This is a genomic window from Streptomyces sp. NPDC001514 (genome assembly GCF_053597075.1).
Genome location: NZ_JBSFHO010000019.1, coordinates 1 through 57,671, shown reverse-complemented (window position 1 = coordinate 57,671; position 57,671 = coordinate 1). Strand labels below are relative to the sequence as shown.

At 70.9% G+C, this 57,671-nt stretch carries 46 protein-coding genes and 1 other RNA gene (1 of these 47 running past the window's edge); 19 read left to right on the top strand and 28 right to left on the bottom strand.

Translation table 11 applies throughout. From position 1 onward, the window contains the following. From ACWCXB_RS20910 to ACWCXB_RS20900, 3 genes are all read right to left on the bottom strand, one after another. Nucleotides 1–168, bottom strand: the beginning of a protein-coding gene (locus ACWCXB_RS20910) for a bifunctional polysaccharide deacetylase/glycosyltransferase family 2 protein (RefSeq protein WP_450724947.1). 2,022 nt of this gene lie to the left of the window's left edge; the window shows 168 of its 2,190 coding nt (coding positions 1–168); its start codon is at nt 166–168; its stop codon lies off the left edge, out of view. Continuing rightward, on the bottom strand, nt 169–882 hold the full coding sequence (locus ACWCXB_RS20905) for a hypothetical protein (protein WP_450724946.1): 714 nt from the start codon (nt 880–882) through the stop codon (nt 169–171). Nucleotides 883–1,026: 144 nt separating this feature from the next. After that, entirely contained in the window at nt 1,027–1,998 is a 972-nt protein-coding gene (locus tag ACWCXB_RS20900) for a LysR family transcriptional regulator (protein ID WP_450724945.1), read from the bottom strand. Nucleotides 1,999–2,103: 105 nt separating this feature from the next. Here ACWCXB_RS20900 and ACWCXB_RS20895 point away from each other — a divergent pair, with 105 nt between their 5' ends. Together ACWCXB_RS20895 and ACWCXB_RS20890 are read left to right on the top strand one after the other, a co-directional pair. Beyond that, nucleotides 2,104–3,366, top strand: a complete 1,263-nt coding sequence (locus tag ACWCXB_RS20895; protein WP_450724944.1) for an MFS transporter — start codon at nt 2,104–2,106, stop codon at nt 3,364–3,366. A 134-nt stretch (nt 3,367–3,500) separates the two neighbouring features. Beyond that, nucleotides 3,501–3,875, top strand: a complete 375-nt coding sequence (locus ACWCXB_RS20890) for a hypothetical protein (RefSeq protein WP_450724943.1) — start codon at nt 3,501–3,503, stop codon at nt 3,873–3,875. A 294-nt stretch (nt 3,876–4,169) separates the two neighbouring features. Here ACWCXB_RS20890 and ACWCXB_RS20885 read toward each other — a convergent pair whose 3' ends face one another. The 6 genes from ACWCXB_RS20885 to ftsE form a co-directional block, all read right to left on the bottom strand. Further along, entirely contained in the window at nt 4,170–4,466 is a 297-nt protein-coding gene (locus tag ACWCXB_RS20885) for a hypothetical protein (protein ID WP_450724942.1), read from the bottom strand. A 151-nt stretch (nt 4,467–4,617) separates the two neighbouring features. Continuing rightward, nucleotides 4,618–4,987, bottom strand: a transfer-messenger RNA (tmRNA) gene (gene ssrA, locus ACWCXB_RS20880). Between the two features lie 99 nt (nt 4,988–5,086). Continuing rightward, nucleotides 5,087–5,566: an SsrA-binding protein SmpB gene (gene smpB / locus ACWCXB_RS20875; protein WP_450724941.1), complete on the bottom strand. Its 480-nt coding sequence runs from the start codon at nt 5,564–5,566 to the stop codon at nt 5,087–5,089. A gap of 18 nt (nt 5,567–5,584) precedes the next feature. Beyond that, on the bottom strand, nt 5,585–6,766 hold the full coding sequence (locus tag ACWCXB_RS20870; protein WP_450724940.1) for a S41 family peptidase: 1,182 nt from the start codon (nt 6,764–6,766) through the stop codon (nt 5,585–5,587). Nucleotides 6,767–6,834: 68 nt separating this feature from the next. Further along, the gene (ftsX, locus tag ACWCXB_RS20865) at nt 6,835–7,752 is read right to left on the bottom strand and encodes a permease-like cell division protein FtsX (RefSeq protein ID WP_450724939.1); all 918 of its coding nucleotides are present in this window, start codon (nt 7,750–7,752) and stop codon (nt 6,835–6,837) included. Between the two features lie 40 nt (nt 7,753–7,792). Then, nucleotides 7,793–8,482 (bottom strand): cell division ATP-binding protein FtsE, encoded by a 690-nt coding sequence (gene ftsE / locus ACWCXB_RS20860; protein WP_242337182.1) that lies wholly within the window; start codon nt 8,480–8,482, stop codon nt 7,793–7,795. Nucleotides 8,483–8,745: 263 nt separating this feature from the next. On the opposite strand from ftsE, the gene ACWCXB_RS20855 reads away from it, so the two are divergent. Beyond that, nucleotides 8,746–8,937, top strand: coding sequence for a hypothetical protein (locus ACWCXB_RS20855; RefSeq protein ID WP_450724938.1), 192 nt, complete (start codon nt 8,746–8,748; stop codon nt 8,935–8,937). 112 nt (nt 8,938–9,049) lie between these two features. On the opposite strand, the gene ACWCXB_RS20850 is transcribed toward ACWCXB_RS20855, so the two are convergent. The 6 genes from ACWCXB_RS20850 to ACWCXB_RS20825 all read right to left on the bottom strand — a co-directional run bounded on the left by ACWCXB_RS20850 (nt 9,050) and on the right by ACWCXB_RS20825 (nt 15,865). Next, entirely contained in the window at nt 9,050–9,886 is an 837-nt protein-coding gene (locus ACWCXB_RS20850) for a hypothetical protein (protein WP_450724937.1), read from the bottom strand. Between the two features lie 335 nt (nt 9,887–10,221). After that, nucleotides 10,222–10,455: a DUF397 domain-containing protein gene (locus tag ACWCXB_RS20845; protein ID WP_450724936.1), complete on the bottom strand. Its 234-nt coding sequence runs from the start codon at nt 10,453–10,455 to the stop codon at nt 10,222–10,224. Then, nucleotides 10,442–11,266: a helix-turn-helix domain-containing protein gene (locus ACWCXB_RS20840; protein WP_450724935.1), complete on the bottom strand. Its 825-nt coding sequence runs from the start codon at nt 11,264–11,266 to the stop codon at nt 10,442–10,444. The genes ACWCXB_RS20845 and ACWCXB_RS20840 overlap by 14 nt, the downstream gene beginning before the upstream one ends. A gap of 358 nt (nt 11,267–11,624) precedes the next feature. Then, nucleotides 11,625–12,731 carry a peptide chain release factor 2 gene (prfB, locus tag ACWCXB_RS20835; protein WP_450724934.1) on the bottom strand — a complete coding sequence of 369 codons (1,107 nt, stop codon included), beginning with the start codon at nt 12,729–12,731 and terminating at the stop codon, nt 11,625–11,627. A gap of 49 nt (nt 12,732–12,780) precedes the next feature. Beyond that, nucleotides 12,781–14,025: a serine/threonine-protein kinase gene (locus tag ACWCXB_RS20830; RefSeq protein WP_450724932.1), complete on the bottom strand. Its 1,245-nt coding sequence runs from the start codon at nt 14,023–14,025 to the stop codon at nt 12,781–12,783. A gap of 139 nt (nt 14,026–14,164) precedes the next feature. Further along, nucleotides 14,165–15,865, bottom strand: coding sequence for a serine/threonine-protein kinase (locus tag ACWCXB_RS20825; protein WP_450724930.1), 1,701 nt, complete (start codon nt 15,863–15,865; stop codon nt 14,165–14,167). Nucleotides 15,866–16,318: 453 nt separating this feature from the next. Here ACWCXB_RS20825 and ACWCXB_RS20820 point away from each other — a divergent pair, with 453 nt between their 5' ends. From ACWCXB_RS20820 to ACWCXB_RS20800, 5 genes are all read left to right on the top strand, one after another. Further along, entirely contained in the window at nt 16,319–20,239 is a 3,921-nt protein-coding gene (locus ACWCXB_RS20820) for an FHA domain-containing protein (protein WP_450724928.1), read from the top strand. A 217-nt stretch (nt 20,240–20,456) separates the two neighbouring features. Then, nucleotides 20,457–21,836, top strand: a complete 1,380-nt coding sequence (locus ACWCXB_RS20815) for an ABC transporter substrate-binding protein (RefSeq protein ID WP_450724926.1) — start codon at nt 20,457–20,459, stop codon at nt 21,834–21,836. Nucleotides 21,837–21,843: 7 nt separating this feature from the next. Continuing rightward, nucleotides 21,844–23,220, top strand: coding sequence for a carbohydrate ABC transporter permease (locus ACWCXB_RS20810; protein WP_450724924.1), 1,377 nt, complete (start codon nt 21,844–21,846; stop codon nt 23,218–23,220). Continuing rightward, nucleotides 23,217–24,095 carry a carbohydrate ABC transporter permease gene (locus ACWCXB_RS20805; RefSeq protein ID WP_450724922.1) on the top strand — a complete coding sequence of 293 codons (879 nt, stop codon included), beginning with the start codon at nt 23,217–23,219 and terminating at the stop codon, nt 24,093–24,095. Before ACWCXB_RS20810 ends, ACWCXB_RS20805 begins: the two co-directional genes overlap by 4 nt. Before the next feature lie 518 nt (nt 24,096–24,613). After that, on the top strand, nt 24,614–25,570 hold the full coding sequence (locus ACWCXB_RS20800) for a class I SAM-dependent methyltransferase (RefSeq protein ID WP_450724920.1): 957 nt from the start codon (nt 24,614–24,616) through the stop codon (nt 25,568–25,570). Here the strand turns inward: ACWCXB_RS20800 and ACWCXB_RS20795 are convergent. Together ACWCXB_RS20795 and ACWCXB_RS20790 are read right to left on the bottom strand one after the other, a co-directional pair. Further along, complete coding sequence (locus ACWCXB_RS20795) at nt 25,542–26,990, bottom strand: glycosyltransferase (protein WP_450724918.1); 1,449 nt, start codon at nt 26,988–26,990, stop codon at nt 25,542–25,544. The two genes, ACWCXB_RS20800 and ACWCXB_RS20795, sit on opposite strands and share 29 nt — an antisense overlap. Before the next feature lie 191 nt (nt 26,991–27,181). Next, nucleotides 27,182–27,790: a TetR/AcrR family transcriptional regulator gene (locus ACWCXB_RS20790; RefSeq protein WP_450724916.1), complete on the bottom strand. Its 609-nt coding sequence runs from the start codon at nt 27,788–27,790 to the stop codon at nt 27,182–27,184. A 167-nt stretch (nt 27,791–27,957) separates the two neighbouring features. Between ACWCXB_RS20790 and ACWCXB_RS20785 the strand changes: the two genes are divergently transcribed. Both ACWCXB_RS20785 and ACWCXB_RS20780 read left to right on the top strand, forming a co-directional pair. Beyond that, nucleotides 27,958–28,854, top strand: a complete 897-nt coding sequence (locus ACWCXB_RS20785) for an ABC transporter permease (protein ID WP_450725034.1) — start codon at nt 27,958–27,960, stop codon at nt 28,852–28,854. Nucleotides 28,855–28,912: 58 nt separating this feature from the next. Next, the gene (locus ACWCXB_RS20780) at nt 28,913–29,710 is read left to right on the top strand and encodes an ABC transporter ATP-binding protein (protein WP_450725033.1); all 798 of its coding nucleotides are present in this window, start codon (nt 28,913–28,915) and stop codon (nt 29,708–29,710) included. Nucleotides 29,711–29,813: 103 nt separating this feature from the next. Here ACWCXB_RS20780 and ACWCXB_RS20775 read toward each other — a convergent pair whose 3' ends face one another. After that, the gene (locus ACWCXB_RS20775) at nt 29,814–34,772 is read right to left on the bottom strand and encodes an NAD-glutamate dehydrogenase (RefSeq protein ID WP_450724914.1); all 4,959 of its coding nucleotides are present in this window, start codon (nt 34,770–34,772) and stop codon (nt 29,814–29,816) included. Between the two features lie 519 nt (nt 34,773–35,291). Here ACWCXB_RS20775 and ACWCXB_RS20770 point away from each other — a divergent pair. After that, nucleotides 35,292–35,858 (top strand): DJ-1/PfpI family protein, encoded by a 567-nt coding sequence (locus tag ACWCXB_RS20770; RefSeq protein WP_450724912.1) that lies wholly within the window; start codon nt 35,292–35,294, stop codon nt 35,856–35,858. A gap of 96 nt (nt 35,859–35,954) precedes the next feature. On the opposite strand, the gene ACWCXB_RS20765 is transcribed toward ACWCXB_RS20770, so the two are convergent. Both ACWCXB_RS20765 and ACWCXB_RS20760 read right to left on the bottom strand, forming a co-directional pair. Next, the gene (locus ACWCXB_RS20765) at nt 35,955–36,617 is read right to left on the bottom strand and encodes an HAD family hydrolase (RefSeq protein ID WP_450724910.1); all 663 of its coding nucleotides are present in this window, start codon (nt 36,615–36,617) and stop codon (nt 35,955–35,957) included. Between the two features lie 134 nt (nt 36,618–36,751). Next, a complete protein-coding gene (locus ACWCXB_RS20760; protein WP_450724908.1) occupies nt 36,752–37,258 on the bottom strand; it encodes a DUF6912 family protein in 507 nt (168 codons plus the stop codon). Nucleotides 37,259–37,534: 276 nt separating this feature from the next. On the opposite strand from ACWCXB_RS20760, the gene ACWCXB_RS20755 reads away from it, so the two are divergent. Continuing rightward, nucleotides 37,535–37,975 (top strand): Rv3235 family protein, encoded by a 441-nt coding sequence (locus tag ACWCXB_RS20755; protein WP_450724906.1) that lies wholly within the window; start codon nt 37,535–37,537, stop codon nt 37,973–37,975. A 408-nt stretch (nt 37,976–38,383) separates the two neighbouring features. On the opposite strand, the gene secA is transcribed toward ACWCXB_RS20755, so the two are convergent. Then, the gene (secA, locus tag ACWCXB_RS20750; protein WP_450724904.1) at nt 38,384–41,212 is read right to left on the bottom strand and encodes a preprotein translocase subunit SecA; all 2,829 of its coding nucleotides are present in this window, start codon (nt 41,210–41,212) and stop codon (nt 38,384–38,386) included. Nucleotides 41,213–41,481: 269 nt separating this feature from the next. On the opposite strand from secA, the gene ACWCXB_RS20745 reads away from it, so the two are divergent. Together ACWCXB_RS20745 and ACWCXB_RS20740 are read left to right on the top strand one after the other, a co-directional pair. After that, entirely contained in the window at nt 41,482–42,075 is a 594-nt protein-coding gene (locus ACWCXB_RS20745) for a GNAT family N-acetyltransferase (protein ID WP_450724902.1), read from the top strand. Nucleotides 42,076–42,186: 111 nt separating this feature from the next. Next, nucleotides 42,187–43,377, top strand: coding sequence for a winged helix-turn-helix domain-containing protein (locus tag ACWCXB_RS20740; protein WP_450724900.1), 1,191 nt, complete (start codon nt 42,187–42,189; stop codon nt 43,375–43,377). A gap of 22 nt (nt 43,378–43,399) precedes the next feature. Here ACWCXB_RS20740 and ACWCXB_RS20735 read toward each other — a convergent pair whose 3' ends face one another. The 7 genes from ACWCXB_RS20735 to mtnA all read right to left on the bottom strand — a co-directional run bounded on the left by ACWCXB_RS20735 (nt 43,400) and on the right by mtnA (nt 51,917). Continuing rightward, nucleotides 43,400–44,140 (bottom strand): response regulator, encoded by a 741-nt coding sequence (locus tag ACWCXB_RS20735; RefSeq protein ID WP_450724898.1) that lies wholly within the window; start codon nt 44,138–44,140, stop codon nt 43,400–43,402. A 185-nt stretch (nt 44,141–44,325) separates the two neighbouring features. Beyond that, nucleotides 44,326–45,015: a ribosome hibernation-promoting factor, HPF/YfiA family gene (gene hpf / locus ACWCXB_RS20730; RefSeq protein ID WP_450724896.1), complete on the bottom strand. Its 690-nt coding sequence runs from the start codon at nt 45,013–45,015 to the stop codon at nt 44,326–44,328. A 328-nt stretch (nt 45,016–45,343) separates the two neighbouring features. Further along, entirely contained in the window at nt 45,344–46,069 is a 726-nt protein-coding gene (locus ACWCXB_RS20725) for a ComF family protein (protein ID WP_450724894.1), read from the bottom strand. A gap of 160 nt (nt 46,070–46,229) precedes the next feature. Beyond that, nucleotides 46,230–48,071, bottom strand: a complete 1,842-nt coding sequence (locus tag ACWCXB_RS20720; protein ID WP_450724892.1) for an LpqB family beta-propeller domain-containing protein — start codon at nt 48,069–48,071, stop codon at nt 46,230–46,232. Continuing rightward, nucleotides 48,061–50,082, bottom strand: a complete 2,022-nt coding sequence (gene mtrB, locus ACWCXB_RS20715; protein ID WP_450724890.1) for an MtrAB system histidine kinase MtrB — start codon at nt 50,080–50,082, stop codon at nt 48,061–48,063. The genes ACWCXB_RS20720 and mtrB overlap by 11 nt, the downstream gene beginning before the upstream one ends. Nucleotide 50,083: 1 nt before the next feature. Further along, the gene (gene mtrA, locus ACWCXB_RS20710) at nt 50,084–50,773 is read right to left on the bottom strand and encodes a two-component system response regulator MtrA (RefSeq protein ID WP_384930999.1); all 690 of its coding nucleotides are present in this window, start codon (nt 50,771–50,773) and stop codon (nt 50,084–50,086) included. Between the two features lie 4 nt (nt 50,774–50,777). Next, nucleotides 50,778–51,917, bottom strand: a complete 1,140-nt coding sequence (mtnA, locus tag ACWCXB_RS20705; protein ID WP_450724888.1) for an S-methyl-5-thioribose-1-phosphate isomerase — start codon at nt 51,915–51,917, stop codon at nt 50,778–50,780. Nucleotides 51,918–52,099: 182 nt separating this feature from the next. On the opposite strand from mtnA, the gene ACWCXB_RS20700 reads away from it, so the two are divergent. From ACWCXB_RS20700 to ACWCXB_RS20680, 5 genes are read left to right on the top strand one after another with little or no spacing between them, the layout of a single operon-like run. After that, nucleotides 52,100–53,311, top strand: a complete 1,212-nt coding sequence (locus ACWCXB_RS20700; protein WP_450724886.1) for a hypothetical protein — start codon at nt 52,100–52,102, stop codon at nt 53,309–53,311. Between the two features lie 4 nt (nt 53,312–53,315). Continuing rightward, a complete protein-coding gene (locus ACWCXB_RS20695) occupies nt 53,316–54,005 on the top strand; it encodes a DUF4129 domain-containing protein (RefSeq protein ID WP_450724884.1) in 690 nt (229 codons plus the stop codon). After that, entirely contained in the window at nt 54,002–55,207 is a 1,206-nt protein-coding gene (locus ACWCXB_RS20690; RefSeq protein WP_450724882.1) for a DUF4350 domain-containing protein, read from the top strand. The genes ACWCXB_RS20695 and ACWCXB_RS20690 overlap by 4 nt, the downstream gene beginning before the upstream one ends. Then, nucleotides 55,204–56,187: an AAA family ATPase gene (locus ACWCXB_RS20685; protein ID WP_450724880.1), complete on the top strand. Its 984-nt coding sequence runs from the start codon at nt 55,204–55,206 to the stop codon at nt 56,185–56,187. The genes ACWCXB_RS20690 and ACWCXB_RS20685 overlap by 4 nt, the downstream gene beginning before the upstream one ends. A gap of 11 nt (nt 56,188–56,198) precedes the next feature. Further along, on the top strand, nt 56,199–57,509 hold the full coding sequence (locus ACWCXB_RS20680; protein WP_450724878.1) for a DUF58 domain-containing protein: 1,311 nt from the start codon (nt 56,199–56,201) through the stop codon (nt 57,507–57,509). Nucleotides 57,510–57,671 lie beyond the last annotated feature (162 nt).

The window sequence follows — 57,671 nt, the reverse complement described above, 5'->3', positions numbered from 1 at the left end:
TCGTACGCGGTGGTCGGCGAGGATCTCGCTGTGGACGTAGCCGCGCAGCATCAGCATTGCGAGCAGGGCGACGAGGAAGAGCGAGGGCAGCAGATAGCGCATGGGCAGCCTGCGGCGCACGGCCGGCCTGCTGTTCTTCCGGCGGGCCCGCCCGCGGGGGGGTGTCATTTACCGTGCGCCTTCCATGGCCTGCTGGCCGCCCTCGCCCACCGGTCCGGTGGGGTCTTCCGTCGGTGCTGTCGCGGTGCCCGTGGGGGCGGGAGTCGTCGGCGGGGGCTCCTGCCCGCCCGTGCCGCCGGCCGGAGGTGGAGACACCGTGCTCCCCGGGTCCGGCAGGCCGCCGCCGGCGGTGCCACCGCCCGGCACGCCGGTGGGCTCGGTGGTGGTGCCCGGGTCGGCCGAGGGGCTCGGATTCCCGCCGGCGCGCGGGCCGTCGGTGGTGCCGGGCTGCTGGGGGGCGCCCGTGCCGGTGGAATCGGTGGGTGCCGAGGCGCCGGGGGTGCCTCCGGGAGCGGCCGGATCCACGAGGGGGTCCGTGGGGGCGGGCTGCTCCACGACCTCGCCGGCAGGATTCTCGTTCGCGGGTCCGGGGATCAGCAGCCAGGGCGCCTTCGAGTTGCCGCCGATGAGGGCGACGACGAGGGTGATGGCGTAACAGGCGCAGGCGAGCACCAGAACCCACCCGATACGGCGGAACTTCTTGCTGCGCCGACCGCTCTCGTCGACGAACACCGGCCCGTCGGAGCCCTCCTGGGGATCCGGACCGACCGGCAGCTCGGAGAGCTGACGTCCCAGGCCATCGAGCTGAACGGTGACCTCATTGGGCTCATGGGTGTACCCGAGACGGGCGTCTTCTCGCCAATTTTCCACTGCTGTACGCACATCCCCCACTCAACGGAAGCGGGCGCGCGCGACGGGACCGGACACCTGTCGTTGGACACGGGCCCCCACCCTGTCCAAGCGCCCCTATCACATCGCACCCGGATGATGAATGTAGCGCACGCCGGGGACCGTTGGGTCGCTGTGTCAGGTGTTGTCCGGCATAAGGGACCGGTCCGCGTCCGGAAGCCAGGAGCCGGGGGGTATTTTCAGCCACCCCTGCGCCGCGGCGAGCTCGGCCGCGGTCGCCCGCATCGCGTCCAGTCCGGGATGCTTCAGCCCTCGCCGCCACACGAGCGAGACGGGCGACAGCGGTACGGGGTCGACCAGCGGGCGTACGACCATGCCCGGTATCGCCAGGAACTCCGTGCTCGCCAGCACCGACCAGCGCTGTTTGCGCACCACCCGGACGAACTCCTCCTGGCCGGTGATCTCCGGGAAGGGGGCGGCCATGACGATGCCCCTGCCCGCGAAGAGCCGGGCGCCCAGGTCGGTCCACTCCGCGGTGGCCGGGTTTCCGGCGCCCGCGTAGAGGGTCTCCCCCGCCAGGGCGTCCAGCGGCACTTCCGTCAGCGGTGCGAGCCGATGGTCGTCCCGCAGCAGCACGGCCATCCGCTCGTACCGCACCGGCTGGTGCACCAGATCTGCGCGCAACGCCGGGTCGAGCCCGGCGATCCTGCCGTAGGAGACATCGAGCCGCCCGGCGAGAAGCTCGGTGGCCGCACCCGTGAGGCCGCTGAAGTAGCGGGCGACGAACTCCAGTCCGGGGGCCGCCCGCCGGGTCTCCGTCAGCACCCGGTACCCCGTTCCCACCGGGGCGCCGATGTCGACGAGCAGCGGCCGGTCCGTGTCCGCGAAGGCGGCGGCCAGCTCGTCGTGCGCGTCCAGGACCCGCCGGGCGTACGGCAGCAGGCGCTCGCCCTCCGCCGTGAGCGTCACCTGCCGGGTGGTCCGTACGAACAGCTCGGCGCCCAACTCGCGCTCCAGCCGCCGGATGTCCCGGCTGAGCGCCTGCTGGGCGACGAACAGCCGGGCGGCGGCACGGGTGAAGTGCAGCTCGGCGGCGACGGCGACGAAGGCGCGCAGCAGCCGGGGTTCGATGTCCTGGGCCTGGGGCATGCCGGTGAATTTACAACAGAGGTGCGTCAATGGGCCCCGAACAGGTGTTGGACCCGCGTGGGCCCCCGCACCGAACCTTGATCCATGCCGAATACAGCCTCACAGATGACCACATCCGGCGGAACGCTGGTCCTCGCGCCCGGATTCCAGGACTCGGGCCACTCACGGGACGCCCCGGGCCGCTCACGGGACCCCGCGCGCCCGCCGGGCCCGTACACGCGTCTCTTCCGCACCCCGGGCGCCCGCGCCTTCACGGTCGGCAATCTCATCGCCCGCCTCCCCATGGGGATGTTCAGCGTGAGCGCCGTGATCATGATCGCGGGGGCGCGCGGCTCGTACGCACTCGCCGGGGCCGTCACGGCGGCCGGTCTCGCCGCCACCGCCGTCGTCGCCCCGTGGACGGCGCGGCTCGTGGACCGGTACGGCCAGGCCCGTATCGCCGTCCCCGCCACCGCGCTCGCCGCGCTCGGCTCGCTCGCCCTGCTGCTGTGCGTGCGGTACGGCGCACCCGACTGGACGCTGTTCGCCGCGTACGCCGCCACCGCCACCACGCCCAACACGGGCGGGTTGTCCCGGGCCCGCTGGGCCCATCTCCTCAAAGGGGACCCCGGCGCGCTGCACACGGCGAACTCCTTCGAGCAGGCCGCCGACGAGCTCTGCTTCATGCTCGGCCCGGTACTCGCGGCCTTCCTCTGCTCGGCGCTGTTCCCCGAGGCCGGCACGCTCGTCGGGGCCGTCCTGCTGCTCACGGGCGTCCTCGTGTTCGCGGCCCAGCGCGCCACCGAGCCGCCGGTCGCCCCTCGCGCCTCCGCGGGCTCGCCCGTCCGTACGCCCGGGATGGTCCCGATGCTCGCGGTCTTCCTCGCGACGGGCGCGGTCTTCGGCTCGATGGAGGTCGTCACGATCGCGTTCGCGGACGGCCCTGCGGCGGGCCCGGTGCTGGCCCTGCAGGCCGCCGGATCGTGCGTGGCGGGGCTGGCGTACGGAAGGGCGCGCCGCGGGGCCGGCATGCGGACGTGCCTCGCCGCAATGACGGCGTTGATGGCCCTGCCGCTGCTGGCCGCGGCCGCGACCGGCTCGCTGCTCGCCGTCGCGGGTGCGCTGCTGATCGCGGGCATGGCGACGGCGCCGACGATGGTGACCGGGATGGGCGTGATCCAGCGCCTCACCCCCGAGGGCCAGTTGAACGAGGGCATGACCCTGGCCGTCACCGCGCTGCTCGGCGGCATCGCGGTCGGCTCGGCGACGGGCGGCTGGACGGTGGAGCACGCGGGTGCGGTGTACGGCTACGGGATCCCGGTCGCGGCGGCCGCCGTGGCGCTGCTCGCGGCGGCCGCGGTGGACCGGCGGCGGGGCCTGTCTTCTTGATCAGGCCCTGGGGGGTGTCCGGCGGATCTTGCTGGGCGGCCTGATCCACCGGACGCCCCTGGCTCTGACTGAGCGGCGGCATCGGCAGCGGGACGGAGTACACCGTTGCGCCCGCGCCGACCCCGCCCTCGCAGGTGTTCGGCGGCTGGGTGCCGAGCCCGCGGTCGGACGGCTTCTCGGCGGCCCAGAACATGAAGCCGAGCATCCCCGCCGTCGTCCCGGCTCCGTTCGGCGCGACGTTCTGGACGAACGACCCGGTCGCGTTCTGCAACGAGGCCGCCCCAGGCCCCATCGCCTTGTGCGGCTCACCTGAGCGCAGGTTTGCCGGAACGGAACTCGGCCAGATCCTCGACCGGCAGAACTGCGACTTCCGCAAGCGTCGCGCCCAGTGCATCACGGTATGCGTAGATATCATCCGGATCGGAAGTCAGGATCACCGCACGATCGTGCCGGGCTGCGACGACAACGACCAGGGCGTCCACGGCATCCGGTCGCGTCTTGCCGGGTAGTGCCGCGAGCGCGGCTGCGACACCGCCGCGCTTCCCGTCCTCAGCCGTGTGCCCCGCTTGACATATGCCACACCCTGCCACTTCGCGGTCGGCACCGAAAATCACGCAGGACGGCAGCACACGGCTCAGCGGCGTCCAATGCCCAGGCTGTGGACGCCATGCCTGCGCCAGGACCGGGACGAGGACAACAGGCGGATGCCACCCGGATCTTGCGACCAGCCGCGTGGAAGCGGTGCGCTTCGGGATCCCGGCGCTCAAGGGCGATGAGCATTCCGGTGTCGTACACGAACGCAGTCACGCGACGGCGCCTCGCCGTGCGAATCCGGCGTCGATGGCTTCGAGGTAGGCATCCATGGCCGCGTCCTCCTCCGGCGTGGACGCCGGAGCGGCCTCAGGCTCCGCCTGTTCGGCCATGCGGTTTATGGCGTCGATCTCCGCGAAGCGCGCCTTGATGCGTACCTGCCGGGCTGCCTCGGCCGGCGCAGCGGTCCGCAGGAAGGCGGAGAGGTCGAGGCCGTACTCGGCTGCGGCCTCTCGGACGAGTACGTCGTCCTCCGGCTCAAAGGTGACGGTGATGCGGGTTTTCGCCATGGCATCACCGTAGGACGCCGTAGGACGCCGTAGCACGCCAGCGCAGCCGCAACGCAAAGGCCCGGCCGCCGTGTGGCTGCCGGGCCTGTGCCGCTGTGTTCAATCAACTACATGGGATGACGGGGTCGGTGGGGGCATGCCCCCACCCGTCCAGTGGAGATGGCGGGAATCGAACCCGCGTCCAACGGTGCAGAATCAGGGCTTCTCCGTGTGCAGTCCGCTGCGCTTTTCTCGGCCCCGGAGATCACGCGGACAAGTCTCCGACGGGCTCAGTCACTGTTTGATTTCCCTCCAGGCCCCGTGACCGGGTCTAGAGGTTTAGTTCCCTAGCTGATGCCAGGATCCGGGTCGGGAACAGCCCCGGGCTGACACTTCGCAAGTCGCTACTTAGGCAGCGAGGGCGAAGGAATCGCGCTTGGTGTTGGCGATTATTGGTTGCGACATATGGTTTACGAGATCATTGCCGCTTCCTCGACACGCTTCCCCTGCTTCGACATCCGCTGTCGAAACCGATCATCCCCATGTTGATTTATCAAACGTGCCCCCTCTAGGAGGGCAGGTGCCATCGTACGTGACCAACGCACGCGGATGCCAGCCTATTCCTGCCCGATCGGGCGAGGTCAGGCCCGCTGCCGCCGCCGCGCCGCCGACATCGCCCGGTCCGCCTCGCGCCGGTCCTGCTTCTCGCGCAGGGTCTGGCGCTTGTCGTACTCCTTCTTGCCCCTGGCGAGCGCGATCTCGACCTTCGCCCGCCCGTCCTTGAAGTACAGGGACAGGGGCACGATCGTGTGACCCGTCTCCTGGGACTTGGACTCCAGCTTGTCGATCTCCTCCCGGTGCATGAGGAGCTTCCGCTTGCGCCGTGCGCTGTGGTTGGTCCACGTGCCCTGGCTGTACTCCGGCACGTGCACGTTGTGCAGCCACGCCTCGTGGTCGTCGATCTGGACGAACCCGTCCACCAGCGAGGCGCGCCCCTGACGCAGCGACTTGACCTCGGTACCCATCAGCACGAGACCGCACTCGTAGGTGTCGAGGATGTGGTAGTCGTGCCGCGCCTTCTTGTTCTGCGCGATCAGCTTGCGCCCTTTTTCCTTTGCCATAGTGCGGTCATTTTCGCACTACGAGCGGGTCCCGAGGCCACTCAATACTGTCCGGGCCCGCTCCTCGGCCCGACCAGTGACCGTGAGGTCCGGGGTGAGGCCCTCGCCTTCGAGGTCACGGCCCGCAGGTGTGCGGTAGTGACCGACGGTGAGCTCGGCGACGGACCCGTCGGGCAGCCGCTCCGGCATCTGCACGGATCCCTTCCCGAAGGTGCGCGAACCCACGGTGACCGCGCGGCCACGATCCTGGAGCGCCCCCGCGACCAGCTCGGCCGCGCTCATCGTGCCGCCGTCGACGAGGGCGACGACGGGTCTCTCGGTGTCCCCTCCGGGGTCCGCGTACAGGGCCTTCTCCACGCCGTGCACGTCGTACGTCGCGACCAGGCCACCGTCCAGGAAGGCGGAGGCGGCGGCGGCCGCCTCGGAGACCAGGCCGCCGCTGTTGCCGCGAAGGTCGAGCAGGACGCCGGCGCCCGCGGGAGCGTCCCGCACGGCTTCCCGCACGCGCTCGCCGGTGCCCTTGGTGAAGGCCGCGACCTTGATCATCACGGCTGATTCGGCGAGCCGCTCGACGGTGACGGCCTCGGTGTCGAGCCGGGCCCTGCGGAGCGTCTCGGTCCAGGTGCGCTCGCCGCGCTGGAGGCCGAGGGCGACGGACGAGCCGACCGCTCCGCCCGCGCCGTTCGCGGCGTCCCCGCGCAGGAGGGCGACGACCTGGCTGACCGGGCGGCCGTCTATGGGCTGTCCGTCGATCGTGCGGATCTGGTCACCGGTCCGGATCCCGGCCCTCTCGGCGGGGCCGCCGCGCTGCACCCGGGCGACCTCGACCCGGCCGTCGGCGCCGCGCCTGGCCCACAGCCCGACGCCGGTGTACGCACCGTCGAGGGCCTGCTCGAACTCCTCGTACTCCCCCTTGTCGTACACCGCGCCCCAGCGGTCGCCGCTGCGGCTGACGACCTCCTCGGCCGCGTCCGCGCCGGACTTGCCGTCCGCCATGGCGTCTGCAGCAGCGCGGGCGACCTCGTCGCGGTCGACGGTCGCCGCGGCGGCGTGGGCGCCGGGCAGCGAGGGCGGCTTCGCCTCACCGCTCGGCAGCAGATCGGTTGCGGACGCGGTGATGAGGATGCTCGCGAAGAGGAATGTCAGGGCCGCCCCGCGGCGGTATCCACGGGGCATCCAGGGTGAATCGGGGCCCAACATGGCGCCCACTCTAGGACAAGCGAAGGGCGCCGTACGGCGGTTGGCCGTACGACGCCCAGGGGCGCTTGTCACACCTTGAGGTACTTGCGCAATGCGATGAAAGCGGCCATGGCGGGCATCAGCAGACCGATCGCGAGCACCAGCGGAAGCTTGGTGATCACGGCGTCCCAGCCGATGAAGTTGACCAACTGCATCTTCTCGGAGAGCGCGAGACCGTTGTCGATCAGGAAGTACCGCCCGACGAGCAGCAGGACGCAGGCGACCGCGCCACCGAGCAGCCCCGCGAAGGCGGCTTCCATGATGAACGGCATCTGGATGTAGAAGCTGGACGCGCCGACGAGCCGCATGATGCCGGTCTCGCGCCTTCGGCTGAACGCCGATACGCGCACGGTGTTGACGATCAGCATCAACGCGATGATCAGCATGAGGCCCATGACGAACAGCGCGGCGATGTTCATGCCGTTCATCAGGTCGAACAGGTTCTGCAGGATGTTGCGCTGGTCCTGGACGGACTGCACACCGTCCCGGCCGGCGAAGGCGGTCGCCACCACCTGGTACTTCTCCGGGTCCTTGAGCTTGACCCGGAACGACTCCTGCATCTGGTCCGGGGTGATGGTCGCGGCGATCGGGGTGTCGCCGTACTGGTCCCGGTAGTGCTTGTAGGCCTCGTCGGCCGACTCGTGTTGGACGTTCTCGACGACGTCCATCTTCTTGAGATCGGCCTGGATCTCTTCCTTCTGCTGGGCGGTGACCGCGCCCTTGGAGCACTTCTCGTCGGTCTCCGCGTCGTTCTTGTTGCAGAGGAAGATGGAGACGTTGACCTTGTCGTACCAGAAGTCCTTCATGGTGCTGACCTGCTCACGCATGAGCAGCGCACCACCGAAGAGCGCGAGCGACAGGGCCACGGAGACGATGACCGCGAAGGTCATCGTGAGATTGCGGCGGAGACCGACGCCGATCTCCGACAATACGAACTGGGCGCGCATGGCGAGTCTTTCAGCCTTTCAGTCTTGTCGCTCTACGTGCTCAGTGCTGGTAGCCGTAGACGCCGCGCGCCTGGTCTCGTACGAGACGGCCCTGCTCGAGCTCGATGACGCGCTTGCGCATCTGGTCGACGATGTTCTGGTCATGGGTCGCCATCACCACTGTGGTGCCGGTCCTGTTGATCCGGTCCAGCAGCTTCATGATGCCGACGGATGTCTGGGGGTCGAGGTTGCCGGTCGGCTCGTCGGCGATCAGCAGCATCGGGCGGTTGACGAACGCGCGGGCGATCGCGACGCGCTGCTGCTCACCACCGGAGAGCTCACCGGGCATCCGGTCCTCCTTGCCGCCGAGCCCGACGAGGTCGAGGACCTGGGGCACGGCCTTGCGGATCTCACCGCGCGGCTTGCCGATGACCTCCTGCGCGAAGGCCACGTTCTCGGCGACGGTCTTGTTCGGCAGCAGGCGGAAGTCCTGGAAGACGGTGCCGAGCTGCCGGCGCATGTGCGGCACCTTCCAGTTCGACAGGCGCGCGAGGTCCTTGCCCAGGACATGCACCATGCCGTGGCTGGCGCGCTCCTCGCGCAGGATCAGCCGCAGGAAGGTCGACTTTCCGGAACCGGACGAGCCCACGAGGAAGACGAACTCCCCCTTCTCGATCTCCAGGGAGACGTCGCGCAGGGCGGGGCGGTTCTGCTTGGGGTAGCTCTTGGAGACGTTGTCGAATCGGATCACGGGTGCACCACGGTCGGCCGGGAGTAGGTGTGCGTGACCATACGCGAATGGGGAGGGCGCGCGCAGTTGCCGTCCGGAGTTGCGCGTTTTGTCCGTTACCGGAATGGGCGTATTCCGACGGGGCGCGCCGAAACGCGCGCGAGCTGGCACAGTGGTACGGGGAACGGAAGCGTTTCCCGGAGCGTTGGGCGGAGCAGACACGCTGAGGAACGCTGCGAGAAGGTCTCGGCCGGCGACTCCGCCGCGCGGGAGGAGGAGAGCGCATGACCTACGACCGACTGGTGTGCGCCAACTGCGCGGCACCCGTCACCGAGGGCCGATGCCCCGTCTGCCGCGCCAATCGGGAACGCCTGCAGCAGGACGGCCCCCTGGCGGGCCTGAGCCCTGCGGCCCTGCTGGCGCTGCTGGTGGTCCTGGTGGCCGCGTTGGCGCTGCTGGCCCACCAGACCGCATAACCGTCCCCGCCCTCCGTACGGAGCCACGCAAGGGCCCGGGGTGCCGATGAGCACCCCGGGCCCTTGTCACGTACCGTAACGTCACGTTCCGTTACGTGTGTTCACGCATCGCTCACACGGCGGTGCGGCCGCCGCCGACGAGGCGGGGCAGCATCCGGAAGCCGATACCACCGGCGATCATCGTCGCGGCACCGACCAGCAGGAACGTGGTCTCGGCGGCGCCGGTCTCCGCCAGCTCCTCCTTGGCCTCACCCTGCTCGACCGGCTTCGAGCCGGCGTTGTCGGTGTCGGTGTTGTCGGCGCACTCCGCACCATCGAGGTCGACGGTGCAGGTGCCGGCGCCACCGTCGGTGCCGGTGGAGCCGCCGGTGGCGGTCGAGGCGCCCTGGTTGCCGCCGTTGCCGTTGCCGTTGTTGCCGTTGCCACCGGAGTTGCCGTTGCCGCCAGCGGCCGCGTCACCGCCACCAGCGGCCGCGTCACCACCACCGGCCGCAGCGTCACCACCACCAGCAGCCGCGTCACCACCACCGGCCGCAGCGTCACCACCACCAGCAGCCGCGTCACCACCACCGGCCGCAGCGTCACCACCACCAGCAGCGGCATCGCCACCACCGGCCGCAGCGTCACCACCACCAGCAGCGGCATCGCCACCACCGGCCGCAGCGTCACCACCACCAGCAGCCGCGTCACCGCCGCCGGCCGCAGCGTCACCACCACCGGCGATCTGGCCGAGAGTGTCGTTGCCGCTGTTGTCGCCACCCTCTGTGTCGTTGGCGCCGAGGACGACCTCGGCACCCTGCTCGGTGACCTCGGCCTTGGCGTTGAGGCCCGCGACGTTCACGTCGATACCGACGGCCTGAGCGGCACCCGCGGCAGTCAGGGACGCACCGGCGGCGATCACCGCACCGGCCGCTATCCGCGCCACGCGCACACGCGTCTTCTTGGTCATCTGCCTGCTACCCCCAGTAGCTATTCGTCAGTGATGCAGCGTCTTGGGGCTGCAGCCGCTGAGGGTTGACTTCCGTTTCCCCCGCTCACACGCGCCCCAGAAATACGCATGCCGCGCTCACCCTCCCCAGTTTCCGTGGACGCGTCAAGGCCGTTGCGCGAGCAATGCCCGAAATAAGGAGAGTTGACCGAGACTCAGGCACGCAACTGTGACGTAAACCTGGAACTGCCGCCCTCAAGACGCCAGTTGCCATGTCGACAAAGCGAGCTGACGCTGCATATTCCGCTTGCGTCAGCGAACACGTGCCTCCGTAGGCCCTGATTCCGTGTTCGCGGTCAGGACGCACAGCTGAATGGCGACGCCTTGACCGCGCCGACGAAGGCCGTCCAGGCCGACGAGCCGAAGACGACGGCGGGGCCGTGAGGGTTCTTGCTGTCCCGGACGGGGACGCAAGCGGTGCAGGTGTCGCTGACTTCGAGGCAGTCGCCGCTGCTGCCGCCGCTGTACGTGGACTTGCGCCACATCGGCACGGTCGAGGCGTCCGGGATGACGTGCTCACTGCTGCGCATGCTCGTATTCCTTTGCGACGGACCTGATCAGTGCCAGGGACTCGTGGTGCGACAGCGCGTCCCCCAGGGCGTGATCGTATGCCGCCTGGCACTCACGCACCACGGACGGAACTTCGAGCACGCGTCCTGTCTTCAAGCCTTCCACGTACGCGACGGGCGGCAGGTCCTCGAACCACATGAGCGTGACAAAGCCCTCCATCAGCGCGTGGAATCCCGCAGAGAAGGGAAGCGCATGCACTCGGATACGGTGGCTCTCGCCCAACTGCACGATGTGCCTGAGCTGTTCGCACATGATCGCCGGACTGCCAATGGGACGCCGCAGAACCGCCTCATCCATCAGCGCCCAGAACACCGGCGAGTGGAAGTCGTCCAGGATGCGGGCGCGTTCGAGGCGGGTGACGAGCAGCCTGTCACGCTCCTCGGTCGTCTTGGGCGGGAAGCCCGAGCCCAGCACCTCACGTGCGTACGCCTCCGTCTGGAGAATGCCAGGTACCAGCTTCGGCGCGTACTCCCGGATCACCGTCGCCCGCCGCTCAAGCTCCAGCGCCTCCGCGAAATGCTCCGCGACTCTCCCCTCGCCCAGCGCCGGCAGGAACCTCTCGAAGAGCCCGCCGGTGTCCAGCACTTGGTCCAGTCGGCGCGCGTCCTCCACGTCCGGTCTGCGTCGCCCCGCCTCGATGTGCGCGATGTGCGTGCGCGACATGATCGCGCGCTGGCTCAGCTCCTCCTGGGTGAGCCCGGCCGCCTCGCGGCGGCGCTTGAGCTCTTCGCCGTACTTCTCGCGGGACTGCGGGTTGTCCTCGATCGCCATGACCCAACTCCCCCTGTGTGCGGACGCCGTTGTCACGCCTTAACCCCTACCGAGCGTAACGAACGTGACCCCACTCTGTGATCGGAACCGCACACAGAGCGAGAGGCACAGGCAGGTCATGGTCAAGGCGAGCGGAGACGAGGCGGGCGCGGTGATCACCCTGAGGGTGTCCCGAGACGGTGGGCGCACGTGGGGACCGAGGGTGACGTACCGTCCGGACCGGCTGGCGCCGCCGCTCGAAGCGGGGTGCCGTTTCCCGCTGTGCGCGTGCCCGAAGTGCGTCCCGAAAGGCGGGCAGGCCCCGTAGACGCGAAAACGGCGCCGGGCCCGCGGGCCCGGCGCCGTTCACAGGATCCGGTTACTTCTCCTGCTGCTTGCGCCAGCGGATGCCGGCCTCGAGGAAGCCGTCGATCTCGCCGTCCAGCACGGCCTGCGGGTTACCGACCTCGAACTCCGTGCGCAGGTCCTTGACCATCTGGTACGGGTGGAGGACGTACGAACGCATCTGGTTGCCCCACGAGCTGCCGCCGTCGCCCTTGAGGGCGTCCATCTTGGCCCGCTCCTCCTGGCGCTGACGCTCCAGGAGCTTCGCCTGGAGGACGTTCATCGCGCTCGCCTTGTTCTGGATCTGGGAGCGCTCGTTCTGGCAGGAGACCACGATGCCGGTCGGGATGTGGGTGATGCGGACCGCGGAGTCGGTCGTGTTGACGCCCTGGCCGCCCGGGCCGGAGGCGCGGTAGACGTCCACGCGCAGCTCGGACTCGTCGACCTCGACGTGGTCGGACTGCTCGACGACCGGGAGGATCTCGACGCCCGCGAAGGACGTCTGGCGGCGGCCCTGGTTGTCGAAGGGGGAGATACGGACCAGGCGGTGCGTGCCCTGCTCGACCGACAGCGTGCCGTAGGCGTACGGCGCCTTGACGACGAAGGTGGTCGACTTGATGCCGGCCTCTTCCGCGTACGACGTCTCGTAGACCTCGGTGCCGTAGCCGTGGCGCTCGGCCCAGCGCAGGTACATGCGCTGGAGTTGCTCGGCGAAGTCGGCCGCGTCGACGCCACCGGCCTCGGCGCGGATGTTGACGAGCGCCTCGCGCTCGTCGTACTCGCCGGAGAGGAGCGTGCGGACCTCCATCTCGTCCAGCGCCTTGCGGACCGACTCCAGCTCGGCCTCGGCCTCGGCGCGGGCGTCCGGGTCGTCCTCGGACTCGGCGAGCTCGAAGAGGATCTCGAGGTCGTCGATCCGCGCACGCAGCGCCTCCGCCTTGCGGACCTCGGCCTGCAGGTGCGAGAGCTTGCTGGTGATCTTCTGTGCCGCCTCGGGGTCGTCCCACAGCGACGGTGCCGCCGCCTGCTCCTCGAGCACGGCGACATCTGCCCTCAGCTTGTCGAGGTCCAGGACGGCCTCGATCGACCCCATGGTCGAGGAGAGGGACTTCAGCTCTTCGGATACATCGACGACTGCCACGCGTCCAGCGTAACGGCTGGCCGGGGTGTTCCGGCCCGCCGGACGGGACCTAGGGCTGTGAGGGGGCCGACTGCTTGGAGTCCTGGGGCGGTACGCCGTCGTCGTCACCGCTTGTCGCCAGCCAGCCGCCGACACCGACCGCGGCCGCCAGCGCCAGGCCCGCGACACCGAACGTGATGCGGCGCCTGCGGACCGCTTCCGCCTTGTGGCGGGCGGAGCCGGGGCGGCGCTGGCCCGGGGTGCGGGGGGCGCGGGCGGTGCCGCGGGCGCCGCCGGCGAGCTCGTCGGGGCCGGGGACGCGCATCGAGGTGTGGGTGTCCCGGTTGGAGTCGGTGGCCGAGCCGGGGACGAGGGGGACGGCTGCCCTGCGGGGGGTGGTGGGGAGGGTCGCGTGGTCCGGCTCCTCGTAGACCTCCGAGGACGGCGCTGCGTCTGATGCGTACGGCTCGTCCACGTCCAGCGGCGGCATGCCCGCCAGCAGCGGCAGCAGCTCGTGCAGGCGCGCGGCGAGCTCGGAGGCGCGCAGGCGGGAGGCGGGCGCCTTGGCCAGGCACTGGACGATGAGCTGCCACAGCTCGTCCGGGATGCCGGGCAGCGGGACCACGGTCTCGGTGACGTGGCGGCGCAGTACGGCGCCGGGGTGGCCGCCCCCGAAGGGGGTGAAGCCCGCGAGCAGCTCGTACAGGACCGTCGCGAGGGCGTAGATGTCGACGGCCGCACGCGGAGGCAGGCCCTCGACGATCTCCGGCGCCAGATAGTCCGGCGTGCCGATGATCCGGGTGGCCCTGGTGCGGCGCGGGGTGTCGATGAGCTTGGCGACGCCGAAGTCGGTCAGCAGGGCGGGGTGGGCGCCGCCGGGGCCGAGCGGGCCCTCCATGTCGAGCAGGATGTTCTCCGGCTTGACGTCGCGGTGGACGACTCCGGCGGCGTGGGCGGCGGCGAGGCCCTCGGCGACGTCGGCGATGATCGCGACCGCGGCCTCGGGGGCGAGCCGGCGCTCGCGGTCGAGGCGGGTGCGCAGATCGGTGCCGCGCACGAGGTCCATCACGAGGGCGAGGTCCGTGCCGTCCACGACCAGGTCACGGACGCCGACGACCCGGGGGTGGTCGAGTCCGAGCAGGGCCGTGCGCTCCTGGACGAAGCGTCCGACCAGCTCCTGGTCGGACGCGAGGTCCTCGCGCAACAGCTTGATGGCGACGGGGCCTTCCGGGCCCTCGCCGAGCCACACCGTGCCCGCGCTGCCCCTCCCGAGGATCTGGTGGGCGGTGTACCGGCTGCCGATGTTCCGTGCCAAGACTGCTCCCTCAGCGGCTGGCGTTGCCCATCAAACTACGCGGCTGTCGGGGTACCTCGTGCCCCGGATGGCGCCAACCGTCACTTCTGCGGGGCTATTTCCCCCGCAGAAGTCGACATAACGACAGACTGATCGCTCGCTACTGCCCCGTACCGGTGCCCGAGCCGGTGCCCGGATCCGATGCGGTGAGGTCCTCGAAGAACTTGGTGACGCTGGAGATCCCGTCGCCGATCGCCTTCCAGTAGCTCTGCCCCTGGCCGATCCAGTCCTGGAGCGGGGTGAGCTCCCAGATCAGCCAGCCCGCCACGAAGAGCAGGATCAGCGTGAACAGGCAGCCCTTGAGGCAGCCCAGGCCCGGGATCCGCATCGGGTTCGCGCTGCGCTGCCGCGGCTGGCGCGGCTCGCGCGCCGGGCGCGGGGCGGGCTGCTGGGGCGGCGGCTGCGGGGGCGCGTACTGCTGCCGCTGAGGAGGCTGCGGGGCGTACTGCTGCGGCGGAGGCGCGTACTGCTGCCGCCGCTGGGGCTGGGGCTGCCTGCCCTGCGGAGGCCGCTGCTGGTGCTGTGGGGGCTGCTGGGGCGCCGGCTGACGGTGCGGACGGCGGCGCAGCGGGTCCTGGCTCGGGTCCAGGTACTGGATTTGCGTCTGCTCGTTGCGGTCCCGGGCAGCCTGCAGCTGGGACTGCCACGGGTGCGGGTCCTCGGGCCCGGGCCGCGGCGGGCCGTCGGGGCGCGGCGGTACGGGGGGCATGACCGCGGTCGGGTCCGCAGCACCGTTGCGGGGCAGGACGCTGGTCGGGTCGGATGCGCCCGCGGGCATGCCCGTCTGCGGCATCACGCTGGTCGCGGCGCCCGGGTCGTACTGCGGCGCGTTGCCCGGCAGCACCTGGGTAGGGTCGGAAGCACCGGGCATGCCCGGGACGGTGGCGGGCGACGGATCGGGCGCGAGCAGCGCGCCGACGCCCTCGGCGGCCTCGATCTGGGCGGGCGTGGAGTGGACGCCGACTCCGGCGGCGACGGTACGCAGGCCGCGGGCGAGGTTCTCGGCGCTCGGCCGCTCGCCCGGCTCCTTGCGCAGACAGCGCTCTATGACCGTCCACAGCGGGGCAGGGACGGTGGACGGGCGGCGGGGCTCCTCGCTGAGGTGGCGGTGGAGCACCTCCAGGGCCGTACCGCCCGCGAACGGCGGACGGCCGGTGACCAGCTCGTACAGCAGGATTCCGGCGCCGTAGATGTCGACGGCGGAGGTCTGCGGGCGGCCCTCGGCGGACTCCGGGGCGACGTAGGCCGGCGTGCCGACGAACTCGTGCGTACGGGTCAGGCCCGGGGAGTCGGCGAGGCGCGCGATGCCGAAGTCGGTGAGCATCGGGTGCATCTCACCGCCGCGCTCTGCGAGCAGGACGTTGGCGGGCTTGAGGTCGCGGTGGACGACGCCGTCGGCGTGGCTGGCGGCCAGCGCGTCCGCGATCTGGGCGGTGAGCAGGGAGGCGGCGACCGGGGTGAACGGGCCGTTGTCCCGGAGGTAGCGGTGCAGGTCCGGGCCGTCGACCAGGTCCATCACCAGCGCGAGCAGGTCGCCCTCGACGACCAGGTCGCGGGTGCGGACGATGTTCGGGTGGGTGAGGCGCAGCAGGACGGAGCGCTCGCGCAGGAAGCGCATCACGACGTCCGCGTCGTTCGCGAGTTCCTCCTTGAGGACCTTGATCGCGACGGTCTCACCCGGCTGGCCGGCAACCGCTGCCTCGGCTCCGGCGGTCTCCCGCTGGCGGGCTCGCCAGACGGTGCCCGTGGCACCGCGGCCGAGCGGTTCCTCGAGCAGGTACTTGCTGCCTACCGGCCGCACGTCATGCGCTCCCTGCTGATCGTGGTTCTGGTGGTCCTGGGCGGCGCCCCGGGTGGCTCCCTGGAGGCCGGACCTGGGTGGTCACTGGTGTGATCCCCGGTTCATATATGGCCCCGACCGGGTGTCCGACCCACTGTAGTGCCGCCGATCGGGTCATCGGTGTGCTCACCGGATTGGCCGGTAAGACGTCCCCGGCGGGCGGATGGTTGCCGAACGGCCGTGCGGAGAGCGGCAGAGGCGATCCCAACCAGGCACTTTTGCATCCAGAGCCGACCAATCAAGATCACTTGGGGGTGGGTGCCGGGCGTGTTGTCAGTGGCAGGTGCGAGGATGCCTCCAGCACGGAGTCGTGGGGTCGGGAGAGCCCTGCTGCCGTGCCGACCTGCCGGGTGGGGGGAATCACAGGGCGGCTCCCCTGCCGGGCACCCCGCGCAGAAGGGACCGCTGACGGCGATGCAGATCCGGCTGACCGTCCTCGTGCCGCGCAGCGGCCAGTCCACGCAGGGCGCTGCGCGCGTGTGCGACGTGCTCGTCACCGCGCCTGCCGGCACGGCCCTGGCGGCGATCGCCTCCGGCCTGGCCGCGGCCGTGTCCGGCCCGGAAGCGCCCGGGCCGGTGGTGCTGTACGCGGGCCGGGAGCGGCTCGACGCCCAGCGGTGCGCGCTGGGCGAGCCTCCGCTGGTGGACGGCGCGGTGCTGTCGCTCCAGGCCCCCGCGGACGGCGAAGGCGGCGGGGACGGAGAGGCCGGGGCGCAGGCGCAGGCCCAGCTCCATGTGGTCGCCGGGCCGGACGCGGGCGGGGTCCATCTGCTCCACGGCGGCCAGATCCGTGTCGGGCGCTCGGCCGAGGCGGACGTTCCGCTCGACGACCCGGACGTCTCGCGGCTCCACTGCGCGGTGACCGTCGCGGACGACGGCGGCGTCACGGTCGCGGATCTCGGCTCGACGAACGGCACCACTCTGGAGGGCACCACCGTCGGCCCCCAACCGGTCCGACTTCCCCCGGGCGCCCTCCTCCGGATAGGTGAATCCACGCTGCGCCTGGCCCCGTCGGCGGGTCCCGGCCGGCTGACGACGACCCCGGACGGCGAGGGCCACCTGCGGGTGGGCCGTCCGCACGCCCCCGCGGCGGGCGCGGCCGGTGCGGCGGACCACGCTCGCAGCGATGTGCCGGACGGGCCGGAGGCCGTTCCGTACGGCCACGAGGACGGCGGTACGGCCCCGGTCGGGCGGCCGGTTCCGTCATGGGCCCGTGCGGACGGGACGGCGGTCCCCGGGCATGCGTCGGGCGGCGCGGTACCGGCACAGCGGGGCGGTGCGGGCGCGGATGACGCGCTCGGCGGGGCGTACGGCGCCGGCGCCGGTACGGGGACGGGGGCGCGCACTCAGGATCCGGCGCGCCGGGCTGCAGCAGCTTCCGGGAACGATCGGGCCGCTGAGGGCCGGCATGCGCCCGGGGCCTTCGAAGGACAAGGCCGACACGGGCATGTGCCGGGCGACGCAGGGCCCGGCGGCGGACACGGGGCATCGGCCGGACACGCAGCCGACGCCACCCACGGCGGCCGGGGGTACCGGGCAGGCACGGACGGCCGGGCACCCGGGACCGCAGTGACCGCAGGGCCCGCGGGGACCGCAGCCGGACGCGGAAGCGAGGCGACCCGCGGCGGAGCCCCGCAACCGGCGGGCAGCCAGGCACCCGGGACCGCAGCCGGAGACGCAACCGGCGCCGCGCACGGCGTAGCCGATCGAGGATGGGTCGCGCAGGACGAAGGCCACCGCTCCGGCACCGGCGGGATCGGCGCCGTAGGCACTGGCGCCGATGGCACCGGCGCCGAAGCAGCCGGTGCCCACCCCGACGGAATCGGCGCCGACGCGGCCGGTGACAGCGTCCGTGGCGACGCCGATGGCAGCGGCTCGGCGCGCAGTGGTGGGAGGCGCACGCGGGACGAGAGCGGGCCGCGGAAGCGTGGGATAGGGGCGTGGGCCCGGCGGCTGGCCGGGGCGCGTGTGGACACGGCCCCCGAGGACGCGGGCGACCGCGGTGACGTGGCAGTCGCCGCCACGCCCCTCGTCGAGACGTGGCCGGACCCCGCCACCGTGCTGCTCACCGCCCTCGGGCCCGGGCCACGACTGTGGGAGCGCGGGCCGGGGCACCCCGAGGAGCTCGCCGTACGGCTCGGGACCGCGGACCGCGCGGACACGCCCGCCGTCCCCGTCACCGTCGGACTGCGCGAGGCCGGGTCCCTCGGGCTCGCGGGCCCCCGGTCGCGGCTCTCCGGACTCGCCAGGTCCGTCGTGGCGCAGCTCGCCGTGCTGCACTCGCCCGCCGATCTGGAGATCGTGCTGATCAGCACCGACCGCGCCAGGCCCCTGGAGGAGCGCAGGCGCGACTGGAGCTGGCTCGGCTGGCTGCCGCACCTGCGGCCCACGCACGGGCAGGACTGCCGCCTCCTCGTCGCGTACGAACGGGACCAGGCCACCGCCCGGGCCGCCGAGCTGACCAGACGGCTGGACGACGGTCCGCTCGGCCCGGGCTGGCCCAGCTCCGGCCGCCGCATGATCGAGGACGCCGCAGCGCGCCACACCGGGCCACGGACCGTGGTCATCCTGGACGGCGACCCCGGTTCCGCGGCGCTCCGCGAGACCACCGCCCGGCTTGCCGGGGCGGGCGCCGCCGGCGGCATCCATGTCATCTGTCTGGCCGAGACCCCGGCGGCCTCGCCGCTCTCCCCGGTCGCGGCGACGTACGAGGAGGCGTGCGCGGCATCGCTCGCGTTCCGCGAGTGCGGGGCCGTCGCGCTGCTGAGCGGCGATGTGGCGACGGCGCTGAGGTTGCTGCGCACGGCGTCGGGGCGGCCCGCCGGGCACGGCACGGTCGGCGCGGTGGACGCGGTGTCCGCGGCCTGGGCCGAGCGCTTCGGCCGGGCGCTGGCACCGCTGCGCGCGGCGGACGCGGACGGCGCCCGGGCCGGTGCCGGGACCGGCCGCGGCCACGGCCGGGCGGTGGCCTCGCCGCTGCCGCGGTCGGCGCGGCTGCTGGACGAGTTGGGGCTGGCCAGGGCCACGCCCGCGTCGCTGATGGCCCGTTGGGCGTCGGCCGCGGACGGTACGGCAGTGCTGGGCGCCGGCCCGCGCGGCCCGGTCTCCGTCGATCTCACCGCCGAGGGCCCGCATCTGCTGATCGAGGGCCCTGCGGGCAGCGGCCGTACGGAACTGCTCCGCGCGATCGCCGCGTCACTGGCCGCCGCCGGGCGGCCGGACCGGCTCGGGCTGCTGCTCGTCGACGGCGCGGGCGGCGAGCGGGGCGAGGGGCTCGCGGCCTGTACGGAACTCCCCCATGTCACCGAACATCTGGTCGCATCGGATCCGGTCCGGATGCGCGAGTTCGCGCAGGCCCTCGGAGCGGAGCTGAAGCGGCGGGCGGAGCTGCTGGGCCGGGAGAGCTTCGCCGAGTGGCACGCCCGTCGCGGGGTCGCGGACCGTCTGGTGGCCCAGCGGTCCGCGCCACTCTCCGAGTCCGCGTCCGCGTTCGCCTCCGCGTCGGGGCGTGGTGATTCGGGATCCCATGACGTCGAGTCCCCGGACTCCGGCTCACTTCGTCTGCGGGCACGCGCCGCGCTGGCCGCAGGCGAACGCGGCTCCGCGGGCCAGGCCCACGCGACAGGCCCGGCGGCCGCCGCGCGCGGCGCGGCCGCGTCGATGGGCAAGGCGGTCCCTGGCGCCGACGACGACTCGCGCGGTTCGGACACCGCGGGCGCCCCTGCCGACGGTCACGACCGGGCCGGTGGCGCGAGCGGCCCGAGTCGCCAGGCCGGCAGGGGTGGCCCCGACCGGGAGGCGCCCCCGCTGCCCCGGCTCGTCGTCCTCGTCGACGACTACGACGCGCTGCTCGCCCCGGCGCTCGGCAGCCCCGGCCGCCCCGCGGCCGGTTCCGTCGTACGGGCGCTGGAGGCAGTGGCCAGGGACGGTGAGCGGCTCGGCGTCCATCTGGTCGCGACGTCCTCCCGGCCCGACCGCACCGCGGACACGGAGCTGGCCCACGGTGCCCGGCTGCGCGTGGTGCTCGACGCGCCGCCCACGTCCACAGGACCCGAGGACCCGGTCCCGGGGCGCGGGCGCCTCGGGCATCCGAGCGGGCGCGTGACGCCGTTCCAGGCGGGCCGGGTGACGGGCCGTATCCCGCGGACGGCGACGCAGCGGCCCACCGTCGTGGAGCTGGAGTGGGAGCGGATGGGCGACCCTCCGACCCGCCGCCCGGTCCGCGAGCTGGGCAACGGGCCGACGGACCTGGCCCTCCTCGCCAGCGCCCTCGACCGGGCGGCCCGCTCGGTCGACGCCACTCCCGTGCCGCCGCTGACCCCGTCCCGCTCCTGATCCGTCCCGCCCCTGGCCCTGCCCCTGCCTCCTCCCGACGGCCCTGATGGCTCTGACGGCACGTCACGAGCCCATCACGATCACCCAGTTGACAGGGAAGGCGGTATTGCTTCGCCCCCGCCCCGGGCGTAGACCTGACCCCACGGGACGGGAGCGGTGCTGCCTGCGTCACGGCCGGCTGTGCCCTCCGAAGGCGCACGGGAGAGACGGGGCAGTGATGCGCACAGCTCGTACGACTCGTACCACTCGCAGCAGGGCCATCGTGGGGCTCGTCGCCATAGGCGCCCTCGTCGCCCTCACCGGCTGCGGCGGCGACAAGGACGGCGGCGGCGGAAGCACACCGGACAGCACCGGTGGCAGCGACTCGGCCCCCACCGTCCAGCTGCCCAAGCTGAACGGCGAGAAGATCGAGGTCGCCGCGGTCTGGACGGGCCCCGAGCAGGAGAACTTCACCAAGGTCCTCAAGGAGTTCGAGAAGCGCACCGGCGCCACCGTCACCTTCGTCCCCGCGCAGGACCCGATCGTCAACTTCCTCGGTACGAAGATCGCCGGTGGCAGCCCGCCCGATGTGGCGATGCTGCCGCAGGTCGGCGCGATCAAGGAGACCGTGGCCAAGAAGTGGGCCAAGCCGCTCGGCCCCGAAGCCAAGGCCGAGCTCACCAAGAACTACGGCAAGGGCTGGCAGGACCTCGGCTCCGTCGACGGCACCCCGTACGGCGTCTACTTCAAGGCCGCCAACAAGTCCCTCATCTGGTACAACAACGCGGTCTTCGAGAACGCCGGCGCCACCGAGCCCAAGACCTGGAAGGAATTCCTGACGACGGCCGAGACGATCTCCGCGTCCGGTGTCACCCCGGTCTCGGTCGGCGGCGCGGACGGCTGGACGCTCACCGACTGGTTCGAGAACGTCTACCTCTCCCAGGCCGGCCCGGAGAAGTACGACCAGCTGGCCAAGCACGAGATCAAGTGGACCGATCCCTCCGTCAAGCAGGCGCTGACGACCCTCGCCGAGCTGTTCGGCAAGCCCGCCCTGATCGCGGGCGGCGCGAACGGCGCACTGCAGACCGAGTTCCCCAAGTCCGTCACCCAGACCTTCACCGGGGGCGACCAGCCCAAGGGTGCGATGGTCTTCGAGGGCGACTTCGTCACCGTCAACATCGCGCAGACCGGGGCCAAGATCGGTACGGACGCGAAGGTGTTCCCGTTCCCGGCCGTCGGCGCCGAGCCCCCGGTGGTCACCGGCGGCGACGCGGCCGTCGCGCTCAAGGACTCCAAGGGCGCGCAGGCGCTGCTGACCTTCCTGGCGTCGCCCGACGCGGCGAAGATCTGGGCGGGGTCCGGCGGTTTCATCTCCCCCAACAAATCCCTGGACGTGGCCGCGTATCCGAACGACGTCCAGCGCGACATCGCGAAGGCGCTGATCGCCGCGGGCGACGACTTCCGCTTCGACATGTCGGACCAGATGCCGCAGTCCTTCGGCGGCACGCCGGGCAAGGGCGAGTGGAAGGCGCTCCAGGACTTCCTGAAGAACCCGAAGGACATCGCGGGCACGCAGGCGCGGCTGGAGGCCGACGCGGCCAAGGCGTACAAGAGCTGACGCGGCGATGACGGCCCCCGGAGCGTCCAACGGAGCGTCCTCCGGAGCGGCGGAGGGCCCGGCGCCCTCCGCCTCCGGTGGCGTGCGCAAGCGCAAGAGCGTGACCGGCACCCGCAGGCTCGTCGCCGCCGGCTTTCTGCTGCCCGCGCTGGTGCTGCTCGGCGCGCTCGTGGTGTACCCGATCGGGTACTCGGTCTACCGGTCCTTCTTCGACAAGTCCGGCAGCTCCTTCGCCGGGCTCGACAACTACGTCGAGATCTTCACCGACGACACCATCCTCACCGCCGTCAAGAACAACGCGATCTGGGTGGTCGTCGCGCCGGCCGTGGCGACGGCCCTCGGTCTGATCTTCGCCGTGCTCACCGAACGGGTCCGCTGGGGCACGGCGTTCAAGCTCATCGTCTTCATGCCCATGGCGATCTCGATGCTCGCGGCGGGCATCATCTTCCGGCTGGTGTACGAGCAGGACCCGGAGCGCGGTGTCGCCAACGCGGTCTGGGTCGGCGTGCACGACACGTTCGCAGAATCGGCCGGTTACCCCAAGGCGCATCCGCTGCCCGTCCATCCGCTGGAGGCGGCGGGCGGCGGAGCGTTCATCACCAAGGAGCCGGTCACGGCGGGCACCGCCGTCCAGCTCCCTCTCGTCGGCGTACCGCCCGCGAAGATGCCGGGTGACGCGAAACCCGCGAAGGCGACCGCGGCGGAACCCGGGAGGATCACGGGCACGGCCTGGCTGGACTTCACCCGGGGCGGCGGCGGAAAACCCAACGCCATCGACGCCCAGGAGCTCGGCCTCAAGGGCATCAAGGTCGAGGCGGTCAAGGACGGCAAGGTCGTCGCCACCGCCACGGCGGCCGCCGACGGTACGTTCTCGCTCCCCGCGGAGGCGGAAGGCGCGCGGCTCCGGCTGCCCGTGAGCAACTTCCGGGAGCCGTACAACGGAGTGGACTGGCTCGGCCCGTCCCTCGTGACCCCGGCGATCATCGGCTCGTACGTCTGGATGTGGGCGGGCTTCGCGATGGTGCTGATCGCCGCGGGGCTGGCGGCCGTGCCGCGCGAACTGCTGGAGGCGGCCCGCGTGGACGGTGCCAATGAGTGGCAGGTCTTCCGCAAGGTGACCGTCCCGCTGCTCGCGCCGGTCCTCGCGGTCGTCCTGGTCACGCTGATGATCAACGTTCTGAAGATCTTCGACCTGGTCTTCATCATCGCGCCCGGCTCGGCGCAGGACGACGCGAACGTGCTGGCGCTCCAGCTCTACCGCTCGTCGTTCGGCACCGACGCCCATCTCGGAGTGGGCAGCGCCATCGCGGTGCTGCTCCTGCTGCTGGTGATCCCGGTGATGCTCTTCAACATTCGGAGGATGCGAAGGGAGACGCACCGATGAGCACCGACAGCGCCGTCAAGGCGAAGCCGACGCTCGCCTCCCGTATCGCCACCCGTACCGGCGGCGGGGCCATGCGGGTCTTGCTCGTCCTGGTCGGGCTGTTCTGGTTGATGCCGACCGTGGGGCTGCTGCTGTCCTCGCTCCGCTCGCCCGCCGACATCAACGCGAGCGGCTGGTGGGAGGTCTTCACCGCGCCCGCCCAGATCACGACCGAGAACTACTCCAGGCTGCTGGAGAACGACACCATCACCGACTCGCTGCTGGCCACAGTCATGATCACCGTCCCGGCCACGCTCCTGGTCGTCGTGATCGGCTCGCTCGCGGGATACGCCTTCGCGTGGATGGAGTTCCCGGGCCGCGACTGGTGGTTCCTGGTCGTCGTCGGACTGCTCGTCGTCCCGGTCCAGGTCGCTCTCGTTCCCGTGTCGAAGCTCTTCGGCAAGATCGGGATCTTCGAGACGACGGTCGGAGTCGTGATCTTCCATGTCGCCTTCGGCCTCCCCTTCGCGATCTTCCTCCTCCGGAATTTCTTCGCGGAGATTCCGCGCGAGCTGCTCGAGGCGGCCAGGCTCGACGGGGCGGGCGAGATCAGGCTGTTCACACGGGTCGTGCTGCCGCTCGGCGGGCCGGCGATCGCCTCGCTGGGGATCTTCCAGTTCCTGTGGGTCTGGAACGACATGCTGGTGGCGCTGATCTTCGCGGACTCCGAGTCCCCGCCGATCACGGTCGCGCTGCAGCAGCAGGTACGGCAGTTCGGCAACAACATCGACGTGCTGGCGCCGGGCGCGTTCGTCTCGATGATGATTCCGCTCGCCGTGTTCTTCGCGTTCCAGCGGCAGTTCGTGTCCGGCGTCATGGCAGGGGCGGTCAAGTAGCAGGCGGTGCACAGCACCTGCCGCCGGCCCTGCCGTAATGCGGCGTCCGCTGCCACCGGCGCTGCCGCTGTCGCTTTCGCACACCCGATCGAGCCCTCGATCGGGTGTGCGCGTACGCACGGGAGCGCCGCACGAGAAACATCGGCACCTCACCCGCCCGCAAACCCTTCGACACCTTCGACGAGTACGACCGGGTAATGGCTTTCGTCGACTCCCGCCCGGCGCTGGAGGAGTGGCGTCCATCGGTCTTCCGGCGGACGACCGACCACGCGATGCGCCCGTACGCGGTGCCCGGCCGGCAGCCGCGGGGCAGCCGCGCGCGTACGTCCGACGCGCCCGCGATACGTCCACGACGTACGCCGCCTTCCCCGGCCTACACCGCACCGTGCGCAGCCGCGATACGTGCGCCCCACCGCGTCCGGCCGGCGCAGACGAGCACCGGCACCGGCACCGGCACCGGTCGCCGCACAAGCCCCAGCGTTCCCGCTCACCGCTGAGTCCCGAGAGAGAAGACACCCATGGCACAGACGAGTGCACAGACGAGTGCACCGGCACAGTCCACCGTCGAGTCCGACGTGGAACTCCCCGAGCCCGCCCGGCTCGACGACGTCAAGGGCTGGTTCCGGCCGGTCGACCAGCTGCTCTTCGACTGGTTCCTGAACCGCCAGCGCGACCTCGGCGAGGCGGGTGACCTGCTCGAACTCGGCGCGTACATGGGCAAGAGCGCGATCTTTCTGGGCATGTACCTGCGGGACGGAGAGGAGTTCACGGTCTGCGACCTCTGGGACTCGCCCGCCCCCGACGCCTCCAACAGCGCCGAGATGAACCGGTCGTACTCGACGCTCACCCGCCGTGCCTTCGAGGCCAACTACCTCTCCTTCCACGACGAGCTGCCGACCCTCGTCCAGGCGCCGACCTCCGTGATCTCCTCCCGGGTCCGCGCGGCGAGCTGCCGCTTCGTCCACATCGACGCCTCGCACCTGTACGAGCACGTCAAGGGCGACATCGAGGCCACCCAGGAGCTCATCACCACGGACGGCATCGTGGTCCTCGACGACTTCCGGGCCGAGCACTGCCCGGGCGTCGCGGCCGCCGCCTGGGGAGCCGTCGCCACCGCGGGACTGCGGCCGGTCTGTATCACCGCCACCAAGATGTACGGGACCTGGGGCGAGCCGGAGAAGGTGCGCGAGGCGCTGCTCGACTGGCTGAGGACGCGGACGGACCTCGTGCATGTGGTGGAGGAGGTGGCCGGGGCGCCGCTGATCCGTATCGACGGCAAGAAGTCGGCCAGTCCGGCACAGCCGGAGTCCCGCCACAAGTCCGGTCCGGCCGCGGCACGGCCCGCGACCGGCACGACCGGCACGACCGGCACGGCACAGCGGCGGCGGTCCCCGCTCGTCCGCCGTGTCGCACGGGACCTGCTGCCCCCGATCCTGACCCGCGCCCTCAGGCGGGTCGTGCGCGGCCGCCGCTGATCCGGCGCCGGAGCAGTCCGACGGGGGTGACGGCGACGACGAGCCCCCGGGGGCCGTCCGCGGCCACGTTCAGCCGGTACGGACGCAGGCCGCGCAGACCGTGGGCCCGCCGGGACGGGGCTCCGGCGGGAACCGTGGCCAGGTGCTCGGTGCCGAGCAGTGCCGTGCGCAGGCCTACCCGGGTGCGACCCGGCGGGAAGGCGTCGGCGGGGATCCGTACCTCGATCTCCGTGCCGCCGCCGTCGGGCGCCGGCCTCAGCAGGATCCGGCCGGCCTCCGGAACGGGGCCGGTGAGCCGGACCGGAGCCGCGTCGAGGGCGGCCAGGCCGGGCAGCGGGCTGCGGGCGGTGACGACCAGGGTGTGGCGGGCGGGGCCGGTGCGCCGCCAGTTCGCGGAGACGAGGTGGGTGCGCAGGGGCGGTACCCCGTGACCGACCTCGTAGCGGATGACCGAGAGAAGTCCTGGCAGGTCGCCTGTGCGTACGTACGACAGCCGCAGCCGTAGTCCTGGCCGCAGCCGGGCGAGTACGGCGTCGCTCAGGTGGTCCGTGACGAGCCTGCGCAGGCCGGCGAAGACCCGTCGGCGCACCGGTTCGGCCGTCTCCAGAAGCCCGGTGCCGGTCAGCCGGTCGGCCTCCTCGGCGAAGCGGCGGAGATGGAAGCCGTCACGGAGCGGGCCGGGCTCGGTGAAGCGGGCGGTCACGGCCATCGAAGCGGCCGTCCCGCGCAGCAGATCCTCGATCGGGGACGCCTCGGGGGTCCTGGCGACGGCGAAGCAGTAGTCGTAGTCGGCCAGGACGGAGATGCCGCGTGCCCGGAAGAGGGCTTCGAGGGTGAATGCCTGCTCGGCGAGGGCGTCGGGGATGTCCTCGCGGAACCGCAGACCGTGCGGCTCGACGGCCGGCTCACGGCGGAACAGCTTGGTGCACGACAGCTCCCACGGCAGCCCGGGGGCGTCGAGGGGTACGCGGTGCTCGGTGCGCGCGAAGACCGCGGTGGACGTGCCCGCGGCCTTGGGGAACACGACGTCGGAGCCGTGGATGTCGGCCGCGTCGACGAGACGGGCCAGCGCCTCCCGGCCGAGGAAGCCGTCGGCGGGGAGGAAGAACAGATAGCGGCCGCGCGCGCGTTCGACGGCCTGGTTGCGGGTGCCGGGGCCGAGGACGGCGCACAGACCGGGATGGGCGGTGGAGAATCGTTCCAGCTCCGCCCGGCCGCCATCGTCGGATCCGTCGGATCCGTCGTCCACGACGAGCACCTCGATGCGGTCCACGCCGATGGTCTGGCCTGCGAGCGACTCCAGACAGCGGTGGAGATGCGGCGCGGCTTCGCGGACCATGACGATGACGGTGACGTCGGGGAGGTCGGTGACTTCGGGGACGTCGACGTCCGGGATGTCTGCCGGTCCCGGTGGGCTCATGGGGTGACCTCCACACGCCTCGGGCGGGCGTCCGCCCGCTCGACACAGCAACGACCCGCCGTCCGTCCGGGCTACGCACCGACGACGGCCGTTCACCCACCCGGCCGAGCGCACACCGTGCCGCGCGCCGCTGTACGCACAGCCTCAGGCGCCCTGTATGCGCGGCCTCAGACGCCTCTGTACGCACGGCCTCAGGCGCGCGTCAGCGCCGCCACCGCCGAGGCCGCGAGGTCGTCGAGGTACCCCTTGGGCAGGTCGCTGCGCACCACCACCAGCCGCCAGTACAGCGGTCCGATGATCAGGTCCAGCGCGCGGTCCGGGTCCGTCGACTCCGGCAGCTCGCCACGCGCGACCGCGTCGCGCACCACCAGCGCGGCGACGCCTTGCTGGCTGTCGAGCAGGGCGGCCTTGATCGCGTCGGAGATCTCGGGGTGGCGGGCGGCCTCGACCAGCAGATCGGGGATGACCTGAGACGCGATTGGGTGGCGCAGGGCGTGCGAGGCGACTTCGAGGAGCGCGCGGACGTCCCCGTACAGCGAGCCGGTCGCCGGCGCCGGCAGTCCACGCGCGGCGAAGGCCGAGACCAGGTCGAGGACGAGCGACAGCTTGGACTTCCAGCGCCGGTAGACCGCGGTCTTGCCGACGCCCGCCCGGCGCGCGATGCCCTCGATCGACATCCGGGCGAAACCGACCGCGGCCAGCTCCTCGAAGACGGCGGCGCGGATCGCTTCGGTCACGTCCTCCCGGAGCACTGCGGCTCCCGCGGGGGCGCGACGAGGGGTTCCCGGGTCCGTGGTCATGTCCAGAGCATACCCGTGACGACGAAACAGTTGCGTTGCGACGTCTTCCCGCCCTACCCTCCCCGTAGCGACGAAACGGGTCCGTCCCGTCGTCAGGGAACGCATCCGCCTCCCCCCACCTCCCCCTGTCTCCGGCGAAAGCGACGAGCGTGAGCAGCAGCCAGACGATGACGACGATCCGGCCCGCACCACCCGTGGAGAGCCTCGGCGAGCTCGCGGCCCGGCATGGACTGACGGTCAGCGGGGCCCGGCCCCCGCTCGGCGCGTACATCGGACAGCTCTGGTCGCGCAGACACTTCATCACCGCGTTCGCGACCGCCCGGCTCACCGCGCAGTACAGCCAGGCGAAGCTCGGCCAGGTCTGGCAGCTGATGACCCCGCTGCTCAACGCCGCGGTCTACTACTTCATCTTCGGGGTCCTGCTCAAGACCAGCCATCACGTCCCCGACTTCGTCCCGTTCCTGGTCACGGGCGTCTTCATCTGGACCTTCACGGCCAACTCGGTGTTGTCCGGGACCAGGGCCATCTCCGGGAACATCGGCCTCGTACGGGCCCTGCACTTCCCGCGCGCCGCGCTGCCCATCGCGCTCGCGCTCCAGCAGCTTCAGCAACTGCTGTTCTCCATGGGCGCGCTGGCCTTGATCCTGATGGGCTTCGGGCAGTTCCCGAAGGCGTCCTGGCTGCTGGCGGTTCCGGCGCTGCTGCTGCAGGCCGTCTTCAACACCGGCCTGTCGATGGCGATGGCCCGCATGGCCGCCCGCACTCCCGACATCGCCCAGTTGATGCCCTTCCTGCTGCGTACCTGGATGTACGCGTCCGGGGTGATGTTCAGCCTCTCGACGGTCCTCAAGGACCGGGACCTGCCGCACGTGGTCGTCGTGGCCCTGCAGTGCAACCCGGCCGCCGTCTACATCGACCTGATGCGCTTCGCGCTCATCGACAGCTTCACCTCGGCCCAGCTGCCGCCGCATGTCTGGGCGGTCGCCCTCGGCTGGACGGTGCTCTTCGGGGCGGGCGGATTCCTGTACTTCTGGAAGGCGGAGGAGCAGTACGGCCGTGGCTGATCACATCGAACGCATCGGACGCATCGACCCTGCCGACCCTGTCGATCACGTCGACCCCATCGACTGCATCGACCGCATCGACTCGGACGGCAGGACCCCCACCGTCGTCGTCGACGGCGTCCACATCACCTACAAGGTCAACGGCGCGAAGACCGGCCGCGGTGCCGCAACCGCCGCCCTGAGCAGGATCCTGTCCCGCAAGCCCGACAAGCGCGGCGGCGGCCGCGAGGTCCACGCCGTCAAGGGCGTCAGCTTCGCCGCGTACAAGGGCGAGGCGATCGGCCTGATCGGCTCGAACGGCTCGGGCAAGTCCACGCTGCTGAAGGCGATCGCGGGCCTGCTGCCGACCGCCAAGGGCAGCATCCACACCCAGGGCCAGCCGTCCCTGCTCGGCGTGAACGCCGCCCTGATGGGCGATCTGACCGGCGAGCGCAATGTCATCCTCGGCGGGCTCGCGATGGGCATGACGCGCGCGGAGATCCGCGACCGCTACCAGGAGATCGTCGACTTCTCCGGCATCAACGAGAAGGACGACTTCATCTCCCTGCCGATGCGGACGTACTCCTCCGGCATGGGCGCCAGGCTGCGCTTCTCCATCGCCGCCGCCAAGAGCCATGACGTGCTCCTCATCGACGAGGCGCTCGCGACGGGCGACGCCAGGTTCCAGTCCCGCAGCCGGCAGCGGATCGCCGAGCTGCGCGAGGAGGCCGGCACGGTCTTCCTGGTCAGCCACAGCAATTCGACGATCACGTCGACGTGCGACCGCGCGCTCTGGCTGGAATCCGGGACGCTGCGGATGGACGGCCCGGCGAAGGAGGTCGTCGCGGCGTACGAGGCCTTCACCAAGAAGACATAACAAGAACAAAGAACACAGGCAGCACAGGAAGGGGCGCCCGCCTCCATGGCGGGCGCCCCTTCGCTGCTCATTCGGACGCTGAGCCCCTCAGCGGCTCAGCCGCTCAGCTGTGCGTCCGCAGCAGCTGCCGCATCGTCCGCATCGCCACCGACAGGTTCGCCAGGTCGAACGTGTCCGAGCTCTGGATCTCGTCCAGCGTCGTCCGCGCCCGGCCCAGGATGGCGGCGTTCTTCTGATCCCACGCCTTGAAGCGTTCCTCGGGCGACGAAGAGCCGTTGCCCACGGACAGCACGTCCGCGGTGAGTGCGGCGTGCGCGGCGTACAGGTCCTCGCGGATGGCGGCGCGGGCCATGGACTGCCAGCGGTCGGCCCGCGGCAGCTCGATGATCCGGTCCATCAGCTCGGTGATCCGCAGCCGGTCGGCCAGGTCGTAGTAGACCTCGGCGACGGACAGCGGGTCCTTGCCCGTGCGGTCCGCGATCGCGACGACGTCGAGCGTCGGGAAGGCGGACGAGAACCCGGCGACGCGCATGGCCAGGCCCTCCGGAACGCCCGCGTCCGTGAACTCTTCCAGCAGCCCCTGGTACCACTCCAGGTCGATGCCGCGGAGCATCTTCGGCAGCTCGGCCCAGACCTGCTCGACGCCCGCCGCGAAGAACTCGATCGTCTCCGTGAGCTCCAGCGGCTGCGGCCGGTTGCCGAGCAGCCAGCGCGTGCCGCGCTCGACCAGCCGGCGCGAGTGCAGCCGGATCCGGGTCTGGACGTCGGCGGCGACCTTGTTGTCGAGCGCCTCGACGGCGTCCCACACCTCGCCGAGATCGAAGATCGCGCGGGCGGCGGTCTGCGCCCTGACGATCTCCTCGGTCGAGGCGCCGGTCTCCTCGCGGAGCCGGTGCAGGAAGGTCGAACCGCCGGTGTTGACCGTGTCGTTGACCAGGACGGTGGTGACGATCTCGCGGCGCAGCGGGTGGCTGTCGACCGCCTCGGGGAACTTCTCCCGCAGTGCCTTCGGGAAGTACGCGTGCAGCAGCCCACGCAGATACGAGTCGTCCGGCAGCGGCGTCCCGATCAGCTCGTCCGCCACCGTGATCTTGGTGTAGGCGAGCAGGACGGCGAGCTCGGGCTGGCTGAGGCCCTTGCCGCTGTTCAGCAGCTCGCGGATCTGACGGTCGTTCGGCAGGAACTCCAGCGCCCGGTCCAGCGCACCGTCCCGTTCGAGCCGGCGCATGAAGCGCTGGTGGGCGTGGAGCAGGCTCGGCGACTGGGCGACGGCGTTGGCCAGGGCCACGTTCTGCGCGTAGTTGTTGCGCAGCACGAGGCTGCCGACCTCGTCGGTCATCTCGGCGAGCAGCTTGTTGCGCTGCTTGACGGTCAGGTCGCCGTCCGTGACCAGCCCGTTCAGCAGGATCTTGATGTTCACCTCGTGGTCGGAGGTGTCCACGCCCGCGCTGTTGTCGATGGCGTCGGTGTTGACCCGGCCGCCCAGGCGGGCGAACTCGATCCGGCCCAGCTGGGTCAGGCCCAGGTTGCCACCCTCGCCGACGACCTTGACCCGCAGCTCGTCACCGTCGACGCGGATGGCGTCGTTGGCCTTGTCGCCGACGTCGGCGTTGGACTCGGTGGACGCCTTGACGTACGTACCGATGCCGCCGTTCCACAGCAGGTCCACCGGAGCCTTGAGGATCGCCTTCATCAGCTCGGCCGGGGTCAGCTTGGTGACGCCGGGCTCGATGCCGAGGGCCTCGCGGACGTGCGCGTTGACCGGGATCGACTTGGCCGTACGGGGGTGGATGCCGCCGCCCTGCGACAGCAGCTCCTTGTTGTAGTCGGCCCAGGACGAGCGGGGCAGTTCGAAGAGGCGGCGGCGCTCGGCGTACGAGACCGCGCTGTCCGGGTTGGGGTCGATGAAGATGTGGCGGTGGTCGAAGGCCGCGACCAGCCGGATGTGCTCGGACAGCAGCATGCCGTTGCCGAACACGTCACCGGACATGTCGCCGACGCCGACGACGGTGAAGTCCTGGGTCTGGGTGTCGTGGCCGAGCCCGCGGAAGTGCCGCTTGACGGACTCCCAGGCGCCGCGGGCCGTGATGCCCATGCCCTTGTGGTCGTAGCCGGCGGAGCCGCCCGAGGCGAAGGCGTCGCCGAGCCAGAAGTTGTACGAGAGGGCGACCTCGTTGGCGATGTCGGAGAACGTCGCGGTGCCCTTGTCGGCGGCGACGACGAGGTACGTGTCGTCCTCGTCGTGGCGGACCACGTCCTGCGGCGGCACGACCTCGCCCGCCACCAGGTTGTCGGTGATGTCGAGCAGCGCCGAGATGAAGGTCTTGTAGCAGGCGATGCCCTCGGCGAGCCAGGCGTCACGGTCCACGGACGGGTCCGGGAGCTGCTTGGCGACGAAGCCGCCCTTGGCGCCGACCGGCACGATCACGGTGTTCTTCACCATCTGCGCCTTGACCAGGCCGAGGATCTCCGTACGGAAGTCCTCACGCCGGTCGGACCAGCGGAGCCCTCCGCGCGCGACCTTGCCGAAGCGCAGGTGCACACCCTCGACCCGCGGCGAGTACACCCAGATCTCGTACGCCGGGCGGGGCGCCGGCAGGTCCGGGATGGCCTGCGGGTCGAACTTCATCGACACGTAGCCGTGCCACTCGAAGCCCTTCGCCTCCTGGAAGAAGTTGGTGCGCAGGGTCGCCTTGATGACGGTGAGGAAGGAGCGGAGGATCCGGTCCTCGTCGAGGGACGCGACCTGCTCCAGGGCGGCGTCCAGCTCCTCCAGCAGGGCGTCGGTCAGCTCGGTGCCGGCGCGCTGGCGGTCCGGCGCCATCCGGGCCTCGAAGAGGTTGATCAGCAGCCGGGTGGTGTGGACGTTGTTGAGGAGCGTGTCCTCCATGTAGTCCTGGCTGAAGGTCGAACCGGCCTGCCGCAGGTACTTGGCGTACGCGCGCAGCACCATGGCCTCACGCCAGGTGAGACCGGCGCGCAGCACGAGCGAGTTGAACGTGTCGTTCTCCGCGGCACCCGTCCACACGGCGGAGAAGGCGTCCTGGAAGCGCTCGCGCGCATCGTCGGCGAGGTAGTCGCCGTTGGCGCCCGCGGTCGGCATCCGCAGACCGAAGTCGTAGACCCACGCGTGCGTACGGTCCGCGCAGCGCAGCTCGTACGGCCGCTCGTCGATGACCTCGACGCCCAGGCGGTTGAGGACGGGGAGCACGGCGGACAGGGAGACCTGGTCGCCCGTCCGGTAGATCTTGAAGCGGCGCTCACCGGGGGCGGCGCCGACCGGCTCGTAGAGGGAGAGCGAGAAGTCCTTGTCGGAGCGGGCGAGCTGCTCCAGGTGGACCAGGTCGGCAACGGCGGCGCGCGGCGAGTGGTCGGCCTTGTAGCCCTCGGGGAAGGCGTTGGCGTACTTGCGCAGCAACTCGGCGGCGCGCTCCTCGCCGAGCTCGGCGTTGAGCGCCTCGGCGAAGCCGTCGGCCCAGGAGCGGGCGGCCTCGACCAGCCGGGCCTCGAGGCGCTCCTTGTCGGCGTCGGTGAGATGGGTCAGCTCGGTGCCGGGCGCGACGCGCACGACGAAGTGCAGCCGGGTGAGCACCGACTCGGTGCTCATGAGGGTGAAGTCGACGCTGGTGCCGCCGAGCTCCTCCTTGAGGATGCCGGTCAGGCGCTCGCGGACGGTGGTGTTGAAGCGGTCACGCGGCAGGTAGACGAGGGCCGAGTAGTAGCGGCCGTACTCCTCCTGGCGCAGGTACAGCCGCAGCCTGCGGCGCTCCTGCAGGTAGAGGACGCTGGTGACGATCTCGCGCAGCTCGTCGGGCGGGGTCTGGAACAGCTCGTCGCGCGGGTACGTCTCCAGGATCTGCAGCAGGTCGCGGCCGTCGTGGCTGTGCGGCGAGAAGCCGGCGCCGTCGAGGACCTCCTCGACCTTGCGGCGGATGACGGGGACGCGGCGCACGGACTCGGTGTACGCGGCCGAGGAGAACAGGCCGAGGAAGCGCCGCTCGCCGACGACATTGCCCTCGGCGTCGAACTTCTTCACGCCGACGTAGTCGAGGTACGACGGACGGTGCACGGTGGCGCGGCTGTTGGCCTTGGTCAGGATCAGCAGCTTGTGCTCGCGGGCCTTGGCCCGGGCGTCGGCGGGCAGCCGGTTGAAGGAGGGGCTCACCGGGTGGCCGTGGGCGTCGTCGCCGGTGTGGTGCGGGTCGGAGCGGAGGATGCCGAGGCCGGTGCCGGGGACGGCGGCGAGCGCGTCGCCGTCGACGAGGTTGTACTCGCGGAAGCCGAGGAAGGTGAAGTGGTCGTCGGCGAGCCAGCGCAGCAACTCGCGGGCCTCCGCGACGTCCTCCTCGCGGAGGTCGTCGGCGATCGGCTCGTTGGGCAGCTCGTCGGCGATGCGCAGCGCGGCGTCGCGCATCTTCTCCCAGTCCTCGACCGCCTCGCGGACGTCGGACAGGACGCGGAGCAGGTCGGTGGTGATCTGCTTCAGGTCGGCGCGGTCGGTCTCGCGGTCGATCTCGACGTGGATCCAGGACTCGGTGAGGGCGTCGTGGGGCAGCTTTGCCCTCGCGCCCGAGCCGGAGCCGTTGGGCTCGGTGCTGAGCACCTCGATGAGCCTGCCGGTGACATCGCGGCGGACGAGGACCTGGGGGTGGATCACGACATGGATGCCGCGGCCCTGACGGGAGAGCTCATTGGTGACCGAGTCGACCAGGAACGGCATGTCGTCGGTGACGACCTCGACGACGGAGTGGCTGCACGTCCAGCCGTTCTCCTCGACGGTCGGGGTGTGCACCCGGACGTTGGCCGTGCCCTGCGGGCGGTTCTCCGCCAGCCGGTAGTGCGAGACAGCTGCGCCGAAGATGTCGACGGGGTCGCGGTCGGTGAGGTCCTCGGGTGCCGTGTGCAGGTAGTAGCGCTGGAGATACGCGAGGAGGGTGTCCTTGTCCGGACGCTCCCCGCTGTCGGACCCAGTCGGAAGTTGCCCCCCGCTTGGGCTGTGCTCAGCTACCCGGGCAGCCCTCTCGAGCAACTCGGCCTTGGCTTCGTCCAGCTTGGTCTGCATGTCCTCTGGCTCCTGTCGCGCGCCGTTGCGTGACGTAGGTGGAAAAGATGGCACAACGCCACGACGCGGGGTGTCCGGTCGGGATCGACGCTATGCCGTGATGAGAGATGTCCGGGCCGTTCTCGGCCACATCCGGCAGCCGGCCCGGGCGACGACCGCGACAGCGGCCGCGGGGAAGATCAGCTCGCACCCGGCCGCTGTGGCGTTCCGGGCGCAGGCCGGGGGCTTCACTGCCCCCACGGCATATCGCGCTGATCACGGGTCAAGGCTATCGCTCCGCACCCCTGCCCCGTCATGAGCCGTATGTGTACAAAAGCGGGCTCGGAAGTTTGACACTCTGGACAGCGACACATGGCCTCTTGGCAAACGGCTCCGGGCGAGGCAGGTTGTCTGCGTGACCTGAAGCCCGACAAATCAACGTCAATCACCGACGAAGGCCGAGCCGACGAAGGCGAAGCCGACAAAGACACAGACGACGACCGATCAATACCGCCACATCGATACCGGGGAGCAGTAGCCATGACTGTGCAGATCCTGATCGTCACCGGTGACGCGGCCGAGTCCCTCGAGGTCCTGTACCCGTACCAGCGGCTTCGCGAGGAGGGGTACGAGGTCCACATCGCCGCCCCCTCGCGCAAGAAGCTCCAGTTCGTCGTCCATGACTTCGAGCCGGGCTTCGACACGTACACGGAGAAGCCGGGCTACACCTGGCCCGCCGACCTGGCGTTCTCGGAGGTGGACCCCGGCGACTACGCCGCGATCGTCATCCCGGGCGGCCGGGCGCCGGAGTACCTCCGGAACGACCCCGAGCTCCGCAAGATCCTCAAGTCCTTCTTCGACGCGGACAAGCCCGTGGCACAGATCTGCCACGGCCCCCTGCTGACGGCCGCCACCGGCAGCCTCACGGGCCGCAGAGTCACCGCCTATCCCGCCCTGGAGCTCGACATGCAGGCCGCCGGCGCCTCCTTCCGCGACACGGAAGCCGTCGTCGACGGCACCCTGGTCTCCTCCCGCGCCTGGCCGGACCACCCCGCCTGGATGCGCGAATTCCTCACGGTCCTGCGGGCCAAGGCGCCGCTGAGCTGACGCGACCGGGTCGGCGCCCCCGACGACCCTGACGGGGGCGCACCGCCCACAGAGCTGCACCGCCCGCAGAGCAGCTGCAGCGGCCGCCGACAGCGGCTACGCCGCCAGCTCCTCCGCGACGTTCACGGCCTCCTCGAGGCTGTCCACCACCGGCACCCCCGCCGCCTCCAGGCTGGCCCTGCTGTGCGACCCCCCGGTGTAAAGCACCGCCCTCGCCCCCACATGCGCCGCCGCCACGGCGTCGTCCACGGCGTCCCCGATCACGACGACCCGCTCCGCCTCGACGCCCTCCAGCGCGGACAGATGGCGCACCATGTGCTCGGTCTTGCCCGCGTGCGACCCCCCGATCCGCCCGTCGACCCGTACGAAACGTGCCTCGATGCCGTGCCGCCGCACGATCGGTATCAGCTGCTCGTGCGGAGCCAGCGACAGCAGCGACTGCGTACGCCCCGACGCCTGCCGCTCCGCGAGCAGCTCCGCCGCCCCCGACGTGAGCGCGCACCCGTCGGCCCGCACCCAGTAGTGCTTGTGGAACACCGCGTCCATGACCGCCCACTCGTCGTCCGTGGGCAGCCGGCCCATGAGGCGCTCGTAGAAGCGCGGCACGGGCACGCAGTACAGCTCCCGGTACCGCTCGAGCGTGATCGGGTCCAGCCCTATCTCCGCGAAGGATGCGTTCGTCGCGTCGATGACCGCGTGGATGTCGTCGAGCAGTGTCCCGTTCCAGTCCCAGACCAGATGCGCGCTGTGCTTCCCCATGCCGAGAAACGGTACCGCCCGGGTGTGACAGCGAGGCATGCGCGCCAGAACAGGCGCTCGGCGGGAGGCCGACCGGGGGCCGGCGGGAAGGTCGGCGAGAGGCCGACGGGAGCCGGCAGGGGCCGACAGGAGGGTCAGCCGATGAGCCCCGGGATCTCCTGCACCCCGAACCACAGCAGCTCATGGTCCTCCGCGCCGTCCACGATGAACTGCGCGTCGTCGTCCCCGTGATCCGCCGCCCCCAGCGCATCCCCCGCCGCGGCCACATCGGCCTCCGCCTCGTCGGAGTCCACATGCACCGACGCCGCCTTGGTCAGCGGCACGGCCGAAGCGATCCGCACTTCGCCGAGCGAAGCGGACCCGAGCGCCTGCCCGGGATCGGCGACGGCCGCGCCGTCCGGTACGTCGACGGCGACGACGACCCGCCGCCTGGCCGCGCCCGGGTCCCCGGCGAGCAGCCGGAGCGACGCCGCCGCGGCCCTGCTCAGCGCGGCGTACTCGAGCTCCTCGATGTCGTCGGAGACGTACCACTCGCGCAGCGCGGGAGTCACGGCGTACGCGGTCAGTGGACCGGGGCCCAGCTCGCCGGCCTTGTGCGCCTCTGCGAGACCGGGGAGGGTCAGGGGTACGTAGACGCGCATGACAGGCCGCTTTCGTCGTCGGGTGAGCACTTAAGGATACGTGCGGAGTACCCCATCGGGCTGCTTCCGGCCGCCCTTTCAGGCGTCGCACCGGCGCGCCTCCGATCCGCCTCCGACCCGCCTCCTCCCGGGTCCCATGCACCTTCCCGTCACCCGGATAGGTGATCTTCGGCGCCCGCTCCCGCAGGGTCCGGCGGCCCTTGCGACCGCACCCGCCGCGCCCGTACAAGATCCCCACCGAAAGTTACTTATGGGTATCGAAGGGGGCGCCAGACCATGGACCACACCTCGGCCAGGACACGCACGAGGCCCGGCGGCCGCCACGACAGCCGCGGCCCTGGGCGCGCACCACAGCGCACGGCGCCGCCCACCGGGGGCAGGTCCCGCCTCCCCCGCTACTGGTTCGCCGAACGCCTGCTCGCGGTCCTCAGCGGCACCCGCCCGGTCCACTGGATGCTCGGCCACACGATCGGGGACGCGTACGAACACCTCATCCGCCTCGCCCCGGGCGCCCCACTGGCCACGAACGGTCTGCGGCCGGTCGTCCGCCACTGCGACGAGTACGTACCCCGCCCCGGCGTCATCGAGGCCTTCGCCCGCATCGGCGCAGGCGACCGCGTCCGCGCCATGGCCTTCCGCCTCGAGCAGGGCCCCGACCTCCGCTGGCGCTGCGCTGCGGTGGAGCTGGGCGGCGAACGCATCACCGTCGGCACATGACTCGCGCCCCCGCAGCAAGTGCCCCCACACCCGCCGGGCCACCCATGCCCCGGCGGCCGGGGTGCAGCCCGAGCCTCTGGCCGCCTGCGGCCCCCACTGCAGGCGCCCCGGCCTCAGGGGCCGCCCGGCAGCCGGCGCCCGCACCACCGCGCCTACGGGCCCGGCGCGGGGTGCGCAGCCGATGAGTCCACCGCCGCAACCCTCGCCGCCCCGAGGCGCCCCGAGGCGCCTCCGAAGGGCTTCGACGGCTCGGACGCGACGTCCCGACGGCCGCGGGCCTCGAAGGCCCGCGCAGGCAGGCACGCGCCACCACAGTCGGCCACACAACGGCTGTGGGGCCGGACACCAATGTGCCCGGCCCCACGACCCGTATACGCCGCCCACGCCGCGAGGCGAAGGCGGAGCGGGTTACTTCCTGCGGCGGCGCCCGCCGTTGCTCTTCTGCGCCTTGCGGCGCTCCGCGCGCGTCATGCCGTCCGACTCGGACCGCGCCCCAGGCTCACCGTTCGTGAAGTCGCCCTCGACGATGCTGCCCTCGCCGTCGACCTTCGGCGCGGTGAAGTGCAGCCGGTCCGGCCGCTGCGGCGCGTCGAGCCCCTTGGCGCGGATCTCGGGACGGCCCGCGCCCGCACCCGCGGGCACCGCGTCCTCCTTGACCAGCGAGGCCTTCTCGGCCGCGTCCTGCACCGGGATCTCCTCGACCTGCTGCTCGACCTGGACCTCCAGGTTGAACAGGTAGCCGACGGACTCCTCCTTGATGCCCTCCATCATCGCGGTGAACATGTCGAAGCCCTCGCGCTGGTACTCGACCAGCGGGTCCTTCTGGGCCATCGCGCGCAGGCCGATGCCCTCCTGGAGGTAGTCCATCTCGTAGAGGTGCTCGCGCCACTTGCGGTCCAGAACGGACAGCACCACGCGCCGCTCCAGCTCACGCATGATGTCCGAGCCGAGCTGCTTCTCGCGCTCGTCGTACTGCTCGTGGATGTCGTCCTTGATCGTCTCGGCGATGAACTCGGCGGTGATCCCGGCCCGGTCGCCGGCCGCCTCCTCCAGCTCCTCGACAGTCACCTTCACCGGGTAGAGCTGCTTGAAGGCGCCCCACAGCCGGTCCAGGTCCCACTCCTCCGCGAAGCCCTCGACGGTCTCCGCCTGGATGTACGCGTCGATCGTGTCGTCCATGAAGTGGCGGATCTGCTCGTGCAGGTCCTCGCCCTCCAGCACACGGCGCCGCTCGGCGTAGATGACCTTGCGCTGCCGGTTGAGCACGTCGTCGTACTTCAGGACGTTCTTACGCGTCTCGAAGTTCTGCTGCTCGACCTGCGACTGCGCCGACGCGATCGCGCGCGTCACCATCTTGTTCTCGATCGGCACGTCGTCCGGAACGTTGGCCATGGACATGACCCGCTCGACCATCTGTGCCTTGAACAGGCGCATCAGGTCGTCGCCGAGCGAGAGGTAGAAGCGCGACTCGCCCGGGTCGCCCTGACGGCCGGACCGACCGCGCAGCTGGTTGTCGATGCGGCGGGACTCATGGCGCTCGGTGCCCAGGACGTAGAGCCCACCGAGGTCCTTGACCTCCTCGAACTCCGCCTTCACGGCCGCCTCGGCGCGCTTCAGCGCGTCCGGAAGGGCCGCGGCCCACTCCTCGACGTGCTCGACGGGGTCCAGGCCGCGCTGGCGCAGCTCCGCCTCCGCCAGGTCGTCGGGGTTGCCGCCGAGCTTGATGTCCGTACCACGGCCGGCCATGTTCGTGGCGACCGTGACCGCGCCCTTGCGGCCGGCCTGGGCGACGATGATCGCCTCACGGTCGTGCTGCTTGGCGTTGAGCACCTCGTGCTGGATGCCGCGCTTGTTCAGCTGCTGCGAGAGGTACTCGGACTTCTCGACCGACGTCGTACCGACGAGGATCGGCTGGCCCTTCTCGTGCTTCTCCGCGATGTCGTCGACGACGGCATCGAACTTGGCGACCTCGGTGCGGTAGATCAGGTCGGACTGGTCCTTGCGGACCATCGGCCGGTTCGTCGGGATCGGGACGACGCCCAGCTTGTAGATCTGGTGGAACTCGGCGGCCTCGGTCATCGCCGTACCGGTCATGCCGGACAGCTTCTTGTACAGAAGGAAGAAGTTCTGCAGGGTGATCGTGGCGAGCGTCTGGTTCTCGTCCTTGATGTCCACCCCTTCCTTCGCCTCGATCGCCTGGTGCATGCCCTCGTTGTAGCGGCGGCCGGCGAGGATACGGCCGGTGTGCTCGTCGACGATCATGACTTCGCCGTCGATGACGACGTAGTCCTTGTCCTTCTTGAAGAGTTCCTTGGCCTTGATGGCGTTGTTCAGGTAACCCACGAGCGGGGTGTTCACCGACTCGTAGAGGTTGTCGATGCCCAGCCAGTCCTCGACCTTGGAGACGCCGGACTCGTGGATGGCGACGGTCCGCTTCTTCTCGTCGACCTCGTAGTCGCCGGTCTCCTCGATGCCCTTCATCGGGTTGCCCGGCTCGCCCCTGGTGAGGCGCGTCACCAGCTTGGAGAAGTCGCCGTACCACTTGGTGGCCTGGTCGGCGGGGCCGGAGATGATCAGCGGCGTACGGGCCTCGTCGACGAGGATCGAGTCGACCTCGTCGACGATCGCGAAGTTGTGGCCGCGCTGGACGAGCTCGTCCTTGGACCACGCCATGTTGTCGCGCAGGTAGTCGAAGCCGAACTCGTTGTTCGTGCCGTACGTGATGTCGCACGCGTACTGCTCGCGGCGCTGCGCGGGCGTCATGTTGGCCAGAATGCAGCCGACACTGAGGCCGAGGAACTTGTGCACCCGGCCCATCAGCTCGGAGTCGCGCTCGGCCAGGTAGTCGTTGACCGTGATCAGGTGGACGCCCTTGCCCGAGAGCGCGTTGAGATACGCGGGGAGCGTGCCGACGAGGGTCTTGCCCTCACCGGTCTTCATCTCGGCGACATAGCCGAGGTGCAGCGCGGCGCCACCCATGAGCTGGACGTCGTAGTGACGCTGGCCGAGGACGCGCTTGGCGGCCTCGCGGACGGTCGCGAAGGCCTCGGGCAGCAGGTCGTCGAGGCTCTCGCCGTCGGCGTAGCGCTCCTTGTACTCATCGGTGAGCGCGCGCAACTCGGCGTCGGAGAGGGTGACGAAGTCCTCCTCGATGGAGTTGACCTGGTCCGCGATGCGGTGCAGTTTGCGCAGGATCTTGCCTTCGCCTGCACGCATGAGCTTGTTGAAGACGGACACTGAGGTTGGTCTCCTTGCCGGTCGGGCCTGGCACTGGGTCGTGTGATGGACACTGGCGCGGGCACGGCAGGTGGACCCCACCGCAACGGCCATCGTAAGCGAGGACACCGCCAGGCCGGGAGGTCCTCCCCCACTGGGCTTCACCCAGGGGTGCGCCCCGGGACGAAGACCGACTGCCGCGCATCAGAACAACGCTCGGGAGGCGCGGAAGGTGCCGCTGATCTCGAAAAGTGTTCGCATGCCGGACGGACAGTCACCAGAATCCCTCCATGGAGCCCATTACTCTCAGCACCGAGCGCCTGGCGTTGCGCACCTTCACGGCCGACGACGCGGAAGAGGTCCGTGCGGCTTGTCAGGATCCCGACATCCAGCGGTGGATTCCGGCCATTCCTGTGCCGTACGAGCGGCAGCACGCGGAGGAGTTCGTCGGCCTGATCGTTCCGGACGGCTGGCGCAGCGACTCGGCGTACACCTTCTGCGTCCGCCCCCGGGGCGGCGGCCCGCTTCTCGCCTCGACCAGCCTGCACCACCCGCGCGAGGGCGCGTGGGAGGTCGGCTTCTGGACGGCCAAGGAGCACCGGGGCCGCGGATACGCGACGGAGACGGTCCTGGCGCTGGCCCGCTGGGCCTTCACCGAGCTGGCCTGCAACCGCCTGGAATGGTGTGCCGAGGTCGGCAACGAGGGGTCGCGCGGCGTCGCGGAGAGGGCCGGCTTCACGGTCGAGGGCGTCCGGCGCGCGGGCATCCGTAACCGGGAGACCGTCCGGGACAGCTGGGTCGGCTCGCTGCTGCCTTCGGACCTGGGTCTGCTGTCGGCGCTCCCGTATCTGCCCGCGAAGGCGTGCCGCGGGTCCGAGCGCTGAATTTCCTGGATCACTGGACTACCTGGCCCGGATTACCGGATCACCTGGCCTGGATTACCGGATTACCTGGTCAGAGCCCGGCTGTCAGTGCCTGCCTCTAAGGTGCGGGACATGACGACTGTGCCGCCCGCCGCTGCCGAACTGTCCGCCGACGAGGCCCGCCGCATAGCGCTGCGCGCCCAGGGGTTCCTCGGTGCCCCCGACCGGCGGGGCGGCGTGCGTGGCGTGCTGCGCCATCTCGGTGCCGTCCAGCTGGACACGATCTCGGTGCTGGCACGCTCGCACGAGCTGATTCCGTACGCGCGCCTGGGAGCGGTCGGCCGCAAGACGGTCGAGGACGCGTACTGGACGGCCGCATCCTATGGCGCGTCTACGACACGTCCCCACGCCTTCGAGTACTGGTCGCACGCGGCCTGCATCCTCCCCGTCGAGGAGTGGCCGCACTTCGCCTTCCGCCGCCGCGCCTACCGCGCCCGCCCGCACTGGTACCACGACCTGCCGGACGGCGCCTATGACGCGGTGATCAAGCAGCTGCACGCCGAAGGACCGCTCACCGCCACCGAACTGGGCGGTGCGAAGAACGGCGGAGAGTGGTGGGACTGGTCCGAGTCGAAGGTCGCCGTCGAGCGGGCCTTGATGTACGGCGAGGTGGTGTGCACCGAGCGGCGCGGCTGGAAGCGGGTGTACGACCTCGCCGAGCGCGCGATCCCGGACGAGGTGTTCCATGACGAGCTGGACGACCGCGAGTGCCTGCGGCGGCTGGTGCGACTGGCCGGGCAGTCCCTCGGCGTGGGCACCCGCGCGGACATCGCGGACTACCACCGGCTCAAGGGCGAGCAGTTCGATGCCGTGATCGCCGACTCGGGTCTTGTGCCCGTCCGGGTCGAGGGCTGGGACAAGGCGGCGTGGGCAGACCCGGAGGCCCTGGCGAGCGAGCCGCGCGGACGCCACCGTACGACGCTGCTCTCACCGTTCGACTCGCTGATCTGGGAGCGCGCACGCACCGAGCGGATCTTCGGCTTCACCCACCGCCTGGAGGCGTACGTCCCCAAGGCGAAGCGGGTGTACGGCTACTTCGCGATGCCGCTGCTGTCGGGCGGCAAGCTGCTGGGCCGCGTCGACCCGGCCCGCGAGGGCACGACCCTCGTCGCCCGGCAGGTCTCCCTGGACACCCCGAAGGCGGTGCTCCCCATGGCCCAGGCGCTGCGGGAAGCCGCGGAGTGGGTCGGCTGCGACTCGGTCCGCGTCGAGCGTGTCGACCGCCCCGAGCTGATGGCCCCGCTGGTGGCGGCCCTCACCTGAGCCCGGCGCGCCCGACACCCGGCTACCGGATCTCGAGGATCTTCTCGCGCATCGCGTACACCACCGCCTCCATCCTGGAGTGCAGCTGGAGCTTCTCCAGGATGTTGCGCACGTGGTTCTTCACCGTGTTCTCGGAAATGAACAACTCCTTGGCGATATCCCGGTTGTTCATCCCCGTGGCCACCAGCTTGAGGACCTCCAGCTCCCGGTCGGTCAGCCGGGGTGCCGGCACCAGTCGGCGCTCGTCGGTGCGCTGGATCATCGACTTGAACTCGGTGAGCAGCTTCGACGCCATGGACGGGCTGATCTGCGACTGGCCGTCCGCCACAGCCCGGATCGCCGTGGCCACCTCGTCCGTGGAGATCTCCTTGAGGAGATATCCCGTCGCGCCCGCCTTGATCGCGTCGTAGAGATCGGCCTCCTCGTCGCTGATCGTCAGCATGATGATCTTCGCGCTGGGGGCCACCTCCTTGATCGAGGTGCAGGCTTCGATCCCACCGCGCTTCGGCATCCGTACATCCATCAGCACGATGTCCGGCAACAGATCGGCGGCCTTGTCGACCGCCTCCGCGCCGTCACCGGCCTCGCCGACCACCTGGATGTCCTCCTCCTGGGCGAGGACGATCTCCAGCCCGCGGCGGAAGAGGGCATGGTCGTCCACCACGAGCACCCGGATCGGCTCCTTCCGGGAGACACCCGTCTCCGTGCCGTCCGCACTCTCGGCGTCGTCCGCGTCCTGTACCGGCCCGAAGCTGTCCGCCATCGTTCCTCCCCCTGAGGCCATGGCCCTCGTTCATCTGCGGTCTGCCAACCGCAGTCCACAGCGCACCGGTTGGCTCGGGTCGCCATGATTCCATGCCCGCACGACAGCGCGGTGTTCCCGTGGTGGCACGGTGGTGCCCCTGGGGGCGCACAGGGCGCTCCAGGGGCACCACCGGAAAGACGGGATCAGCCGCCGAGCGCGCCACCGGCGCCGCCCGACTCGTTTCCGGCGAGCGGGTCGGTCCGCAGGTGGATGACGCCGTAGTCGTAGGCGTGCCGCCGGTAGACGACACTGGGCTCCTTGGTTTCGGAGTCGACGAACAGATAGAAGTCGTGCCCGACCAGCTCCATCTCGTAGAGAGCCTGGTCGAGCGTCATCGGGGCGGCGACGTGGTGCTTCTCGCGGACCACCAGCGGACCCTCGCCCTGCACTTCGAGCGAGCCGATCCTGGTGGTGGGAATGGCGTCGGATGCTTCCTCGGAGACGGGCTCACCGCTCCCGTTCAACCGGGCCACGCCAGGAACGACGTCCGCGACCTCCGCTGCCGACAGCCGGCCGTTGCCCCGGCGCGTGTGGCGCTTGTCGTGCTGCTTGCGCAGCCGGCCCTCCAGCTTCGCCGTGGCCAGGTCGAGCGCCGCGTACGGGTCGCCGGCGGCTGCTTCCGCCCGGATCACCGGGCCACGCGAGTGAAGTGTGATCTCCACGCGGTCGGAACGGTCTGCCTGCCGCGGGTTGTGCTCCTTGGACACCTCGACGTCGAGGCTGATCACCTTGCCGTCGAGCTTCTGGATCTTCTCCAGCTTCAGCTTCTCGGCCACGTGCTTGCGGAACCGCTCGGGCACCTCGGTCTTGCGGCCCTTGACGACGATGTCCACGCAGAACTCCGTTCCCGGATTGCTCCGCACTCGTCGCGGAGCGTCTCCCTTTTGCACCAGGCCCCGGTGAGCACCGGAGCCTCGGACTTGGTGACTTTCACCTCCTCCTCCCCCATCGGCAAGATCCCCACCCCACCAACTTCGAGGTTCTGGGTTCCCTCATGAACACCTGACCTTAACCCGACCATGCATTCGATGAAGGGCAGAGTTCACCATTCCTCACAACCGAACATAGCTCGCCAGGACGGTTGTCGGCACCCGCTACCAGCGCGTACGTCCGTTCAGGCGATTTCCCCCGCTCACTACCTGCAACGTTTCAACTCCGCTGTCAGTTCCGGTTCATCCCGAAGGACAAAGGCGGTGCGGCGACCACGGCGGCACTCGTCCGGATGCATCCGGAGGAGCCGATGGCGGTCGCGGCACGCAGTGCCCGCGCCGCCTCCACCAGCGAGGCGCCCGTCGTCATCAGATCGTCCACCAGCACCGCTCTGCGGCCCTCCAGCAGCCGCCCGGCACCAGGCACCACCTCCAGCGCCCCCGCCATGTTCAACAGCCTCCGGCGGGCCGTGAGACCCGACTGGTCCGCCACGGCACGGCACTGCCGCAGTACCGGGAGCGCGCAGGCATACGTCCCCGAGCGCCGCAGCACCCCGGCCGCGGCGACCGCGACACGGTGTGCCGCGTCGTGGCCACGCGCCCGCACGGCGCGCCGCGCCGAGGGCATGGGCACGAGCACCAGCGGCTCAGGCCCACCGAGCGCATCGGGCACCGCCGCCCGTACGGCCCCTGCCAGCGCCCCGCCGAGCGGCCCCGCCAGCCCCAGTGCACCCCGCTCCTTGTGCGCCAGCAGCACGGCCCGTACCGCGTTCTCGTAGCGGGCAGCGGCGAAGACGACGGGCAGCCCCGCCGGCTCGGGACACGGCCGCACCCGCCGCGGGCCGCGACCAGCCAGCTGCCACGCGCACTCCTCGCACAGGGGCGTACGAGGACGTCCACAGCCACTGCAGGCGACCGGCAGCACCAGCCCGGAGATCTCGCGCCACCAGCCCCGCATGACCACCACTGTGCCGCTGCGGGGAGCAACCTGCCACCCCTGTGGAAAACTCCCGGACCACTGCTCGCGCTGCTGCCCGCCCAACTGTCTGCGCCGGTGTCCGCGCCCATGTCCGCACGGCCGTCCACGGCCTGTGGAAAACCGGCTCCGGAAGGCCCGGCTACCCCGGGTAGACCGGGGACCAGCCCTTGTCGATCATCGTCTGCCAGTTCGTGGAGGGCGCGAGGCGCACCAGTCCGTCGTCGGAGACGGCCACCAGCGGCTGCTCCTCGTCCTCGGTGGCGGCGACCGCGGACACCTTGTTCAGGCCCGGCAGACCACCCACGGGGGAAAGGGAGCCGTCGGTCTGGATGTAGCGCACCTGCTGCACGCCTCCGGCCTCCTTGCCGACCACGACGAGACGGCTCGGACCGGCCCAGGAAACGGCCGTCACCGACTCCAGGCGGGGCGCCGCGGCCTGCAGCTCCACCACGGAGGCCGTGCTGACCCCTTCGGCGTCCACGTGCCGCTCGATCCGGCCGATCTTCAGGGAGCGCTTGCCGTCCTCGGAGAGCAACAACGCTATCCGTACGCCGTCGGCGGACACCCGCAGCGACTCGATCCGCGCGCCCTCGAGCCCGTCGACCTTGACCTCCTGGGCCTCACCCTCGCCCCCCGCGAAGCGCAGCAGCCTCGGCCGGGCCGGGTCGCGGTCGGCGACCCACAGGTCACTCCGGTCCCAGCTCGGCGCCGACAGCCGGTCCTGTGCCTTCTTGGCGTGACTCACCACCAGGGGGGCGGTGAGTTCTTCGTCGGACATGATCGAGGCCGTGTACAGACGCAGCCCGTCGTGCGAGACGCCCGCCGCGCGCTGACCGTTGCGCGCCACCGCGACGGTGCTCAGACGCAGCGCACCGCTGCCGAACGGACCACGCACCGTGGTCTTGTCGACGGTCTTGGCTCCCGCCCCCACCACAGCCATCCGCCCGTTGACGTCGACGAAGTACACGTTGTCCGGGCTCGCCGAAGCCCGCACCGGGGCGGACGCCTCCGCCTGGTCGGCACTGAGCACGCACAGGTGCGAACCGTCCGCACGCTGCAGCTCCACCTGCTCGACGCGGGGCGACGTCAGATCACGCAGGGTGAGCAGCAGCTGGGTCGCCATGCGCCGGCACACCGTCCGCCCGACATTGGACGCCTTGTCGTTGAGCGGCACCTTCAGCAGATTCTGGTCGTCGGGCGTCAGGGACGTGACGCCCTTCCTCAGCGCCGTTCCCGTGGGGAACGGCGAGCCCACCACCGGCTTCAGCCAGTTCGTCGGCCCTTCGAACAGCGCCGACACCGTCTGCGCGACCGGGTCCATCCGGGTCACGGGATCCTGCCGCTGCCGGATGTAGACCGGGTCCGCGACCACCGACTGCTGCCCGGAGGCGAAGTAGTACTTGTTGACCGAACGGTAGTTGCGCAGGAAGTCGCTCTCCCCGAGCACGAGGCCCTGCGGGGCGGCGTCGATACGCCACTCCTTGCCCTTGCCGTCCGGCCCGCTCTGCCGCACCAGGCGCAGCGACCCGCTGTACTGCGTGGGCGCAGCCGCCTGATACGCGTGCCGCTCCACCGTCGCGATCAGCTCACCGGACAGCGAATAGCCGAGGCTGTCGTCCCCCTCCCCGGCGACCGCGTTCCCGGCATCGGGCGCCTCGGTCAGCACCGTCGTGAGCTGCTCCGGCTTCCACTCCTTGGCCGCACGCTTCGTCAGATACTTGCGTGCCGTCGCAAAGCTCGGATCGTCACTGGTCATGGCCTCCAGGAAACCGACGACGATCTCGTCGGGCACAGCGCCCTCGCGGGGCGGCACCGCCAGGACGCGTACCTGCGAGTCCGCGCCCTTGGTGGCTTTCACCTGCTCCACGTCCCCGCTGTCGGGCATCGACGCGCACCCTGCCAGCAGCACGGCGGCACAGGCGGGCAGCACGAACGTCCGCGCCGCGCGCCCACCGCCGTAACCACGACGCTCAGCGCCCACGTGTCGTGTCCTCCCGCTCCGAGATCCGTCCGGCCGTCTCGCACTCACCCAGCCGCTCTCCGGCCTGACGCGCCACGACACGCGCACCGCTGCCCGGCAGGGCCGCCGGGTCCACCGCCGCCGGCGTGGCGTGCGGGGGCACCGGTGCCCGCGAGGGCACCGGAATCGGCAGCCGGTCGGCGCCGGGCTGCACGGGGACGGTCGTCAGCCGCTGCGCACCCTCGGTCGCTCCGCCGTTCGCCTCGACGGCCGCGGCACGCTCACGGGCGCGCCGGGAGTCCTCGGGCTCGAGAGGTATCGGCGATCCGCGCAGCGGCTCGTCGGCGGTGCGCGGCAGGGTCAGACGGAACTGCGAGCCACCACCCGGCTCGCCCCACGCCTGGAGCCAGCCGCCGTGCAGCCGCGCGTCCTCGACGGCGATGGACAGGCCGAGGCCTGTGCCGCCGGTGGTGCGCGCCCGCGCCGGGTCGGCCCGCCAGAAGCGGTTGAACACCCGCGTGGCCTCGCCGGGCTTCAGTCCCACGCCGTAGTCCCGTACGGCCAGCGCGACCGCCCCGCCGGCCGACGCCATCCGTACGACCACATCGCGTCCCTCGCCGTGCTCGACGGCGTTGACGACGAGATTGCGCAGGACCCGCTCGATGCGCCGGGCGTCGGCCTCGGCGACCACGGGCTGCTCGTCGCCGACCACCCGGATCCGGGTGCCCTTGCGCTCGGCCAGCGGCTCGGCGCCGCCGATCACCCGGCGCACGACCTCGCGAAGATCTATGGGCTCGGCCTCCAGCGCGGCCGCGCCCGCGTCGAAGCGACTGATCTCCAGAAGATCGGAGAGCAGGGACTCGAACCGGTCGAGCTGGTCGCCGAGCAGCTCCGCGGAGCGCGCCGTCACCGGGTCGAAGTCGCTTCGCGCCTCGTGGATGACGTCGGCCGCCATCCGTACGGTCGTCAGTGGGGTGCGCAGCTCGTGCGACACGTCCGAGACGAACCGCCGCTGCATCCTGGACAGCTCCTCCAGCTGCTGGATCTTGTGCTGGAGGTTCTGCGCCATCTTGTTGAAGGCCTCGCCCAGCCGCGCGATGTCGTCCTCGCCGGTGACCTTCATCCGCTCCTGGAGCCGCCCGGCGGAGAGCCGCTCGGCAATGCCGGCCGCCATCCGTACGGGCGTGACGACCTGCCGCACGACCAGCCACGCGATCGCCCCGAGCAGGACGACCACGAACAGCCCGGCCGTCGCCAGCGTGCCCTTGACCAGGCTGAGCGACTCCTCCTCCTGCGTCAGCGGGAAGAGGTAGTACAGCTCGTAAGAGTTGCCCGCGACGTCGTTGAGGCGCTTGCCGACCACCAGCCCGGCCTCCGGCTCCTTCGGAACCGAGTACTTGATCTTGACGTACGTCTGGAACGTGCCCGTCCCCTGCGCGACCGAGCCGCGCAGTGCCTCGGGAATGCTCGTCACATCCACGTCGCCGGACGCCCGCGGGCCCCGGCTCGTCCCGGCGTCCTCGGAGTCCGGGCTGAGCGCCACCACGTGGTAGGCGCCCTGGCCACCACTGGCCAGCTGCTTCACAAGCTCTGATCGCCAGTTCACGGCGCCCCTGCCGGGCCTGCCGTCGGTGACATCACCGTCGGGGCCGCCGAGGGCGACGGGCCCGCTCGCCTTGTCCTGCGCCGCCGCGAAACCGCCGGCGGCCTGGCTCAGCGCCGCCTGCTCCTTCGCGTCCAGCAGCCCGTTGCGGACCTGGCCGATGACCACGAGTCCGAGCAGCAGCACCACGCCCAGTGACATCAGCAGCGTGCTCGCGACCACCCGCAGCTGGATGTTCCGCCGCCACAGGCGGACAGCAGGCAGGAGCGGTCGTCGGACCAAGCGCATGACCATCCGGGGCACCGGCCCACCCGGTGCCCCGTCCAGGAAGACCCGGCTCACGCGCGAATGCCCATGCCCGGGCCCGGCAGCCCGCCCCGTACGGACTCCCGGCCCCCCGGGCTTCGGAGCAGTGCTGCCCACGGCCATGTCAGCTCGGTCCCGCCTTGTAGCCGACGCCACGGACGGTCACCACGATCTCCGGCCGCTCCGGGTCCTTCTCGACCTTGGAGCGAAGCCGCTGCACATGGACGTTGACCAGCCGGGTGTCGGCGGCATGGCGGTAGCCCCACACCTGCTCGAGCAGCACCTCACGGGTGAACACCTGCCACGGCTTACGGGCCAGCGCGACGAGCAGATCGAACTCGAGCGGGGTCAGCGCGATCGACTGCCCGTCCCGCTTCACGGAATGGCCGGCCACATCGATGACCAGGTCCCCTATCGCGAGCTGCTCGGGAGCAGGCTCCTCCGACCTCCGCAGCCGTGCCCGGATGCGGGCCACCAGCTCCTTCGGCTTGAACGGCTTCACGATGTAGTCATCGGCACCGGACTCCAGCCCGACGACCACGTCGACAGTGTCGCTCTTGGCCGTGAGCATGACGATCGGCACACCCGACTCGGCCCTGATGAGCCGGCACACCTCGATGCCGTCCCTGCCGGGCAGCATGAGATCCAGCAGTACGAGGTCCGGCTTGACCTCACGGAAAGCGGCAAGTGCCTTGTCGCCGTCCGCTACGAACGACGGCTCGAACCCTTCACCACGCAGCACAATCCCGAGCATCTCGGCCAGTGCGGTGTCGTCGTCGACGACAAGGACGCGTCCCTTCATATTCGACATCATCCCATTAGCTAATCGTTACCTGGCGTGACCTGGCACACAGCTCCGCTATTCCGTCCCCGGTGACCGGGGACACGACTCCTTCTTCGGTGACGACGGCCGTCACGAGTTCGGGCGGCGTGACGTCGAACGCAGGGTTGTACGCCAGGGTTCCCAGCGGGGCGACCGGAAGCCCGCCACCCGGCTCGACCCCCGCCGCCGACTGCGGCGCCATGACCTCCGTCACCTCCTGCCCCGGCCTCTGTTCGACCTCTATCGACGACCCGTCCGCGGTCTGCAGATCCACCGTGGTGGTCGGCGCCACCACGATGAACGGCACATGGTGGTACTTGGCGAGGACAGCCAGCGGGTAGCTCCCCACCTTGTTCGCCACGGAGCCGTCCGCGGCTATCCGGTCGGCCCCGATCAATACCGCATCCACCTGGCCCGACGCGAACAGCGAACCCGCCGCATTGTCCGTGAGCAAGGTGTACGCCATACCGCTCCCGGCCGCCTCGTACGCAGTGAGCCGGGCTCCCTGCAGCAGCGGCCGCGTCTCGTCGACCCACAGCGTGCGCAACCGGCCCGCCCGGTGCGCGGCGAGCGCCACCGCAAACGCGGTGCCCTCGCCGCCGGAGACCAGCCGCCCTGTGTTGCAGTGCGTCAGAATCCGGTGGCCACCGCCCGGCAGCAGCTCATCGAGCAGCGCGAGCCCATGGCCCGCCATCCGCGCACTGGCCTCGGCGTCCTCCCGGTGCAGCGCCTTCGCCTCGGCGAGCGCAGCCGCCTCTGCCGCACCGGCGCCCTTGCCGATCGCCTCCCGGTACGCGGAGGCCGCCCGCCGCACGCCATATGCGAGGTTGACCGCGGTGGGCCGCGCCCGCTCCAGCATGGCCGCCGCCTCCGCGACGTCGTACCCACGGGCGGCGGCCAGCGCCACCCCGTACGCGCCGGCGATCCCGAGCAACGGCGCCCCGCGCACGGCGAGCGTCCGGATCGCCCCCACCAGCGCCGGGACGTCCGTACAGACCAGCTCGACCTCCTCGGCGGGCAGCCGGGTCTGGTCGAGAAGGACCAGTACGGGGCCTTCGGACATCTCGTCCCAGCGCAGCGCGGGCGGCGGCGCCGGTTCCTCGCCGGCCGGGACATGAACGTGCTGATCAGCCATCCGCCCAGTCTGCCCGCTACGGCAGCGACAATGAAGGCGAGAAGGAGATCCAGGGCCCGGCCCACCGGCGGGCGGCGCGTGGCACGATGGCTGCCGACCTTCCGCCACACCGGGCGGACAGGCGCCAAGACAGCACTGGCTCCCCGAGCCGGGCGTGCGACCAATCCACGAGGTGGACGACTGTGAACGACACTCCGGGCTGGGCCTCGCCCGGATCCGTGCCCTCCGACGGCCAGGGCAACGGAGTGCCGCGGCCCGACGAGCCCGCCGACCCGACCGGGCCCGACTCGAAGTGGTCCAAGCAGCAGCCGCCGGCCGGCCAGTGGGCCCCGCCGACCGCGCCCGGTGGCGGGCCTGTACCGCCGGTCCAGCCGGGCTGGGGCGGCGGACCGCAGCGGAGCGGCTGGGACCGGCCGCCCGCCGCCAAGCCGGGAGTCATCCCGCTCCGGCCCCTCGGCGTCGGCGAGATCCTGGACGGCGCGGTGTCGACGCTGCGCGAACACTGGCGGCCGGTGCTGGGCGTCACGATCACGGTCTCCGTCATCTCCCAGATCGCGGACATCCTGGTCCAGCGCTATCTGGTTCCCCGGGCCCCGGCACTCGATCCGAACGCGAGCCCCGCCGAAGTCGTCAACCAGACCGTCGACGCCATGCAGTCGAGCCTGGTCGCTTCGGTGCCGACCCTGATCTTCACTCTGATCGCGACCATCTTCAGTACCGCACTGCTCACCGTCGTGGTCAGCCGCTCGATCCTGGGGCGCCCGGTCACTCTCGCCGATGCCTGGAGCGAGGCCCGGCCGAGGCTGCTTCAGCTGCTGGGGCTCACCCTGCTCATCATGGTGATCGCGACAGGTGTGATCACCGTGGGCGTTCTCCCCGGGATTCTGCTCGACTCCGATTCCCTCGGCGTACTGGGCGGATTCGCCGGCATCCTCGCCGCCGTCTGGCTCTGGGTCCGCTACGCCCTCGCCTCGCCCGCGCTGATGCTGGAGCGTGCGGGCATCACCCAGTCGATGCGCCGCTCTGCCAAGCTGGTCCGCAACGCCTGGTGGCGGACGTTCGGCATCCTGCTGCTGGTGATGGTGCTCGTCTTCATCGTCTCGATGATCATCGTCACGCCCTTCAGCCTCCTCGCCATGCTGGCCGACAGCGACGGGTTGGCCGGGATGTTCAGCGGTGCCGCCCCCGAGTTCGGCTGGCCCTTCCTGATCATCACCGGCATCGGCGCGGTGATCGCCTCGGCCATCACCTACCCGATCTCGGCCGGCGTGACAGTCCTCCTCTACGTGGACCAGCGCATCCGCCGAGAAGCCCTCGACCTCGAACTGGCCCGGGCCGCCGGCGTCCCCGGTCACGGCTCCCCCGCACCCGGCAACGACACCTCCTGGAGCTGATGCGGTGTCCATCACGGGGGGCACGACCACGGCGCGGCTCTTGAGTCGCGTCAACGACGACGTACCGGTGGAAACTCCGCGCGTCCCCGCCCGGGAGGCGGCCGAGCGGGAACTGTCCAGGCCGATGTACCACGAGAACGATCCGAACCTCCTCGAACGCGGCCTCGACCGCTTCTGGGAGTGGGTCGACGGCATCTTCGACTCCGCATCCGGCGCCGCACCGGGCGGAGTGCTCGGACTCGTCGCCATCGTCCTGGTCGTCATCGCCCTGGCCGCCGCGCTGTGGTGGCGGCTGGGCACCCCGCAGCGCAGCCTGACCACCGGCGACGCCCTCTTCGACGACGGCCCGCGCAGCGCCGCGGAACACCGCACCGCAGCCGAGGCACACGCCGCCGCCGGGCGCTTCAACCAGGCCGTCCAGGAGCGGATGCGCGCCATCGTCCGCTCCCTGGAGGAGCGGACCCTCCTCGACCCGCGCCCGGGACGCACCGCCGACGAAGCCGCGGCCGAGGCCGGCCGCCCCCTGCCCGACGAGGCCGACGCACTCCGCGCCGCGGCACGGTCCTTCGACGACATCACATACGGCGGCCGCACCGCCGACCAGCAGACATATCTGCGCCTGAAGGACCTCGACAGCCGACTGGAACGCGCCAAACCCCAACTGAGCGCCGCGTCCCAAGGAGCAGCCGAATGACCGCGGCCACGACCGGCACCACATCCACAGCCCTCACGTCCCGCCAGATCTGGACGCGAAGCCGGGGCATGCTGCTCGCACTCCTGATCCTCGTCGCCGCCGGGATCGCCATCGCCGCCGTACGCTCCGGGGAGGAGCACGGGCGCCTCGACCCTCGCTCCGCGGAAGCCCAGGGCAGCCGAGCCGTGGCCGAACTGCTCAAGGCCGAGGGCGTCGACACTCGCGTGGTCACCACCCTCGGCGAGGCCACCGCAGCCACCGGCGCAGACACCACCCTGCTGGTCGTCACGCCGGATCTGCTGACGGGGACCCAACAGGAGGCCCTGCGCACGGCCATGGTCCCGTCGGGCGGCCGCACGGTCCTGGTCGCCCCCGGCCCGCCGTCCGTCGGCATCCTCGCCCCCGGCGTACGGTCCGAATCGCGCACGCCCGTCTCCGCTCGTGATCCCCAGTGCACCTTCCCCGCCGCCCAGCGCGCGGGAAAGGCCGACACAGGCGGTGAACGCTACGCCGCGGACGACTTCCTCGACACCGACGCCTGTTACCTCAGCGGCGGTCTGCCGACGCTGCTCAGGGTCGGCGACCCGGGCGACGGCGACACCGTCCTGCTCGGCTCCCCCGACATCCTCACCAACAAGCGCCTCGGCAAGGAGGGCAACGCCTCCCTCGCGCTCCAACTCCTGGGCTCCCGGCCTCATCTCGTCTGGTACCTCCCTTCGCTCAGTGATGAATCCGCCGTCGCCGACGACAGCGGCGACGAGGCCGGCGAGAGCGGCATCGGCGACCTGATCCCGTCCGGCTGGCTGTGGGGCACGCTCCAGCTCTTCTTCGCCGCAGTGCTCGCCGCGATCTGGCGCGCCCGCAGGCTCGGACCGCTCGTGACCGAACGGCTGCCCGTCGCCATCCGTGCCTCGGAAGCCACCGAGGGCCGCGCCCGCCTCTACCGCAAGGCCAACGCCCGCGACCGCGCCGCCACCGCACTTCGCTCGGCCACCCGCACCCGGCTGGCCCCCGTCCTCGGCGTCGCCCCGGCAGGCGCGCACACCCCCGATGTCCTGATTCCCGCCGTGTCCGCGCGACTCGTCGACGGGGACCGGGACGTCAGGGCCCTGCTCTTCGGCCCGGCACCCGCCGACGACGCCGCTCTCATCCGCCTGGCTGACCAACTCGACGCCCTCGAAAGAGAGGTACGCACTTCATGAGCGCCCCGACCCCCGAGACCCCCGAGAACTCGGACCGCGCACGCGCCTCCCTGGAGGCCCTGCGAACCGAGATCGCGAAGGCCGTGGTCGGCCAGGACTCCGCCGTCACCGGACTCGTCGTGGCCCTGCTCTGCCGAGGTCATGTCCTCCTCGAAGGCGTCCCCGGCGTCGCCAAGACGCTCCTCGTCCGCGCCCTCGCCGCATCCCTCGAACTCGACACCAAGCGCGTCCAGTTCACTCCCGACCTCATGCCCAGCGACGTCACCGGCTCGCTGGTCTACGACGCGCGGACCGCGCAGTTCTCCTTCCAGCCGGGTCCCGTATTCACCAACCTGCTGCTCGCCGACGAGATCAACCGGACGCCCCCGAAGACCCAGTCGTCGCTGCTCGAGGCCATGGAGGAACGCCAGGTCACCGTCGACGGCACCCCGCGCCCGCTCCCCGACCCGTTCCTGGTCGCCGCGACCCAGAACCCGGTCGAGTACGAAGGCACGTACCCCCTCCCCGAGGCCCAGCTCGACCGTTTCCTGCTCAAGCTGACGGTGCCCCTGCCTTCACGCCAGGACGAGATCAACGTCCTCTCCCGGCACGCCGAGGGCTTCAACCCGCGCGACCTGCACGCCGCAGGAGTCCGCCCCGTCGCCGGACCGGCCGATCTTGAGGCCGCCCGGGCCGCAGTGGCGAAGACTTCGGTGTCTCCCGAGATCGCCGGCTATGTCGTCGATATCTGTCGTGCCACGCGTGAATCCCCCTCACTCACCCTCGGTGTTTCCCCCCGAGGCGCCACCGCACTGCTCTCCACCGCCCGAGCCTGGGCCTGGCTCACCGGCCGGGACTATGTCACTCCGGATGATGTGAAGGCCCTGGCCCTCCCCACCCTCCGGCACCGCATTCAACTGCGCCCCGAGGCGGAGATGGAAGGAGTCACCGCAGACTCCGTCATCACCGCGATCCTCACCCACGTCCCCGTTCCCCGCTGAGGCGGTGCACAGTGGCCCTCACCGGACGAACTGCTCTCCTCGCCGCCCTCGGCTCCATCCCCGTCGGCGTATTCGCACCCAGCTGGGCGGGAATCCTTGCCGTCAACGCACCACTCTCAGTAGCAATTCTGTGCGACTACGCCTTGGCCGCGCCAGTGCGAAAGCTCCAGTTCACCCGAAGCGGTGACACCTCAGTTCGACTCGGTGACAGCGCGGAAGTCCAGCTCACCGTCACCAACCCGACTGCCCGTCGCCTGCGTGCACACCTCCGGGACGCCTGGCCGCCGAGCAGCTGGGTCCCCGGCACGGAGCAGGCGGCCTCCCGCCACAGACTGACGATCCCGGCCGGTGAGCGCCGCCGTATCTCCACGATCCTGCGCCCCACCCGCCGCGGTGACCGCCAGGCAGAGCGCGTCACCGTCCGCTCCTACGGCCCGCTCGGCCTCGCGGCACGCCAGGGCAACCACGAAGTGCCATGGACCGTGCGCGTGCTGCCACCGTTCACCAGCCGCAAGCATCTCCCCTCCCGTCTCGCCCGACTGCGGGAGCTCGACGGCCGGACCAGCGTGCTGATCCGCGGCCAGGGCACCGAGTTCGACAGCCTCCGCGAATACGTACCGGGCGACGACACCCGCTCGATCGACTGGCGCGCCACCGCCCGCCAGAACACCGTCGCGGTACGCACCTGGCGGCCCGAACGGGACCGCCACATCCTCGTCGTGCTCGACACCGGCCGTACCTCGGCCGGCCGCGTCGGCAACGTCCCGCGTCTGGACGCGGCCATGGACGCCGCGCTTCTCCTCACGGCGCTCGCGACGCGCGCCGGAGACCGCGTGGACCTTCTGGCGTACGACCGCCGCACCCGAGCCCAGGTCCAGGGGCGCGCGGCCGGAGAGGTGCTCCCGGCGATGGTCAATGCCCTCGCCCCGCTCGAACCGGAACTCGTCGAGACCGACGCCCGAGGCCTCAGCGCCGCCGCGCTCAAGCACGCCCCGCGCCGCTCCCTCGTCGTTCTTCTGACGAGCCTGGACACTGCTCCGATCGAGGAGGGCCTGCTGCCGGTCCTCCCTCAACTCACTCAGCGCCACACGGTGGTTCTGGCATCTGTCGCCGACCCGCACATCGCGGAAATGGCCAATGACCGCAGCACCTTGGACGCCGTGTACAACGCCGCCGCCGGCACGCAGGCCCAGGCCCAACGCCGCCGCACGGCCGAACAGCTCGAGCGGCACGGGGTCACGGTCGTCGACTCCACCCCGGAGAACCTGGCTCCTGCTTTGGCAGATGCCTACCTGGCTCTGAAGGCAGCAGGACGCCTCTAGCAACACGGCGGGGGACAGCGAAGACCACTCTTCTGGCGAGGCAGGAGAGTGGTCCATTCTGTCCGAGCCTGAACGCAGAAAAGCCCCGGACCACAAGGTCCGGGGCTTTTTGCAATGATTGTTCGGCGGCGTCCTACTCTCCCACAGGGTCCCCCCTGCAGT

Excerpts from the sequence above, each read along its gene's own strand:
- ACWCXB_RS20900 (WP_450724945.1), bottom strand. The coding sequence starts at position 1,998 with ATGCCCCAGGCCCAGGACATCGAACCCCGGCTGCTGCGCGCCTTCGTC.
- ACWCXB_RS20895 (WP_450724944.1), top strand. The coding sequence starts at position 2,104 with ATGACCACATCCGGCGGAACGCTGGTCCTCGCGCCCGGATTCCAGGAC.
- ACWCXB_RS20885 (WP_450724942.1), bottom strand. The coding sequence starts at position 4,466 with ATGGCGAAAACCCGCATCACCGTCACCTTTGAGCCGGAGGACGACGTA.
- smpB (WP_450724941.1), bottom strand. The coding sequence starts at position 5,566 with ATGGCAAAGGAAAAAGGGCGCAAGCTGATCGCGCAGAACAAGAAGGCG.
- ACWCXB_RS20870 (WP_450724940.1), bottom strand. The coding sequence starts at position 6,766 with ATGTTGGGCCCCGATTCACCCTGGATGCCCCGTGGATACCGCCGCGGG.
- ftsX (WP_450724939.1), bottom strand. The coding sequence starts at position 7,752 with ATGCGCGCCCAGTTCGTATTGTCGGAGATCGGCGTCGGTCTCCGCCGC.
- ACWCXB_RS20855 (WP_450724938.1), top strand. The coding sequence starts at position 8,746 with ATGACCTACGACCGACTGGTGTGCGCCAACTGCGCGGCACCCGTCACC.
- ACWCXB_RS20850 (WP_450724937.1), bottom strand. The coding sequence starts at position 9,886 with ATGACCAAGAAGACGCGTGTGCGCGTGGCGCGGATAGCGGCCGGTGCG.
- ACWCXB_RS20845 (WP_450724936.1), bottom strand. The coding sequence starts at position 10,455 with ATGCGCAGCAGTGAGCACGTCATCCCGGACGCCTCGACCGTGCCGATG.
- ACWCXB_RS20840 (WP_450724935.1), bottom strand. The coding sequence starts at position 11,266 with ATGGCGATCGAGGACAACCCGCAGTCCCGCGAGAAGTACGGCGAAGAG.
- ACWCXB_RS20820 (WP_450724928.1), top strand. The coding sequence starts at position 16,319 with ATGCAGATCCGGCTGACCGTCCTCGTGCCGCGCAGCGGCCAGTCCACG.
- ACWCXB_RS20815 (WP_450724926.1), top strand. The coding sequence starts at position 20,457 with ATGCGCACAGCTCGTACGACTCGTACCACTCGCAGCAGGGCCATCGTG.
- ACWCXB_RS20810 (WP_450724924.1), top strand. The coding sequence starts at position 21,844 with ATGACGGCCCCCGGAGCGTCCAACGGAGCGTCCTCCGGAGCGGCGGAG.
- ACWCXB_RS20805 (WP_450724922.1), top strand. The coding sequence starts at position 23,217 with ATGAGCACCGACAGCGCCGTCAAGGCGAAGCCGACGCTCGCCTCCCGT.
- ACWCXB_RS20800 (WP_450724920.1), top strand. The coding sequence starts at position 24,614 with ATGGCACAGACGAGTGCACAGACGAGTGCACCGGCACAGTCCACCGTC.
- ACWCXB_RS20795 (WP_450724918.1), bottom strand. The coding sequence starts at position 26,990 with ATGAGCCCACCGGGACCGGCAGACATCCCGGACGTCGACGTCCCCGAA.
- ACWCXB_RS20790 (WP_450724916.1), bottom strand. The coding sequence starts at position 27,790 with ATGACCACGGACCCGGGAACCCCTCGTCGCGCCCCCGCGGGAGCCGCA.
- ACWCXB_RS20785 (WP_450725034.1), top strand. The coding sequence starts at position 27,958 with ATGACGACGATCCGGCCCGCACCACCCGTGGAGAGCCTCGGCGAGCTC.
- ACWCXB_RS20775 (WP_450724914.1), bottom strand. The coding sequence starts at position 34,772 with ATGCAGACCAAGCTGGACGAAGCCAAGGCCGAGTTGCTCGAGAGGGCT.
- ACWCXB_RS20770 (WP_450724912.1), top strand. The coding sequence starts at position 35,292 with ATGACTGTGCAGATCCTGATCGTCACCGGTGACGCGGCCGAGTCCCTC.
- ACWCXB_RS20765 (WP_450724910.1), bottom strand. The coding sequence starts at position 36,617 with ATGGGGAAGCACAGCGCGCATCTGGTCTGGGACTGGAACGGGACACTG.
- ACWCXB_RS20760 (WP_450724908.1), bottom strand. The coding sequence starts at position 37,258 with ATGCGCGTCTACGTACCCCTGACCCTCCCCGGTCTCGCAGAGGCGCAC.
- ACWCXB_RS20755 (WP_450724906.1), top strand. The coding sequence starts at position 37,535 with ATGGACCACACCTCGGCCAGGACACGCACGAGGCCCGGCGGCCGCCAC.
- ACWCXB_RS20745 (WP_450724902.1), top strand. The coding sequence starts at position 41,482 with ATGGAGCCCATTACTCTCAGCACCGAGCGCCTGGCGTTGCGCACCTTC.
- ACWCXB_RS20740 (WP_450724900.1), top strand. The coding sequence starts at position 42,187 with ATGACGACTGTGCCGCCCGCCGCTGCCGAACTGTCCGCCGACGAGGCC.
- ACWCXB_RS20735 (WP_450724898.1), bottom strand. The coding sequence starts at position 44,140 with ATGGCGGACAGCTTCGGGCCGGTACAGGACGCGGACGACGCCGAGAGT.
- ACWCXB_RS20725 (WP_450724894.1), bottom strand. The coding sequence starts at position 46,069 with ATGCGGGGCTGGTGGCGCGAGATCTCCGGGCTGGTGCTGCCGGTCGCC.
- mtrB (WP_450724890.1), bottom strand. The coding sequence starts at position 50,082 with ATGGCCGTGGGCAGCACTGCTCCGAAGCCCGGGGGGCCGGGAGTCCGT.
- mtrA (WP_384930999.1), bottom strand. The coding sequence starts at position 50,773 with ATGATGTCGAATATGAAGGGACGCGTCCTTGTCGTCGACGACGACACC.
- mtnA (WP_450724888.1), bottom strand. The coding sequence starts at position 51,917 with ATGGCTGATCAGCACGTTCATGTCCCGGCCGGCGAGGAACCGGCGCCG.
- ACWCXB_RS20690 (WP_450724882.1), top strand. The coding sequence starts at position 54,002 with ATGACCGCGGCCACGACCGGCACCACATCCACAGCCCTCACGTCCCGC.
- ACWCXB_RS20685 (WP_450724880.1), top strand. The coding sequence starts at position 55,204 with ATGAGCGCCCCGACCCCCGAGACCCCCGAGAACTCGGACCGCGCACGC.